The sequence below is a fragment of the Rhizobium lentis genome, from assembly GCF_014200175.1.
Classification (GTDB): Bacteria; Pseudomonadota; Alphaproteobacteria; order Rhizobiales; family Rhizobiaceae; genus Rhizobium; species Rhizobium mulingense.
The window spans coordinates 168,953-217,043 of the sequence record NZ_JACHBD010000012.1 but is presented as its reverse complement, the minus strand read 5'-3'; the positions used below and the strand labels follow the sequence as shown (position 1 = coordinate 217,043).

Genomic DNA, 48,091 nt, shown 5'->3' with positions numbered 1-48,091 from the left:
GTAGCTCGTCAGGCTCATAACCTGAAGGCCGCAGGTTCAAATCCTGCCCCCGCAACCATATACAAAAATAGCCCGCAAATCCGGCGGGCTTTTTGATTCCTAAACACATCTGAGCGAGCACTCAGTCCCAAAGGACCGGGTTCCGATCCCTCACCTCCAGCGCATTCCGTGCCAGGAATTCCGTGGCCTGGACCGTCTCCAGAGCGTTCGCCGCCTCCCTGAAATATGGCAGCGTTTGCCAGAGCGCGCGATCGCCGACAATGTAGAAGCGCCGCTTGGCGCGCGTCAGCGCCACGTTCAAGAGGTTTGGCTTGGAGGCGGCCCAGCCGGCCGCTCCGCGATGGTCGGCATCGGTGCCGAGCACCATGAAAACTATATCCTCTTCCTTGCCCTGGAAAGTATGGACGGTGCCTATCCGTTCCTGAAGCCACTTCTGCAGTTTCGGTGGAGATGCGCCCGTATATCCGTCCTGGTCAGTCCATCGCGCATGGGTCAAAGCCCGTCTCAGACTGTTCTTCACCTCCTTGAACGGCGAGATGATATAGAGGTTCGGCAATATACCGGACCGGCGGTAGGTCGCGGCGAGGAGATCGACGATGAAGTCTGTCTGCTCCGCAACGGCCTGCTTGCCCGAAACCTTGCTCTTGACGTCGATCCAGGCGCTGTCGCCATAGAAGGGCGGCGCGTCGCCGGCCGGCCGGCGCTCTGCCAGCCCGAAGATCATCTTGTTCTGGTAAGCGATCTGGTTGGCGAGGCTGAACATCGGATCGATGCAGCGTCGATGCACTCTGAGAGGACTGCCGATCCAGAGCGCGTCTGCTTCCTCGTCTTGAAGCGTTGTTCCGTAGCGATTGGCGGCATCGGCCAGCATCTGCACCGACACCCTGTTCGGCGAATACTGGCCTTGCGCCGTGTGCGGTGAGAGAGCCGAAGCGGCGCCAATCAGTGCGCTCGGAAGGGTAAAGACCGGTTCGATCTGCTGGGGATCGCCGATCACCATGACGCGGCGCCCCCGCAACAAAGCCCCGACGGCCGCCTGTGGCACGGCTTGGCCGGCTTCATCGATGAAGACCCAGCCGATCGAGCCGGTTTCGAGACCGCGGAACTGCCGGGCGAAGGAGGCGAATGTCGTCGAGACGATGGGTACGACCATGAAGAGGCTTTGCCAGATCGATGCAGTATGTTTGTCATCGACGGGATTGTTGTTGGACAGCAGCTTGCTGATGGCAACGATATTGCCGCCGAAACCTCCGCCCTTCCGGCCGACCTCAGCCAGCCACGCTTCATGCAGCGTCAACGCTGCTTCGAACAATGCCGAACGTAGAGCCGCCAGTTCGTCCTGATGCCAGAGGCCGTCAATCTGCACCTGATCGCTGTCGAGGTCGGCAAGGCGCTCCGGTGCGGCGGGATGATCGAGAATTTCTCCCAGCCGCTCCAGCTCTTCGGTCTTCGCAAACCAGTTTTTCCGTCGTGACCGCAGTGCCCGTTCGGCTTGGTCATGCACCCGTAAAGCGCGTTCCAGCGCAGGTTTATCCGTCTTCGCAAGCTGATCCTCACATTCTGCCAACGCCTTGCGCAGTTCGAGCTGCTTGCGCGCATTGCGACGACGTCTTGCCGGTGCTGCCGGGCGGGGTTGGTCGCGAGCACTCTCTTCCATCGCGCCGGAGCGCTGCGGTCGAGAAGCTGTTCCTCCTCCTTCAAAGAGGACAAACTGTCCTTGATCTGGCCCATCTCGGCCGCGATCTCATTGCACCGGTTCTGCGCACGGCGAAGGTCATCAGCGGCGGCGGCCAGCTTCTCAAGCGTTTCGCGGCAGAATGCATCCCGCGTAACCAGCGCGACTTCATCACGGAGATCGGCATAGCGCGCATATCGCCCGATCTTGTCGCGAACCATGTCGTCGGCGGCATGAAAGGCAGCCGATGCTTCGGCGAAGGTCGGTCCCTCATAGCTCTTCAGCCATTCCCAGATGGTCTGCGGCTTCTGGGCGCCCGACCAGCCGGGCTTCGGCCTGTCGGTGATTTCCATGAAGGCGAAACGTTCCTTGAACGCTCGGCGGTTTCTGGAATGCCGAGCACACAGGCGATCAATCCCCACGGGCGATCGCCGTCGGCGAGTTTGATCACGCCCCCATTGTCCTTCTGACAGGCGATTTTATGAGCGACCGTCTGCAGATAGTGGAAGGACGACGTCTTCGAAATCGAGCTTTGCTTGGGAAGATCGCGTGAGATATTCTCGACGGCGGCGTTGTTGGAGGATGCGACGATCATTTCGAATCCGGCGAGCGCCGGGATCAGCGCCGATATCGAGGCCGTGCTGCAGTCGGCAAAAGTGATGCGGCGCGGCGCACCGTCAAAGGCATCGCGCGCCATCTCGAGGCCGCCCAAGATCCGGGCCCGCCGAACGATATTGTCCGCGAACATGTCGCGCAGCAGGGTCGTCTTTCCGGTGCCGGGCGGACCGTTGACCGAGAACAGTCCGGTTTCCGAGCGGTCGCCAATGGCCGAATTGATCGCGAACTGTTGCATGAGGCTCATGGCGAGGTGAGGTTCGCTCAGCCAGCGTCCGCGGTTGAGATTGGCCGGATGCAGGGCCCGAACGATGGCGCGGTGCCCATCTCGCGAATAGAGGTCGACCCGCTTTTCATCGGCCAGCGGGGTGAGATATCGCCTGAGCGGCTCTGGGACATTGCCCTGCTTGACGCAAATCAAAGCCCGTTCGATGTCCTCGACGAAGAAGCTGTTCAGGATGCCAATGTCTTCTTCACCATCTGCACTCTCGTCTTCCTCATCGTCGGCATTGGGGGCATGGTCCTCCGGTTGGGGTTGTAGGGAGATAAGATCGGATCGCTCCGCCCTGTCACGGTAGCGTATTTCGACGGCGGCGATGGGCCTTTCCTGGCGCGAGACAAAGCTCGCCCAATCGCAGAGCAATTCATGCAGCGCCAGGATTTCGGCGGCATCGATCGGCTGATCGGAGCCGGCCTCGAAGGTTGAAGATGTCAGCTGTCGCTGCGCCCGAAAGTTTTGAAGCAATTCCGACAGCTGCCGTTTGCTGTCGGCAAACGCCGCATGGCTGAGTGAAGCAAGCCCGAATTTCTGCACGCGGCCGAGAGCCCATGGAAGCGTGGAAACCGCAAAGGTTTCGAACATCGGCTGTCCCAGCGGCGTGAGCTGCAGGCTGGCAAAGCAGGTATCGCCATCGAGATCGCTGCGTTCGGCATCCTCGTACTCGGCAATATCGGCTGCAACGCGGTCGAAGCGCCGGCGGATATCGGCAATTTCGGATTTGCTGAAAACGCTGAGGAACAACGTAAAGCCGGTAATCTGCTTCTCCTCGGGTATAACAGGACGGCTGAGTGCTGCGCCATCCTGCAACAGCGTTTTTGCATGCAGCCAGAAAACGGTCCGTCCTTCCGCTGAGACGAGCCGACTTGAGAGATCGTAAGGTATGAAAAACTCGATTTTGTGCCAGAAATCGAGAATGGCCAGAAGCCGTTCCCGTTCCGCTCTGTCTGCATCGGTCTGCATGACTTCTCACTGAGGGGTTGCTAAGTGGCTCTCGCCTCTTTTAGCAACGATTGCAGCTCAAAATCAAAGACCATGGTGATTGGGCGCCCGGCCGAACGCGTCAGGGTGCGCAAGGTGCGTAGACGCAGCAAGGAGGCTTGAAGGGCAGCCCTGGCCTTGGCGGCATAACTGAGGGCGGCCGGATCGTTCGAGGACCGCCTCCGCTGGCAAAGAATGATAAAAATATGACAATTTGTACTGGAATATTACATTCATCTGATTATCTATAGTGAAAGCAAATATAACCCTGGAGTATATGTTTTAACAAAAATACAACCGACGCGAAGTAACGTATCGTTTTTCGCCCCCGAAAACTAATCACTTTGGGCCATTTCCTTCCTTCTCAATCCGTATTAACATAATTAAGAAATGTCTAAAGAAAAGGGCGGTGACATCAAGGGGGCGGCATTTCATACTATCGTCTACCCGCCATCGCTTCACGTTTGAGTAAAGTGTAACGCTAGGGGAGGCGTATATGTTCATGACAGGCTCAGGAATGGAGAATACCGACCAGGCAAGAAAGTCTAGCGCTTCCGGAGATACTATCCTTGTAGTTGCCAAGGCGGATCTGTTTTCAGAATGCATGGTGGAGGCACTGGCGAAGAAATTCCCGAACTGTGATGTGCCAAGCTTAGCAAATACGAAGCCGATGCTGGAAAAGGATACTAGCGATATAAAGCTCGTTTTATTCTATCATATACCTCAGCCTGAGCTTCAGGACGCATTGAAGGCGGTACGGGAAAATCACCCGGAAACCTCGATCGGACTCGTTGTCGAGGCCATCGACATGCTGGAACCCTATGTCAGCCGTTTGGTGGAGGCAAGGATCATCGACGGCGTCCTGCCGCTCAATCTTCGGCTTGATGTCTTCATGGCCGCGGTGGATCTGCTGATGAAGGGCGGGGAGCATTTTCCCTCGGCACTTCTTAACCGTCTCGCCAACAAGAGCCCCCAGCTGGAGCCTTCACTCTATCAGACGAAATCGGTCGATGCCGCGCGCAATAACGCGCTCAAGCTGAGACGCGACAGCATCTCCGCTTTAACGACCCGCGAGGTTCAGATCCTGGATCTCATCTGCAAGGGGACGCAGAATAAGATCATCGCCGACAAGCTGCATCTTTCCGAAAACACGGTGAAGGTTCACGTCCGCAACATCTACAAGAAGATGAACGTCCGAAACCGCACCGAGGCAGCATCCCGCTTCTTCAACGACCATCCGGTCGGCGATGACGAGATGTCGAGCCGTTGGCGCAACTGATCTGCAGCGCGCCGCGTCTGTTCTGGCGCCCAAGGGACGCCGCAGCACGTTGAACTGACGGATAATTTTATCCTTGCATTGATGTCGATTCGAAGGATTTGTTTCAGATCGACGGACGCGCAAAGCAGCGCGACTTCTGTCCGAAGCCGCTCGGAGAGCAGATATACGGGGCGGACCCGTGATAGGCGACGACGCGGGCAGGTGCCGCGGCCGGCCGCACGGCGCGGTTTTCCGGGTAGGCGTATGCCTTCGAGACACGTGGCGTCTCGCCGACGACATTCTTTTTCGCGACGGCGGCTATGTCGTCGTTAACGACCGCACAGGCCGTCGGTCCGACCGCAAGAACCGTCGTTCCCCAGGCAAACATCGCAAAATGAAATAGACGCCAGCCTTTCGGCTGCGCTGCAGCGTGTTTTTTCGACATGGCCAATCCCCTCGCATATGGCGCTCCCGGATGCAAGACCGGTCGAGCAGTTACGCGCGGCCAGCCCTTCATTCTTTGTACCCGTTCTTGATTGACGGAAGCTTGAGTGATGTCGGGATACCCGTTCTACGTGAAAAAAAGATAGAAAATGATTAATTATTTGTTACTTTAGAGAACAATTTCGTACTTATTTTGGGTTGAGAACGTTTTTAAAGTTGACCTATCTAACAATCACCTTATCATTCGAATAGTAAACCATATATCCGAAGAATAACTATAAGGTTATTCAAGTTGAGATACTCAATGAGATGAATATCCGACCGGATATTGGAGGCACGCAGCGCCTGAATAAAACAAAAGACTAAAACATGGGAAGGAGTTTGTAATGCGTAGTTTCGTTCCCGGCGAAGGTTATTCTGAAGTAGAAGGCGTGCCGGTGCTCAAGAATCTGGGCGCTGCCCTTGTCAATGGCGGGGCCGGCTTTCTTGGCTCGCATCTCTGCGAAAGGCTTCTGCTACGCGGCCACAGCGTCATATGCCTTGATAATTTTTCGACTGGCCGTCGTGTAAATGTCGATCATCTCCTGTCGAACCCCCGTTTTCGCATCATCGAACACGATGTCCGGCAGCCCTTCGATATCGAAGCGTCGCTCATCTTCAATTTTGCCTCGCCCGCGTCTCCGCCCGATTATCAGCGGGATCCGGTCGGTACATTGCTCACTAATGTGCTCGGTGCCGTCAACACCCTGGACTGTGCGCGAAAGACCGGCGCGATCGTCGTTCAATCGTCGACGTCGGAGGTTTATGGCGATCCGAACCAGAGCCCGCAGCGCGAAACCTATTGCGGCAACGTCAACCCGATCGGGCCGCGCGCCTGTTACGACGAAGGCAAGCGCAGCGCCGAAACCCTGTTTTTCGACTACCACAGGACCTATGGTGTCGACATCAAGGTCGGCCGCATCTTCAATACCTATGGGCCGCGTATGCGCCTGGATGACGGCCGGGTCATTTCCAATTTGATCGTGCAGGCTCTGCGCAACGCCGATCTGACAATTTACGGCGACGGCCAGCAGACCCGCTCTTTCTGCTATGTCGACGATCTCGTCGAAGGTTTCCTGCGTTTCTCGGCAGCCGGCAGCGCCTGCCACGGCCCGATCAATCTGGGTAACCCCGGTGAATTCACCGTTCGGCGCCTGGCGGAAATCATCCGGGACCTCACGAATTCGCGTTCCCGCATCGTTCACCTGCCTGCTGTCGTCGACGATCCGCGCCAGCGGCGGCCGGATATTTCCCGGGCTATGACCGAGCTGGGATGGCAGCCTCACATCGAGCTCGAAGCCGGCCTGGCGCGCACCGTCGAATATTTCGACGGCCTGCTTGCCCGGACAGAGAAGGCGGAGGCCATATGAGATGCCCCGCTACATTCTCGTCACCGGCGGTGCCGGTTTCATAGGCAGTCATATCTGCAAAGCGCTGTCGCGCGCCGGCATGATCCCGGTTACCTACGACAACCTGTCGACCGGACATGCCGACAGCGTCCGCTGGGGCCCGCTCATCCGTGGTGAACTCGGCGATGCGGTGGCGCTGCGCCGGACAATGGTCGAATTTTCGCCCGATTGCGTTATCCATTGCGGCGCCAACGCCTATGTCGGCGAATCCGTCGAGATGCCGAGAAAATATTACCGCAACAACGTCGTCGGCAGCCTCACGCTGCTCGAAGCCTGCCTCGATCAGGATATCGACCGGATCGTCTTTTCGAGCAGCTGCGCCACCTATGGCGTTCCCGCCTCCTTGCCGATACGGGAGGAAACCCCGCAGCAGCCGGTCAATCCTTACGGCCGCACCAAGCTGATCTTCGAGATGGCGCTCGAGGATTTTGCCGCCGCCTATGGCATCCGCTTCGCCGCCTTGCGTTATTTCAACGCCGCTGGCGCCGATCCGGATGGCGAGCTTGCCGAGCGCCACGATCCCGAGACTCACCTCATCCCTCGCGCCCTTCTCGCTGCCGCCGGCAGGCTGGAGCGGCTCGATATCTTCGGCACCGACTATTCGACCGCGGATGGAACCTGCGTTCGCGACTATATCCATGTCAGCGATCTCGCGCAGGCGCATTTGGCGGCCGTCAAGCACCTGATGGCGGACGGCGGTTCGCTCAGCGTCAATCTCGGCTCCGGGCGGGGGACCTCGGTGCGCGAGATTCTTGCGGCCATCCATCGCACGACCGGCCGCGAGGTGCCGGTCCGGTATCGCTCCCGCCGCGCGGGCGATCCGCCGATCCTTTTTGCCAACACGGCAAGGGCGAAGGCGGAACTCGGCTTCTCGCCGGCACTATCGGATATCGATACGATCATCCGCACCGCCGGTCCCACCTTCGGGCTGGAGGTGATGGCATGAGCGACGCTTCGCACACCGGCTACGGCCTCGCGCCTGCGAAAGCCGCCACCAGCACCGAAGCATTGGATCCAGTTTTCACCGGCCGCAAACGCGTCGCCTATGGTTTCGGTATCCTCTGCTGGCTGGCCGCGCTCGGGTATTTCTGGATCTGGTGGTGCCAGTCCACCCATATCATTTCCTGGACTGCATTCGGGCTCATCACCGCCGTCCTCGCCTGGATCACGCTCGTCCCGGCCTATTTCATCCTGATCTTCCTCGATGCCAGGACGATCAGTTCGCGTGCACGGCTGCCGGAAGGGCGCGTGGCGATGGTGGTCACCAAGGCACCGTCCGAGCCTTTTGCCGTCGTCCGCGCCACGCTGCAGGCGATGCTCGATCAGATCGGCGTCGAGTTCGACGTCTGGCTGGCCGACGAGGATCCTTCCGAGGAAACCAGACGCTGGTGCGCCGAGCACGGCGTGCTGATCTCCACCCGAAAGGGTGTGGCGGCGTATCACCGCACGACCTGGCCGCGCCGGACCCGGTGCAAGGAAGGCAATCTTGCTTATTTCTACGACCATTTCGGCTATGCACGTTACGATTTTGTCGCCCAGTTCGACGCCGATCATGTGCCGACGCCGACTTATTTGCGGGAAGTTCTGCGCCCCTTTGCCGATCCCGGCATTGGCTACGTCTCCGCGCCCAGCATCTGCGATGCAAATGCGGCGGCAAGCTGGGCGGCGCGCGGAAGGCTTTACGCGGAGGCAAGTCTGCACGGATCGCTGCAGACCGGTTACAACAATGGCTGGGCGCCGCTTTGCATCGGCTCCCACTACGCGGTTCGCACATCGGCGCTTCGTCAGATCGGCGGCCTCGGCCCCGAACTTGCCGAAGATCACTCGACGACGCTGATGATGAATGCCGCCGGCTGGCGCGGTGTCCATGCCGTCGATGCGATCGCCCACGGCGATGGTCCAGCGAATTTCGTCGATCTCGCCGTCCAGGAATTTCAATGGTCGCGCAGCCTCGTCACTATCCTGCTGCAGCATTCCCGCCGCTACGTCACCCATCTGCCCTGGCATCTGAAATTCCAGTTCGTATTTTCGCAGCTGTGGTACCCGCTTTTCTCCGCCGTCATGGCCGTGATGTTCCTGCTGCCGGTCGCCGCTTTGCTGACGGGCCATGTCTTCGTCAACGTAACCTATCCGGATTTCCTGCTGCACTTCGCGCCGACATCGATCGCGCTGACGCTGTTTGCCTTCTTCTGGCGAGCAACGGCAACCTTCAGGCCGCACGACGCGAAACTGTTCGGCTGGGAGGGACTTGCCTTCATCTTCCTGCGTTGGCCGTGGTCCCTCGCCGGCAGCCTCGCAGCTGTTCGCGACCATCTCTGCGGCTCGTTCGTCGACTTTCGCATCACGCCGAAAGGCCGGCAGGAGCAGCTATCTTTGCCGTTGCGCATCGTCGCGCCCTACATCGGCCTCGCCGGCCTTTGCGCCGTAGCCATGGTGTTTGCCACCGACGACGCCCCCCAGGGCTTTTATGTTTTCGCCGCGATGAATCTCATGATCTATCTGCTGTTGACGGTGCTGATCGTCCTTCGCCATGCGATCGAGAACGGTCTGCCGTTGCTGCCGCAGTCACGCGGCCTGTGGCTGGCGACGGCGACGGGGCTTGCGATCTGCATCACCGGCGGCATGCAGGCCGGCGGCCATGGTTTGCGCAGCCTCGAGGCGCTTTCGCACGGTCAGTCGTTCATCAGCTTCAGCCAATCGCAATTTGCCGTGGCCGGTGCCGGCCTCGGTGGCAAAACCCGGATCATCAAGTTCCGCATTAGGTGGAATGGATTCGGGAGCACGGGACGGGACGAACAAGGTGTATGAGCCGGGCGAACTGGCGAGGGTCGAGGAGGAGAATGTAATGCGTATCGGATCGAGACTATATGGGGTGGCCCTAGCTCTCAGCCTGTGCCTGCCATTGGCGGTGCAGGGCGCCGAGACCGCAAAGAAGAATGAGCCGACGCCGCTCAGCGCCTATGAGCTCTACCGGATCTACGGCGACAGGACCTGGACTTGGGATACCGGCGGCGGGCGCTTCATCGAGGATGGCCGGCGGTTTGTCGCCTGGGTGAACGACAAGGGCAAACAATCCTTCGCCGAAGGCAAATGGGTTGTCGACGACCTCGGCCAACTCTGCATGCGCGCCACCTGGACGAATGCCGAGGGTGCAGCGCGCGCCAGCACCTGTTTCGGTCACCGCAAGATCGGCAACACGATCTATCAGCGGCGCCAACCGAACGGCAACTGGTACGTCTTTCGGCATGCATCGGTGCGGGAGGATGACGAATTCCGCAAGCTGGTTGCCGCGGATAACGTCAGCGCCAAGGCACGCGATCTGAAGCAGCTTCTGCTGGACCAGCAACTGGCCCGAAAAGGAGGGTGAGCCATGAAGAAGCTGATGAAAAACCATCTCTCGACCGCCTCGCTCGCACTGCTGCTATTGTGCGTCGCGGATCTGCCGGGCCGAAGCGAGGTGCAATATGCCGGCATTGCCCCGTACCAGGCATCCAGCATGCGAACGATCATCGACAAGCGCCCAGTGGTTCATGCCGACGGCATCAAGTTCGGCGCCTATGACCCGCATGGGGATTTCGGCGCTCAGACGAATGTCACGACCGAAGCCCTGTTCCTGCCCTGGGAAGATGTTGATCTGGAGACGCTGCGTGTTGCCGATGCCTATGCGCAGGCCAGAGGCCGTAACCTGCTGATCACGGTCGAGCCGTGGTCCTGGGACGTCGACTGGCGGCTGACCTCCGATCAGCTTCGCCGCAAGGTGCTGCGGGGCGATTACGACGTCAACATGCGGGCGATCGCGCAGATGATCTCTCAGCTGAGGAGCCCCGTAATCGTCCGCTGGGGCCAGGAGATGGAGGACAAGTCGGGCCGGTTTTCATGGTCCGGCTGGAATCCGGCGGATTACATCGCGGCCTACAAGCGGATGATGGATATTGTTCGCGACGAGGCGCCCGGCACCGAGCTGATGTGGTCGCCGAAGGGGGAGCCCGGCCTTGATGCCTATTATCCCGGCGATGATTACGTCGATCTCGTCGGCCTGTCGGTGTTCGGGCTGCAGCGCTACGACGAGCTTGCCTACAACAAGCACCGGACCTTTTCGGAAGCGTTGAAGCAAGGCTATGATCTCGTCTCCGGCTATGGAAAACCCATCTGGGTTGCAGAACTCGGCTACGAAGGCGGCGACGCCTATATGAGACCCTGGATCGAGACTGCGACACTGAAACAGAGCGCCTTCCCGAACCTTCAGGAAGTCGTCTATTTCAATGACCGCGACGTGCACGCCTGGCCCTTCAATCTTGGCCGGCCGGACTGGCGCGTTGTCGAAAGCCTGGCAGCCAACTGAAAAGCATCTGAGGCGCAAATCAATTCGGTCGCAACACGCTTCAATCAGGAAAACAGAAAGGCCCGCCGGGGTTTTTCGGGCCTCACCTCTGATATCCGGCAGCCGATCATCCCTTGAGCGTTGCCTTACCCTCTTCGACGAGCCGGGCCGCCGCATCGGCGGGTGAGGTCCGTTCGAAGGCGAGTTCGTCGCAGATCGGGCGCAGCACGCGCTGGTCGAATTGGGTTGCTCCCATCGGCACTGGCGGCGGATATTCGCCGACCTGATCCTTGAGCATGTTGACGTATTTGACCGTTTCCTGCTCCGTCGGGTTCAGCTGCGGCAGAATGGCGTCACGCACGATGGGCGACATCGGCACGCCGCGCTCGACGCCGAGAATCTTGCCGGCCTCGATATCGTTGACGAAGAAATCGATGAATTTTGCGGCCGCTTCGCCGTTCTTCGTCGTGGCGCCGACACTCCAGATCAGCGCCGGGCGGTAGTAGTGGCCTGACGGCCCGCCCTTCTTTTCCCGCGGCAGCATGGTGATGCCGAGCTTGTTCTTGATGATCAGCTGGTAGCCGATCATTTGGTTGGAATAAGCCATACCGATCACCGATTTGCCGAGACCGAGGCTATTGGTGTCGATGGTGTTCTGGTCGAGCGTCTGCACGTCGGCAGCAACCGTGCCCCCCGCCTTCCGCAGCTTCTCCCAGTAGTCGAACCATTCCGTCGCATCGTCGGCCGTGAAGCCGAGCCCGACGCCCTCCTTGGCGAAGAGGCTCTTGCCGCGCTGGCGCAGCCAGGCGTCGAACACATAGGCGTAGCGGGCGGCATAGGGGCCTCCGCCCTTGCCGGAGGACTTGGCGAGTTCCACGGCGAGCTTGGCATATTCATCCCAGGTGAGATCGGGTGTCGGCATCGGGATGCCGGCCTTTTCGAATTCGACCGTGTCGAAGAACATCGAGAAGGAGTTGAGGCCGAGGCCGACGCCATAGAGTTTCCCATCGATCGTGGTCAATTTCAGCATGTCGGGGCCGAAGGACTGAACCTTCAACGCCGATGGGACGAACTCGTCAAGCGGCATGCATGCGCCGCGCTTGGAATAGTCGGAGATCGTTCCCGGCTCGAGCTGGAAGATGTCGGCAATCGAGCGCCCGGCCATCTGGGTGGCGAGCTTCGTCCAGTAGCCGTCACCGGAAAGCGATTCACCGACGATCGTGACGCCGGGTGTCTTCGATTGATAGAGCTTGGCGACGTCGAGCGTGCGTTTGGCGCGGTCGTTGGACCCCCACCACATGGCGCGCAGCGACGTGTCTTCGGCAAAAGCCGGAATGGCGCGTCCCGCGCCAAAAGCGAGGCCGGCGGCTGCTCCGGCTGAACCCATCAGGAATGAACGGCGGTTGACCTGCATGATATCCTCCTTGCCCAATATGCCCGCTGCCATCCTCCAACGGCATTTGCAGACATTTCCTCACGAGGGTACGCAAAAAAAATAATTATTGCAAGAAGTAACGATTACCTTGCAAATTTGCGTAAGTTGCATAAGCTTTGCCTATGAACGAAGAGAAAATCAGACGGCCGCGTCAGGCCGATATAGCTACATTGGCCGGCGTCTCCGTCTCCACGGTGTCGCGGGTTCTTGCCAATGAACCCGGCATCAGTGAAAGCGTGCGCCGTCAGATTTTGAAGGTAGCGGCCGAGCATGGTTATCCGGTCAAATCCGCGACTGAAGCCGTTGCCGGCGGGCTGGCGCTGATCGCCAGCGACGGCGTCACCGGCGGCCTCAGCGTCTTTTATGAAGCGATTGTCGAGGGGCTGCGCGCCGGCGCCGCCGAAGCAGGCATGCCCTTCGAAATCCGGATGGTCCGCGAGGATCGCACGACGCCGGACGCCGTGCGCGACTATATGCAGGCAGCAGGCGCCGAAGGGCTCTTCCTCGTCGGCATCGATCCGAACGAAATGCTGCGCGGCTGGCTGCGGGACACCATGACGCCCACCGTTCTCGTCAACGGCACCGACCCCGGAATGCAATTCGACGGCGTTTCGCCGGCTAATTTCTTCGGCGCCTATCAGGCGACCAGCCGATTGATAAAGGCCGGCCATCGCCGCGTCCTGCATCTGAGCGGCTCGCACCGCCATACGATCCGGGAGCGCATCCGCGGTTTCGAAGCGGCGATCGCCGCCGCTCCTGGTGCCGAGGGCCGTTTCGTGGCCCTCGCACTGCAGGGCAGCGCCAGCGGCGAGGCCCATGAACGCACGGCGGCGATCCTTGCTGAAAATGCCGGTTTCACCGCCGCCTTCTGCATGAATGATTTCATCGCCGTCGGCGTACTGGAGGCCGTCACCGAAGCCGGTCTGCGGGTGCCGGAGGACTTCGCGATCGTCGGCTTCGATGATCTGCCCTGTGCGCTGATGACAAATCCGCAGCTTTCCACCATGCGCGTCGACCGTGTCGCCCTCGGGCGCGAAGCCGTTTCGCTGATGCTGCCCCGTTTCCGCAACAGGACGGCGCCGGCGCGCCACATCTGCCAGGCCGTCGTTCCCGTAGCGGGAGGGACCGTTGTGAACGTCCAAACCCGTGAGCGATCCGATGACCTATGATCCCGCCAGCGCCAATCCGCTCGCTGGCAATCCCCTCGAAACCCGCGCCGATATGGGCCGAGCCCTGCTTGCTCTCTTCGATCCGCTGGTTGCTTGTTTTTCGAAAGGCAATGCCCGCGTCAGGCTGAGCGGTGCCGCCGCCCATTTCGACCGGGCGGCGGCCGATCTCGAAGGTTTTGCCCGCCCGCTCTGGGGTTTGGCGCCGCTCGGCGCCGGCGGCGGAGACTTCGCCCACTGGCATCGTTTTGCCGAAGGCCTCGCAAACGGCACCGACCCCGCCCATCCCGAATATTGGGGAACGGTCAATGGCCGCGATCAGCGGATGGTCGAGCTTGCTGCCCTCGGTTTTGCCCTGGCGCTGGTGCCGGAAAAAATCTGGGAGCCGCTTGATGCGCGCGCCCGCAGCAATGTCATCGCCTATCTCAAGCATGCTAGACAGTTCGACTATGCCGACAACAACTGGAAATTTTTCCGGATTTTCGTCGACATTGCCCTCGATCGTCTCGGCGCCGATTTCGACCGCAGCCTGACGCGGCAATATCTGGAGGAGCTCGAAGGCTTCTATATCGTCGACGGCTGGTATCGCGACGGAAACGTCCGCCGCATCGACCACTACATTCCCTTCGCCCTGCATTTTTATGGGCTGATCTATTCGAAGCTCGTCGACGACGATTACGCCAAGCGCTACCGCGAACGGGCGATCCTCTTCGCCCGCGATTTCCGCCACTGGTTTGCCGCCGATGGGGCGACCATCCCCTTCGGCCGCAGCCTGACCTATCGCTTTGCCTGTGCCGGCTTCTGGTCGGCGCTTGCCTTTGCCGGCGTTGAAGCTCTGCCCTGGGGTGAGGTCAAGCACCTCTGCCTGCAGCATCTGCGCTGGTGGAGGGACAAGCCGATTGCCGATCGCGACGGCGTGTTGTCGATCGGCTTCGGCTATCCGAACCTGCTGATGTCGGAGAGCTACAATTCCGCCGGCTCGCCCTATTGGGCGTTGAAGGCCTTTCTGCCGCTGGCGGTCGCCGACGACCATCCGTTCTGGACCTCCGAGGAAAAGGCGCCGGAGCCGGCGCCCGAGATCGTTCCGCAGCGCCATCCCGGCATGGTGATGATGCGGGCGGGCGGCGATGTCGTGGCACTGTCATCAGGCCAGGAAAATCTGCAGATGCGTTTCGGCACGGAAAAATACGCCAAATTCGCCTATTCCACCCGTTACGGCTTCAGCGTCGAATCCGATGAGCGCGGCTTTGCGCTCGCCGCTTTCGATTCGATGCTGGCCTTCAGCGATGACGGCCTGCACTACCGCGTGCGCGAAACCAATGAGGAAGCCAAGCTCGCGGGCGATGTGCTTTATGCGAAATGGTCGCCTTTCCCGGATGTCAGCGTCGAAAGCTGGCTGGCGCCCGCGGCCCCCTGGCATATCCGCCTCCACCGGATCAGGGCGGCCCGGCCGCTGAGGGTCGCCGAAGGCGGCTTCGCCATCGCCCGCCGGGATTTCGAGCTGGACACGCTGTCGGCTTCGGATGGGGCTGCCTATGCCATCGGCGAAGCCGATTTCAGCGGTATTCTCGATTTGGGATCGTCGGTCGATCGCGCCGGCCTCGCGCAGAAGGCCCAGCCCAATACCAATGTGATCGTCGCCAAGACCATCGTGCCGCAGCTGCGCGGCCAGATTGCGTCCGGTGAGACCATCCTGGTAACGGCGGTGCTGGCGCTCGGCGATCCCGCCGCCGCCGCGTCCGCCTGGACGCAGCCGCCGAAGGCGCCTGATCTTGCGGCGCTGGAGGCGCTGGTGCGGGAAAGGGGTGTGATCGTCAGCGCCATCGAAGCGCCGGGTCAGATGCCATGAGCCGCCCGGCAATCGTCCTTGCCATGGAGCCGTCGCGTACGGAGCATGTCCTGCCCGACGGGATCCTGCGCCGGCTCGATACCATCGGCCGCCTGCTGGATCCCGAGCCGCTGCAGCGCCTCGAGATGCACGGGCAGGACGACTGCTTTCCGAAGCCGAAATCCTGGTGACCGGCTGGGGCGCACCCTATGTCGGGCCGGAGATTCCCGCTGCTTCGCCGCGGCTTCGCCTCATCGTCCATGCGGCGGGCACGGTGAAGGGCATCATCGACGAGGCCATCTTCGAAGCCGGCATAACAGTAAGCCATTCGGCAGAGGCCAACGCCGTGCCGGTCGCCGAATTCACTCTTGCTGCGATCCTCTTCGCAGGCAAGCGCGCCTTCCGGTTCCGCGATCTCTACGTTGCCGACCGCAACCGCGATCGCACCTATCCGATGCAGCGCGAAGCGATCGGCAACTATGGCCGCACCCTCGGCATTATCGGCGCCTCGCGCATCGGCCGGCGGGTGATCGAGCTGTTGAAACCCTTCGAATACAGGCTGCTGCTGTTCGATCCCATGATCGATGCCGCCGAGGCAGCCGCACTGGGAGCTGAAAAAGTCGAGCTCGACGCACTGATGCGGCGCGCCGATATCGTTTCCCTGCACGCGCCGTCGCTGCCCTCGACGCAGCATATGATCGATGCATCAAGACTATCGCTAATGAAGGACGGCGCGACGCTCATCAACACCGCGCGTGGCATCCTCATCGATGAGGTGGCCCTGCTGTCGGAGCTGAAGACCGGCCGCATCGACGCCGTCATCGATGTCACCGACCCGGAAATTCCGGAGGCGGGTTCGCTCTTCTATGATCTGCCGAACGTTTTCCTGACCCCGCACATTGCCGGCGCCATCGGTCTGGAACGGGCGCGTCTCGGCGAGATGGCGGCGGACGAGGTCGAGCGTTTTGCGACCGGTCGGCCGCTGCGCTACCAGATCCGCCGGCAGGATCTCGAAAACATCGCCTGACGCTTTAGCGTCAGCGCGGTGTCCTCAGCGAATTGGGTGAGCCGTCATCGGCAAGCTCGGGCATCAGATCGGCGATTTCGACCACCTTGCCGGTCCGCGAACTCGTCAGCGCGGCAATGCCGCAGAGCACCGACATGGCGCCCGCCCGGGTGCCGGCGCGCTGGCCGAGCCTGTCTTCCATCTCGGGCTTGAAGATCATGTTGCGCATGCGGTCGTCGCCCCCGTAATGGCCGCCGGTGAAATGCGGAACGACGATGCGCTCGACGGCTTCCTGGCCGTTCGGAAAATTGCGGATGAGAAGAATGGTGTCCTCTTTCGGCTGTTCCCAAGGCTGCGCCTCGTACTGGCGGATCTCAATACGGCCCTTGGTTCCGTTGAAGGCAAGGTGATGGCCTTCGATCGGCTGGAACGTGTTCAGCGAATAGGAGACATGAACGTTGTTGCGGTAGCGCAGGCTGACAACCATCGTATCGGGAATGTCGATATCCTCGCGGAAAACGCAGCCGTCGCGGAAATAGCCGTCGATCTTCGAGGGATCCTCGTAAAGCTGATCCAGGAAAGGATCGGCCTCGAGATCGAGATAGTAGTCGCATTCATGTGCGTGCGGACAGAGTTTGCAGCGGGATCCGCGGAACGGCCCCTTGCGGCCGTAGTTCTGCAGATCGGCAAAGGACGTGACGGCTTCTGGATCACTGTCGAGATACCAGTTCAGGAGATCGAAATGGTGGGTCGCCTTGTGAACGAACAGGCTGCCGGAATTTTCCGTATAGGCATGCCAGCGGCGGAAGTAGTCAGCGCCGTGTTTGGTGTTCAAATACCAGTGGAAGTCGACGGAGGTCACCCGGCCGATCTCACCGGCATTGAGCAGTTCCTTGATGCGGGCCGCCGTCGGCGCATAGCGATAGTTGAAGGACACGTCGACCCGGCGGCCGGTGCGCTTCTCGGCGTCGAGAATCCGGCGAATTTTCTCGATCGAGGTGGTCATCGGCTTTTCGGTGATGACGTCGATGCCGGACTCCAGCGCCCGCACGATGATGTCGTCATGCGTCTGGTCGGGCGTGCAGACGATGACCAGATCCGGCCTCTGCTCGGCGAGCATGGAATCGATGTTTTCGTAAAGCGGCGCGTTGCTGCCGATCATGTTGCGGGCCCGCTCGCCGCGCAGCGAGTTCTTCTCGACGATGGCGGTCAGATCGACATGTTCGCGCCAGCCGGCAAGCAGGTCCTTGCCCCACATGGTGGTGCCGCGGTTTCCGGTGCCGATCAGGGCAAAACGGCGTTTCTCCATCGAATGATCCTCCTGCATGCGTGATGAAACAAATATTGAAATCAGATCTGGCAGCAGCTCCGGAAGCGCTCGATACAGGTGGCGATCACCTCTTCGGCCGGGCGTTTCCACCAGGTCTCGGCCGAGAAAATCTCCACCTCCTGCGCCCCGAAGAAACCGGCCGCCTCGATCATCCGTCTTATGCCTTTGAGGTCGATGACGCCATCGCCCATCATGCCGCGGTCGAGCAGCATGTCCTTGGTCGGCACCAGCCAGTCGCAGATGTGATGGGCGAAGATGCGTTTCATGCGGCCGGCGCGGGCGATCTGATTGGCGAGATCGGGGTCCCACCAGACATGGTAGACATCGATGGCCACGCCGACATCCTCGCCGAGGGGTTCGCACATATCGAGCGCCTGGCCGAGTGTGTTCACGCAGGAGCGGTCGGCGGCATACATCGGATGCAGCGGCTCGATCGCGAGCTTCACACCGGATGCCTTGGCATGCGGCAGAACGGCAGCGATGCCGTCGAGCACCATCTGGCGGGCAGCGACAATATCCTTCGAGCTGCCGGGCAGGCCGCCGACGACGAGCACGAGGCAGTCGGCGGAAAAAGCCGCCGCCTCGTCGATCGCGCGCCTGTTGTCGTCGAGGTTCTTTTGCCAGTCGACCTCGTTCGCCGCCGGAAAGAAGCCGCCGCGGCAAAGGCCGGTCAGCTTGATGCCGTTCGACTTGACGATGCGCACGGCCTCGTCGAGACCGGTCTTGGCGACCTGGTCGCGCCAGGGCGCGATCGAGGTAATGCCGTGCTTCAGGCAAATATCGACGGCTTCCGCGAAGCCGCATTGCTCGCGGATCGTCGCCAGGTTGATCGAAAGTCCTTCGACCTGCATCTCATTCCTCCCCTGCCATGCCTGAGATCAGTGAACGCCGTGGACAGCCAGCACCTGGCGCATGCGCGCTGTTGCGAGTTCGGGATCGGCCAGCACCCGCGCCTTGTCGGCCAGGCGGAAGAGTTCGGCCAGATGTGTGAGCGAGCGCGTGCTCTGCTGGCCGCCGACCATGACAAAATGATCCTGCAGGCCGTTGAGATAGGCGAGGAAAACGACGCCGGTCTTGTAGAAGCGGGTCGGCGCCTTGAAGATGTGGCGCGACAGCGGCACGGTCGGCTCGAGCAGATCGAAGAATTCGTGATTGCTCTTGCGGCCAAGCGCGTCGAGCGCAGCCGACGCTGCCGGCGCGATCGCATCGAAAATGCCGAGCAGCGCGTCGGAATGGCCCTCTTCGTCGCCGGCAATCAGTTCGGCATAGTTGAAATCGTCTCCGGTATACATGCGCACGCCTTTCGGCAGCCGGCGGCGCATCGCCACTTCCTTCTCCTTCGACAGCAGCGAGATCTTGATGCCGTCGACCTTTCCGGCATTGGCCTCGATCACCTCGAGACAGGTTTCCATCGCTTTCAGATGGTCGTCATTGCCCCAGTAACCCTGAAGCGCCGGATCGAACATTTCGCCGAGCCAGTGGATGATGACCGGCTCCTTGACCTGGCGCAGGATGCGATCATAGACCCTGACGTAATCGTCCGGGCTCCTGGCGACGACGGCAAGTGCTCGGCTTGCCATCAGGATGATGCGGCCGCCAGCCGCCTCGACCGTTTCGAGCTGTTCCTCATAGGCCTTGAGGATCGTGTCGATCGTGACCTCGGGGCCGGGGATCAGGTGGTCGGTGCCGGCGCCGCAGGCAATCAATGCATCCTTGCGCCCGGCGGCTTCGCCAAGCGCCCGGCGGATGAGGTCACGCGCTTCCGGCCAGCCGAGCCCCATGCCGCGCTGCGCCGTATCCATGGCTTCAGCGACCCCGAGGCCGAGATCCCAGAGCCGATGACGGAAGGCGAGCGTCCGCTCCCAGTCAATCGCCGGCGTCAGCCAGGGGTCATTGTCGGCGAGCGGATCGGCGACGACATGGGCGGCGGCATAGGCGATGCGCGGAAAGGCTGTGGCATCACGCTTCTTCAGTTCGATCGGCGTGCCTGTCAGCGTATAGGCGACGATCTTGCCGTCGAGGGGGAGATTGATTGTCGTCACGCCTCAGAACTCCAGTGCGGGAACGTCGAGCCAGCGGCGCTCGGCCCAGGATTTCAGGCCAAGTTCGGCCAGTTGCACGCCCTTGGCGCCGGCTTCGAGCCCGTAGGGCCACGGCGCATCTTCGACGACATGGCGGATGAACATTTCCCATTGCGCCTTGAAGCCATTGTCGAAGGCCTGCGTGTCCGGAACCTCGTCCCAGGTCTTGTAGAAATCGATCGTCTGCGGCTGGTCGGGGTTCCAGACCGGCTTCGGCGTGTTGACGCGGTGCTGGCTCCAGCATTTCGTCAGCCCGGCGACGGCCGAACCATGGGTGCCGTCGACCTGGAAGGTGACGAGATCGTCGCGGCGCACGCGCACCGCCCAGGAGGAATTGACCTGCGCGATCACGCCGCCTTCAAGTTCGAAGGTCGCATAGGCGGCATCGTCGGTGTCGCAATCATAAGGCTTGCCCTGCTCGTCGATGCGGCGCGGAATATGCGTGGCGCCGAGGCAGGAGACGGCCTTGACCTCGCCGAACAGATTGTCGAGCACGTAGCGCCAGTGGCAGAGCATGTCGAGGATGATGCCGCCGCCATCGCCCTTGCGATAGTTCCAGGAGGGGCGCTGCGCCGGCACGCCCCAATCGCCCTCGAAGACCCAATAGCCGAATTCGCCGCGAACCGAGAGGATCTTGCCGAAAAAGCCGGAATCCCTGAGCAGCGCCAGTTTGCGCAGGCCCGGCAGGAAGAGCTTGTCCTGCACGACGCCATGCTTGAGCCCGGAGCGCCGCGCCTTGCGGGCGAGATCGATCGCCACCTGCAGATCGTCAGAAATCGGCTTTTCGCAATAGACGTGCTTGCCGGCGTCGAGCGCCCTCGACAGTAGCTCGGCGCGCATCAGCGTCGTGCCGGCGTCAAAGAAAATCGTGTCGTCGGAATTGGCGAGCGCGGCATCGAGATCGGTCGACCAGCGTTTGATGTTATGCTTCTTCGCCAGCTCTTCCATCTTGGCGCCGTTGCGGCCGACGATGATCGGGTCGATCTCAAGTTTTTCGCCCGATTTCAGCGTGATGCCGCCTTGGTCGCGGAAGGCCAGTATCGAGCGCACCAGATGCTGGTTGTAACCCATGCGGCCGGTGACGCCGTGCAAGATGATGCCCAAGCGTGCCATTTTTTCCTCCCTGCAATCTTTTTCGGCGGGAGCGGGCATGCCGGCCCGGCCCTCCCAAGCCGGTAACTAAACGGTTACTTGATGACAGAAGAGCGGCGAGCCTGTCAAGAGTCAAATCCTGCTTTCGCTATTCAGCGCTTGATCGAGGCGAGCGTGACGTGGACGATATGCTTTTCCCAGGCATTGAGATTGGCCGGCTCGATCAGGTCGCGGCCGAAGATCGTCGAAAGCGTGTACTGGTTGGAAAGGTAGAAATAGCCGAGCGAAGCGATCGTCAGGTAAACATGCAGCGGATCGGCCGTCTCGATGAAGACGCCCTGTTTCTTCCCTTGTTCGAGCACTTGGGATAGCTCGCCGATCAGGTGCGAATGCAGTTCCTTGAGCCGGACGGACTGGCGCAGCCACCGGGCGCGATGCAGGTTTTCCGTGCCGAGCAGGCTCAGGAATTCCGGGTGCTTGAGGAAATAGCGCCAGGTGAAGAGCGCCAATTCGCTGATGCCATCCTCCGGGCTGCGGTCGCCGATATGCAGCGCGCGCTCGGCGGTGCGGATGCCGACATAGGCCTCTTCCAGCACCTTGAGGTAGAGCTGCTCCTTGTCGCCGAAATAATGATAGAGCATGCGTTTGTTGGTGCCGGCTCGTTCGGCGATGGCGTCGACGCGGGCGCCGCCCATGCCGTTTTCGGCGAATTCCCGGGTCGCCGCTTCGAGGATCGCCGCGCGTGTCCGCTCCGGATCGCGTTGGGCCGTCCGTTCTGTCGACGGTCGCCGGGCCTGCTTCTTTCCCCTGTTTCCCCCGCTGTCGTTCATCGCTCCACCCCTGTCCTCACGTGTTGCGCTCATAAGCCTTCGATGTGAAATTGTAAAAAGCGAATTTGGAAGGGCGGCCCACCCGGAACAGAAGGGTCGGAGCATGACGTCGCCTGAAACCGTCGACGCTTTTCGCCATCATGCTCTGACCGACACCGCTTGACAGGCTTGCCGCTTTGCTCGTAGCTTGTAACCAATTAGTTATTTGCGCAAGCAAAACTGGTTTGGAAGCGTGTGGAGGCGCTTCCCTTTGGAGGAGGAAAAAATGACCCTGCGTGTAAACAGACGTAATTTCGTGGCCGGAGGCGCAGCACTTCTGTCGCTCTCAGCGCTCGGCACCAGCGCCTTGGCCCAGGAAACGCGCCTGCGTCTCCTGTGGTGGGGCTCGCAACCGCGCGCCGACCGCACCAACAAGGTGTCGCAGCTCTATCAGACCAAGAATCCCGGCACGTCGATCACCGGCGAGTTCCTCGGCTGGGGCGACTACTGGCCGCGCCTTGCGACCCAGGTCGCGGGCCGCAACGCGCCCGACGTCATCCAGATGGACTATCGTTATATCGTCCAATATGCACGGCGTGGCGCGCTGGCCCCGCTCGAATCCTATATGCCGGCCAAGCTCAACCTCGACGATTTCGACAAGGCCCAGATCGAAGGCGGCAGCGTCGACGGCCATCTCTATGGCGTCAGCCTCGGCGCCAATTCCGCCGCGACGGTGCTAAACACAACCGCCTTCAAGGAGGCCGGCGTCGATCTGCCGACGCAGGCGACCACCTGGGATGAATTCGCCCGCATGGGTACGGAGATCACGAAGGCCGGTAAGCGCAAGGGCATGTTCGGTATAGCCGACGGCAGCGGCGCTGAACCGCTGTTCGAGAACTGGCTGCGTCAACGCGGCAAGGCCCTCTATACCGCCGACGGCAAGATCGGTTTCGGTGTGGAGGATGCATCGGAATGGTACGACATGTGGGCCAAGTTCCGTGAGGCGGGCGCCTGCGTTCCCGCCGATATCCAGGCTCTCGACAAGAATGATATCGAGACCAACACCGTGTCGCTCGGCAAATCGGCCGCCGGTTTTGCCCACTCCAACCAGTTCGTCGCCTATCAGGCAATGAACAAGGATAAACTGGCGCTCACCAACTACATGCGCATCAAGCCGGATTCGAAGGGCGGTCACTATCGTAAGCCTTCGATGTTCTTCTCGGTATCGGCCCAGTCGAAAGCGATCGACCTAGCCGTGGACTACGTCAATTTCTTCGTCAAGAATCCTGAAGCAGTGCTGCTCTTGGATGTCGAACGCGGCATTCCTGAATCGGCCGCCATGCGCGAGGTCGTCGCGGCGAAGCTCGATGAGAACGGCAAGGTGGCATTGGCCTATGTCAGCGGTCTCGGTGATCTCGCCGGCAAATTGCCGCCGCCGCCCCCGGCCGGTGCTGGTGAAGGCGAGCTGATGCTGCGAAACATTGCCGAGCAGGTCGGTTTCGGACAGCTGTCTCCCGCCGACGGCGGCAAACAGCTTGTCACTGAAATTACGCAGATTCTCGCACGAGGCTGATCCCGTATGAGCAATGCGATGCGCACGCCCGCAGGGGCCATAAATGTGGAAAGATATCAGGGGGCCGTGGCCGAAGGACGCTTCCGGCGTCTTTGGAATGCCAATGCCCCCGGCTATCTCTTCCTTCTGCCATGGCTCATCGGCTTTTTCGGGCTGACGCTCGGGCCGGCCCTGATTTCGCTCTACCTCTCCTTCACCGACTTCGACATGCTCCAGTCGCCGCGATGGGTGGGAATTGCGAATTACGTGCGCATCGCCACGGCGGATCCGAAATTCTCGGCCGCCATGCATGTCACCCTGACCTATGTTGTCTTCTCGGTGCCGTTCAAACTGACCTTTGCTTTGCTGGTCGCCATGGCGCTGAACCGCGGCCTGCGCGGGCTGACCTTCTATCGCGCCATCTTTTACTTGCCCTCATTGCTGGGCGGCAGCGTGGCGATCGCCGTTCTCTGGCGCCAGCTCTTCGCCAGCGATGGCCTCGTCAATGCTGCACTTGCCCAGATCGGCATCGAGGGGCCGAGCTGGATCTCGCATCCGAATTATTCGATCTATACCCTGGTGGCGCTCTCGGTCTGGCAGTTCGGTTCGCCGATGATCATCTTCCTCGCCGGCCTGCGCCAGATCCCGCAGGATATGTATGAGGCGGCGAGCCTCGACGGCGCCTCTAAATTCCGGCAATTCTACAAGATCACGCTGCCGCTTCTGACGCCGGTAATCTTCTTCAACGCCGTCGTGCAGACGATAGAAGCCTTCAAGGCCTTCACGCCGGCCTTCATCATATCAGGCGGCACGGGCGGGCCGATCAATTCGACGCTGTTCTACACGCTCTACCTCTATCAGGAAGCCTTCGGCAATTTCCGCATGGGCTACGCCTCGGCGCTCGCCTGGATCCTGGTGGTGATCATCGCGATCTTCACCGCCTTCTCCTTCCTGACCTCACGTTATTGGGTGCATTACGATGACTGAGACCACCGCCTCCGTCACTGCGGCCAGGCCGACATCGGACATCACCAAACGCAGCCTGCCGGCGTCGCTCGTCATCCACGCCCTGCTGATCGCCGCTTCGCTTCTGATGCTCTATCCGCTGTTGTGGATGGTCTCGGCATCGGTCAGGCCCGAAAACGAGATATTCTCGTCGACGTCGCTCATACCATCGTCGATCGATTTCTCCTCCTATGCGCGCGGCTGGGTGGGCCTCGATGTCAGCTTCGGTCGGTTCTTCTGGAATTCGCTTGTCATCTCGCTGCTGGTGGTGACCGGCAATGTCATCGCCTGTTCGCTGACTGCCTTCGCCTTTGCCAGGCTGCGTTTTGCCGGCCGCAATTTCTGGTTTGCGATCATGCTCGGCACGCTGATGATCCCCTATCACGTGACGCTGATCCCGCAATATGTGCTCTTCCTCAACCTCGGTTGGGTGAACACCATCCTGCCGCTCGTCGTTCCGAAGTTCCTGGCAAGCGACGCCTTCTTCATCTTCCTGATGGTGCAGTTCTTCCGCGGCATCCCGCGCGAACTCGACGAAGCTGCGATGATGGATGGCTGCAGCGCCTGGCGCATCTACTGGAAGATCATGCTGCCGCTGTCGCTGCCGGTCTTGGCGACAGCAGCCATCTTCTCCTTCATCTGGACCTGGGACGATTTCTTCGGACCGCTGATCTACCTGAACGACATGAACACCTATACGATCCAGCTCGGCCTGCGCACCTTCGTCGATTCCACCAGCGCCTCGGATTGGGGCGGTCTCTTCGCCATGTCGACCCTGACGCTCGTGCCGGTCTTCTTCTTCTTCCTGTTCTTCCAGCGCCTGCTGATCGAGGGCATCGCCACGACGGGCATGAAACGCTGATGGCGGTAGTGGAAAAGAGTGACACGAGCATCAAGACCGTCGCGATCGTCGGCTGCGGCATCGGCCGCTCGCATATCGTCGAGGGCTATCTGCCGCATTCCGACAAGTTCAAGGTGGCAGCGATCTGTGATCTGAACGAAGAACGCTTGGCAGCGGTCGGCGACGAGTTCGGCATCGAGCGCCGCACGACCTCTTTCGAGGAGCTGCTCGCCGATGACACGATCGACGTCATCGATATCTGCACCCCGCCCGGCATCCATCTGGAACAGGTGGTCGCGGCACTCGCCGCCGGCAAGCATGTCGTTTGCGAAAAGCCGCTGACCGGCTCGCTTGCCGCCGTCGATACGATCATGGAAGCGGAAAAGAGTGCCAAAGGCGTGCTGATGCCGATCTTCCAGTATCGATACGGCGACGGTATCCAGAAGGCCAAACGGATCATCGACGCCGGCATTGCCGGCAAAGCCTATACGGCTTCGGTCGAAACCTTCTGGCTGCGCAAACCGGAATATTACGCCGTGCCCTGGCGCGGCAAATGGGCGACGGAACTCGGCGGCGTGCTCGTTACCCATGCGCTGCATCTGCACGACATGATGATGCATCTTATGGGCCCGGCGGCAAGGGTTTTCGGCCGCGTCGCGACCCGCGTCAACGATATTGAGGTTGAAGATTGCGCCTCCGCCAGCCTGCTGATGGAAAGCGGCGCCTTCGTCTCGCTCTCCTGCACGCTCGGCTCGCAGGAGCAGATCAGCCGGCTGAGGCTGCATTTCGAGAACGTCACCTTCGAAAGCACGCACGAACCCTACACGCCGGGCAAGGATCCCTGGAAAATCATCGCCGCCAATGATGACGTCAGGGAAAAGATCGACCGTGTGGTCGGCGACTGGCAGCCGGTCGCACCGCGGTTCACCACCCAGATGGGCCAGTTCCACGCCTTCCTGAGCGGCAATGGGCCGCTGCCGGTGACAACTCAGGATGCGCGCCGCGCCCTCGAACTTGTCACCGCCATCTACCAATCTTCCGACAGCGGTGCTGAAGTGCCGCTGCCGGTCGGTCCCGACAGTCCGAAATACGCCGACTGGCGCGCAAGAACGAAGTAACCGACAAATAAACGAGAGGGTTTTGAGAAGATGGCAACCAGTGTCGTTCTTCAGAAGGTCGAGAAGCGCTACGGCGCGATGGATGTGATCCACGGCATCGACCTCACGATCGATCCCGGCGAATTCGTCGTTTTTGTCGGTCCCTCCGGCTGCGGAAAATCCACCTTACTGCGCATGATCGCCGGTCTCGAAGAGATATCAGGCGGGGCGCTGCTGCTCGACAGCGAGCGCATGAACGAGGTGGCGCCGGCCAAGCGCGGCATCGCCATGGTCTTCCAGTCCTATGCCCTCTATCCGCATATGTCGGTCTACAAGAACCTAGCCTTCGGCCTGGAGACGGCGGGTTACAAGAAGGCCGATATCCAGCCGAAGGTCAAACGCGCCGCCGAGATCCTGCAGATCGAAAAGCTCCTGGAGCGTAAGCCGAAGGCGCTCTCCGGCGGCCAGCGCCAGCGCGTCGCCATCGGTCGCGCCATCGTCCGCGAGCCACGCATCTTCCTGTTCGACGAGCCGCTGTCGAATCTCGATGCCGAACTGCGCGTCCAGATGCGCGTCGAGATCTCCCGCCTGCACCGGCAGCTCGGCAACACCATGATCTACGTCACCCATGACCAGGTCGAAGCGATGACGATGGCCGACAAGATCGTCGTCTTGAACTCCGGCCGCATCGAGCAGGTCGGTGCGCCGCTCGATCTCTACAACAACCCGGCCAACCGCTTCGTCGGCGGCTTTATCGGCAGCCCGAAGATGAACTTTCTGCAGGCCCGCATTGAAGAGGTCGGTGAAGCCGAAACCAGCATCCATGTCTGCGGCAATTCCGTCCGCTTGCCGCGTCGGCTGAAAGGCGAGGTCGGTGAGACCGTCACCTTCGGCATCCGCCCCGAGCACCTATCCCTCACGCAGGGCGCCATCACGCTCTCGACCGTTAATGTCGATCTCGTCGAAAATCTCGGCGGCGCCACCATGCTGTACACCACGACGCCGGATGGCCAGTTGCTGACGGTCGCGCTCGACGGTCAGCAGAAGGTCGAGCCCGGCGCCAATGTGAAGGCTCTCTTCGATCCGGCCCGCTGCCACGTCTTCGACGCCGCCGGCAAAACGATCTGACCTAAAGCGCCCTTTGCGCGTCCGGAAGGACGCGCGCGACTGCTTGACAGCCTATCCTGCTCTGCCCCATCATTTTGCCAGCGCCGCAAGGGGGATAGCATGACGCCTGAAGATAGGATTCATGCGCTTGGCATCTGGCAGGGTCCGATTGAAATTTCGCCGATACCTGGCGGCATCACCAACAGGAACTATCTGGTCAGCGATGCCGTCGCGCGCTGCGTGGTGAGACTCGGCACCGATATTCCGATCCACCACATCCTCAGGCAGAACGAGCTTGCCGCAAGCCTTGCGGCGCACGCTGCCGGCCTGTCGCCGGCCGTCATCCACCATTCGCCCGGCGTGCTGGTGCTCGACTATATCGAGGCGCGGGCGCTGTCGCCCGAGGATGTCAGGACGCCGGAAATGCTGGCCCGGATCGTGCCGCTGGTGCGCGCCTGCCACCATGAAATCGCACGGCATTTCCGCGGCCCGGCGATGATCTTCTGGGTCTTCCATGTCATCCGCGACTACGCCGCCAGCCTAAAGGAGTCGGGCAGCCTCCACCTCCCACTGCTGCCGGCGTTGATCGCCAAGGCCGAGACGCTGGAAGAGGCGGCAGCGCCTTTCGAGATCACCTTCGGCCATAACGATCTGCTGGCCGCAAACTTTCTCGATGACGGCAAGCGGCTCTGGCTGATCGACTGGGACTATGCCGGCTTCAACACGCCGCTGTTTGACCTCGGCGGATTGGCCTCCAACAACGAGTTCTCGCAAGCCGCCGAGCAGATGATGCTCGAGACCTATTTCGACCGGTCGCTGACCGATGAGCTCAGCCGCCGCTACGGCGCGATGAAATGCGCCTCGCTGCTGCGCGAGACGCTGTGGAGCATGATTTCGGAAATCCATTCCACCATCCAGTTCGACTATGCCGCCTATACCGCCGAAAATCTCGGGCGTTTCGAGCGCGCCTATCAAGCCTTTGAACAGGAACGATAAATGACGAAACAATTACCGAAGACGGCAAAAGCCGTGGTCATCGGCGGCGGCATTATCGGCTGCTCGACGGCCTATCATCTCGGCAAGCTCGGCTGGACCGATACGGTTTTGCTCGAACGCAAGAAGCTGACCTCCGGCACCACGTTCCATGCCGCCGGCCTCGTCGGCCAGCTGCGCAGCAGCGCCAACATCACCCAACTGCTCGGCTACTCCGTCGATCTCTACAAGCGGCTGGAAGAGGAAACCGGCCTCGGCACCGGCTGGAAGATGAATGGCGGCCTGCGTCTTGCCTGTAACGAGGAGCGCTGGACCGAGGTTCGCCGCCAGGCGACCACGGCCCAGTCCTTCGGCCTCGAAATGCAGTTGCTGACGCCGCAGGAGGCCTTCGACCTCTGGCCGCTGATGACAACAGACGATCTCATCGGCGCCGCCTTTCTGCCGACTGACGGCCAGGCCAATCCCTCCGACATCACCCAGGCGCTGGCGAAGGGCGCCCGCATGGCGGGCGTTTCGATCTTCGAAGATGCCGAGGTTCTCGACCTCGAAATCGACAAGGGCAAGATCCGCGCCGTCGTCACGGCTGAAGGCCGCATCGAATGCGAGCGCGTCATCGTCTGCGCCGGCCAATGGACGCGCGCCTTCGCAGCCCGCTTCGGCGTCAACGTGCCGCTGGTCTCGGTCGAGCATCAATATATCATCACCGAATCCTTCGGTGTGCCCTCCAACCTGCCGACGCTGCGCGATCCCGATCGCCTGACCTATTACAAGGAGGAGGTCGGCGGCATCGTCATGGGCGGCTATGAGCCGAACCCCATTGCCTGGGCGGAGAAAGGCATCCCCGAAGGATTCCACTACACGCTGCTGGACAGCAATTTCGAGCATTTCGAGCAGATCATGGAACAGGCGCTCGGCCGCGTTCCGGCGCTGGAGAATGTTGGCGTCAAACAGCTGCTGAACGGCCCGGAAAGTTTTACGCCGGATGGCAATTTCATTCTCGGCGAAGCACCGGAGCTGAAGAATTTCTTCGTCGGCGCTGGTTTCAACGCCTTCGGCATCGCCTCGGCCGGCGGCGCCGGCATGGCGCTCGCCGAATGGGTGACGAAGGGCGAGCCGCCCTACGATCTCTGGCCGGTCGATATCCGCCGTTTCGGCCGCCCGCATTTCGATACCGACTGGGTGCGCACCCGCACGCTGGAAGCCTATGGCAAACACTACACCATGGCCTGGCCTTTCGAGGAGCATTCGAGCGGCCGCCCTTGCCGCAAATCGCCGCTCTATGACCGGCTGAAGGCGCAGGGCGCCTGTTTCGGCGAAAAGCTCGGCTGGGAGCGGCCGAACTGGTTTGCCGATCTCTTCGCCAATGAGGAGCCGAAGGACGTCTACAGTTATAACAGGCAGAACTGGTTCGACGCCGTCGGCCGCGAGCACAAGGCGGTGCGCGAGGCGGCCGTCATCTTCGATCAGACCTCCTTCGCCAAATTCGTGCTGAAGGGCAGGGATGCCGAGGCGGCACTCTCCTGGATCGCCGCCAATGATGTCGCAAGGCCCATGGGATCGCTCATCTATACCCAGATGCTGAACGACAAGGGCGGCATCGAATGCGACCTGACCGTCGCCCGGATCGCCGAGAACGAATATTACATCGTCACCGGCACCGGTTTCGCCACCCACGACTTCAACTGGATCGCACGCAATATTCCGGCGGAGATGCATGCCGAACTGGTCGACGTCACCTCGGCGTATTCCGTGCTGTCGCTGATGGGACCGAATGCACGCGCCGTGCTGGAAAAGGTCACCGGCAGCGACGTCTCGAATGCCGCCTTCCCCTTCGGCCACGTCAGAACCATCGGCATATCGGGCTGCCCCGTGCGGGCCTTGCGCATCACCTATGTCGGCGAACTCGGCTACGAACTGCATGTTCCCATTGAATATGCGACCACGGTCTATGACGTATTGATGGCTGCTGGCGGCGAGTTCGGCCTTGTCAATGCCGGCTACCGCGCCATCGAGAGCTGCCGCCTGGAAAAGGGCTATCGCGCCTGGGGCTCCGATATCGGCCCCGACCACACGCCGGTTGAAGCCGGCCTCGGCTGGGCGGTGAAGATCAGGAAGAACATTCCCTTCAGCGGCCGCGAGGCGATCGAGCGGCAGCTTGCCGACGGCGTCAAGAAGCGCCTCGCCTGCTTCGTTCCCGACGATCCCGATATCGTGCTGCTCGGCCGCGAAACCATCTATCGCAACGGCAAGCGCGTCGGCTGGCTGTCGAGCGGCGGCTTTGGCTACACGCTGGGAAAACCGATCGGCTACGGCTATGTCCGCAATCCCGACGGCGTCACGGAGGATTTCGTCCTGTCCGGCAGCTATGAGCTGGATGTCGCCAGGGAACGCATCCCCTGCCGGGTGTCGCTGGCGCCGCTCTACGATCCCGACATGGTGCGCATCAAAGCGTAGTGATTGCCCAACACGCCGTCTGCCCAAACTTGCATTGCGCGCGGCTTCCCTGCTAATGCATTGTCGACACATGCGTCTGAGCGCGTGTCGTTTGGCTGGTGATGCTTACGCTAAGACAGATTGAGGTCATACGCGCCATCATGGTGACCGGCAGCATCGCAGGCGCTGCGCGGTTGCTTAACGTTTCGGCGCCCGGCCTCAGCCGGCTCATGAAATATACAGAAGATTCCCTCGGTATCCGGCTCTTCGACAGGCGCGCCGGCCGCTACGTGCCCACGTCGCAGGCGCGCAATATTTTCGACCTGCTCGATACCGTGCATCGCAAGATCGACGATCTCCAATCGGCCGTAGCCGGGCTCGGGCGAGGGCAGAGCCAGGAGCTCTGCATCGCTTCCGTGCCGAGCATCGCCAACGTAATGGTTCCCCGCGCCATCGCCAAGCTGCGGCAACGCTTTCCGGCTCTCGGGCTCGACGTCAACATTCTCAAGATCGAGGAGGCGATCGATTACCTGCTCCTCGGACGCGGCGAACTGGTCGCCATCTCGTCCCGCTTCGATCACCCCCTTATCGAATTCGAGCCTCTGGCGAGTGGCAGGTTGTTGTGCATCGTCCCGGAGACGAGCCCGCTGGCGACCCGGGACAAGATCACGCCCCAGGAAATGTCTGGCTATCCGTTGATCGGGATCGACCCAAAAGACCCGTACGGCGCGATTATGGCGGCCATGTTCACCAACAGCGGCGTCGCCTATCAAATGAACATCAAGGCTCGTTTCGGCACGACGGTTTGCAGCCTGGTGGCGGCGGGCCTGGGCATCGCGATTATTGACGAGTTCACCGTGGCGCATGGCGTCGTTCGCGGATTGAAAGGCATCGAAATCGATGCCGACAGTATTTTCCATACCTACATCGCCTATCGCAAGGATTTGCCTCTATCCGCCTATGCCGAGCACTTTCGGCAGCTTCTCCGTCATGAAATGCAAGGCGCAAGTTCGCTGAAGCCCGCCGATAAGGCGTCGAAGCGGAAAAAATAGCATTTTTCATTCTGATCGCCGGCAGAGAGCCTGCAGCCCGATGCCAGGGCCGCGAGTGCGTTCGGCGCGATAACCATTAACATGATGTTACGGAAGACTATGAAAATGATACTCGATATTACGGCCTTTGATCGCTACGCTTCTGTGAAGATTGACTGAGGTCGAGCGCTATCGGCCGCACAAAGCAAGTGCGGGAAGATGTTCCAGCTCCCTTGCTATGAAACGAGACGGCACATGGCGGGAATTATTCCTTCTGGAAATACGAGGCTCTTCGTCGTGGTGGGCGACCCCATCGCGCAGGTGCGCTCGCCGGACGTCATCACGCGGCTTTTGGCCGATCGGAACGAAGATGCCGTTGTTGTGCCGATGCATGTGGCTTCTCCTGATCTGTCCGGCGTTTTTCACGCGCTGCGGGCGGTTTCCAATATCGGCGGAATCCTCGTCACCGTTCCGCACAAGCAAGAGGCATTCGGCCTTTGCGCGACGACATCGGATCGCGCGACCTTCGTCGAGGCGGTCAATGTCGTGCGCCGAACGGCCGACGGCTGGCACGGCGACAATACCGACGGAGTTGGATATCTGGACGGAATGGAGAAGGAAGGTTTCGCCGTCGCCGGCCGCAGATGCTTGCTGGTGGGGTGTGGAGGCGCGGGTTCGGCGATCGCCCTCGAAATCATGAGGCGCGGAGCGGAAATCCTTGCGATCCACGATATCGACATCGAGCGGCGCGACGCTATTATCGAAAGGCTCGACGGGCTTTATCCCGGACGGGTCGTCGCGGCAGATGCGAACCCGGCAGGCTATGATCTCGTCGCCAACGCCACCCCGCTCGGAATGCGGCCGAATGATCCCTTGCCGATCGACGTATCCAAACTGGAAGCCTGGCAATTCGTTGCCTGCGTCGTCACCAAGCCGGAAGTTCCGCCGCTGATCCAGGAAGCGCGCCGGCGCGGCTGCCGGACTATGACGGGTGCCGGGATGTTTGACGCGCAAGCCCTTGTCCTTGTGGACTTTCTGTCGATGCGACCGCCGGAACGGGAAGTGCGCTTGAAAAGTGGCTAGCTTTCGTCTCCTGCTGATGGGAGGGCCGGGGCGCTCAAGGAGACGGCGCCGCAAAAGCCGGTCTGATTTTTTATTGGGAGGATAGTATGTACCGCAAGAATCTGCTCGCAATCTCAACCGCTCTCTTCGCCGGATTCGCCCATGCCGAAGACACGGTCAAGCTCGGCATGGTGGCCGAACTTTCCGGCGCCGGCGCCCCCTCCGGAACCAATTGGCGCGACGGGATCAAGATCGCGGTGGAGGAAATCAACGCCGAAGGCGGGATTCTCGGCAAGAAAATCGAACTTGGCGAATATGACACGCAGACCGATCCGCAGGTCTCGCGCGCCCTTGTCCAGAAGGCGATCGATGAAGGCGCCTATGCGATCCTCGGCACGATTTATTCCGGCTCGACGATGGTCAATATGCTCGTCGCGCAGCAGAACAGCACGCCGCAATTCGTCGGTTCGGAATCTCCGAGCATCGTCCAGAAAGGAAACCCCTTCGTTTTCCGGACCTCCTCCGGTTCCCAGAAGGGCATCCCCGCGCTGACCAGCTACTTCACCGGGACCATTAAGGCCAAGAAGGTCGCCGTCGCCTGGGTGAACAATGAGTTCGGCAAGGGAGGCCATGACGTCTTCACCCAGGAAATGAAGAAGGCCGGCATCGAGATCATCGCCGACGTGCCGTCCGAGCAAGGTCAGGCCGACTATGCAGCCGATGTCGCCAAGCTGAAGCAGGCCGGCCCCGATGCCGTTTTCGTCTATATGAATCAGGAGGAGTCCGCTCGCTTCCTGATCGAGGCCAAGAAGCAATCCCTGCCCATGCCGCTCATTGGCGAAGTCACCCTGACCGAGGCCAAGGTGGTCGAACTGGCGGGGAGCGCGGCGGATGGCGCCATCGCCCATGTCGGTCTGACCGCGAGCGCGACGGACGTTCCAGGCATCGGCGCCTTCGACAAGAAGTTCGAAGAGATCTTCAAGCGCAAGCCGACGCATGACGCCATCAAGGGCTATATCGGCGCCTGGACGACGAAATACGTCACGGAGATGGTCGGCGAACTCGATGGAGAGGCCTTCGCCGAAAAAATGCATGGGTTGTGCCTGAAGGCCGCGGACTACCCGAAGATCCTTCTCGACACATGCTGGGATGAACACGGGGAAATGTCGCGCCCGAGCTTCATGGTCCAGGTGAAGAATGGCTCGCCGGTCGTGATCGGAACTGTTCCGTCCAACTGATCATCCCCTGCTCTGCCGCGGCCGCTTCGGCTGCCGCGGCCATCGAGAGAGTGGCACAATGTCTCAATTCCTACAGGTCCTACTGTCCGGTCTGGCGACTGGTTCCATCTACGCGCTCGTCGCCATCGGCTTCACCCTCGTCTGGCAGGCGGCGCAGACGGTGAACTTCGCCCAGGGCGAGTTCGTCATGCTGCCGGCATTTTTCGCGCTTGCCTGCATGAGCATTCTGGGCATGCCCTTCTGGGTTGCGCTGCTGGCCGGGCTCATTCTATCGGTCGTCATTCTTGGCGTTCTCTTCAAGAAGCTCATGGTCGAACCGATCCTTCCCCATGGCGGGATAACTCTGATCATCGCGACCATGGCGCTTGGAATTCTTCTGAAGGAGAGCGTCAAGGAATTCTATTCGGCTGAAGCCCAGCCTTTTCCCGCGATGTTTCCGAATGATCCGATCGACGTCTTCGGCGCTGTCCTTTCGATGCAGGACATCTTCAATCTCGTGCTCTGCCTCGGCATCGTGGTGCTGCTGACCTTGTTCCTGAACCGCACGCGCACCGGGCGCTCTATGCAGGCCACCGCGCAAAATCCCGCAGTCGCGGAAATCCTCGGCGTCAACGTCAAGCGGATGATCCTTTACACGTTCCTGATCAACGCAGCGCTTGCCGCTCTCGCATCCTATCTGATCACTCCCGTTTATCTCGCCAAGTTCTCCAACGGCGAAACGCTCGGCCTGATCGCTTTCATCGCGGCAATCGTCGGCGGCTTCAACCAGATCCGCGGCGCATTGGTGGGCGGCCTGCTGATCGGCGTTCTCGACAACCTGACCGCTGCCTACGTCACGGCCCAGTATCGCGCGGCACTCCCCCTGGTCCTCCTGATCGTCATCATCCTCGTCAGGCCGCAGGGCATCATGGGAACGTCCGAAGGGAGGACCGTCTGATGACGAAGAGTTCCAACATACGTATTCTCATCATTCTCGGGCTGCTCGTGCTCGCTGTCGTCGCCCCGATTGGTCAAAAGAACTACATCATCTACGTTCTGACCTCCTGGCTGATCTTTACGATCGCGGCCATGGGACTGAACCTGACGCTGGGCTATGCCGGCCAGATATCGCTCGCGCAGGCCTCGTTCATGGCGATCGGGGCCTATATTACGGCGCTACTGACACTCGCAGGCTGGCATTGGATTGTCGCGATGCCGCTTGCTCTGTTTGCATGCTTCGTCATCGGGCTGCTCCTCGGCTATCCGGCGCTGCGTGTCAAAGGCCACTTCCTCGCCTTTGTGACGCTGGCCTTCAACACGCTCGTCTTCCTTGTGCTGAGAAACGAGGATTGGCTGACTGGCGGAAGCATCGGCCTCGTCGGCATGCCGCGTCCTGACTTCGGCCTGTTCTCGACGATGAAGCAGTTGCCTTTCTACTATTTCACACTTGCCGTCACAGCATTTGCGGCGCTTGCGATGTGGGGGATCGTCCGGTCGCCGTGGGGCCGCGCCTTCAAGGCGTTGCGCGAAAACCCGGTCCGGGCTGAAAGCCTCGGTGTCGATACGCGGCGCATCACCCTTCTCGCCTTTGCCATCGGCTCGACATATGGCGGACTTGCCGGCACCCTCATCACGCCTCTCGTCCAATTCATCGAGCCCGGTTCCTTCGCGCTCGCCCATTCCCTTCGCATCCTGTTGATGGTGATCGTCGGTGGCGCGGGCTATTTCTTCGGTCCGTGGGTCGGAGCCGGCGTCGTCATTCTGCTGCCCGAGGTCCTGCGCTTCACCCAAGGATATTATCTCATCATCTATTCGGCGCTGGTCATCGTCATGCTGATCTTCGTGCCGTCGGGGCTGATCGGCGTCGGCGCCAGAATCCGTGACAAAATCTGGCCGAAGCAGCAGGTCCGCGCAGATTTGGCGGAAGGAGCCAGCCTGAAATGAACACGCCCATCCTCTCCGTTCGCAACATTGGCAAGAGCTTCGGCGGAATCCGCGCCGTCGATGGCGTTTCCTTCGAGGTCCACAAAGGTGAGATCCTCGGCCTGATCGGTCCCAACGGCTCAGGCAAGTCGACGCTCTTCAACTGCATCCTCGGCCAGCTGACGCCGGATGCCGGCGAGGTGACGGTCAACGGCAAAAACGTCTCCGGCATGCGCGCCTCCGATCTCAACAAGCTCGGCGTCGGGCGAACCTTTCAGCAGCTTTCGGTCTTTCCGAAAATGTCGGTACTCGACAACGTCATTCTTGCCGGGCAGGAGCATCACGGCACGATGCTGTCGCGTCTCTTCGGGCCCGGCGACGCCGGTTTGATGGCCGAAGCGGAGCGCATGATCGCTTTCTTTCGTCTCGGCCATCTGCGCGATACGCTGGCGGGTTCTCTCTCTTACGGCCAGCAAAAGCTGGTCGACGCGGCCATGGCCTTCATGGCCGGCCCGAGTCTCGTTCTGCTTGACGAGCCGGCGGGCGGCGTCAACCTGACGATGCTCGCCAACCTCAAGGACCGGCTTGTCGCCTACAATGCCGAGCACGGCACGACGTTCGTCGTTATCGAACACAACATGGAGTTCGTAATGAGCCTGTGCTCCCGCATCATTGTACTGGCGGAAGGCAACATCATTGCGGAAGGCACGCCGGACGAAATCCGGTCGAACCAGACCGTGATCGACGCCTATCTTGGAGGCTGAGAATGCTCGAGCTCAAAAACATCCATGGTGGCTACGGCAAGATCACCATCTTGAACGGCGTGTCCTTTTCGATCCCGAAAGCTTCGATCACCACGGTCATCGGGCCGAATGGCGCCGGCAAATCGACCGTCTTCAAGGCTATCTTCGGTCTCCTGAACATCCATTCCGGTCAAATCTTGCTCGATGGCAAGGATGTGACCCGACAAACGCCGCGGCAGATGATCGGGCATGGCGTCACCTATGTTCCGCAAGGCCGCAACGTCGTTCCGCAACTCTCCGTCTATCACAATCTGGAACTTGGCGGCATCACCGCAAGCGACCAGGCGAATGTGCGCAAGCGGATCGATATGGTGATGGACCAGTTCCCGATGCTGCGTAAATTCAGCGACCGCAAGGCGATCGAACTGTCGGGCGGACAACAGAAGCAGCTGGAGGTGGCGCGCGCCCTGTTACTCGACCCCAAGCTGATTCTGATCGACGAGCCTTCGATCGGCCTGTCGCCCAATCTCGTGCAGGAGGTTTTTCAGACCCTGATCAGACTGCGCGACCAAGGTGTCACCATCCTGATGGTGGAGCAGAACGCCAAGTCGGCTCTCGCCATGTCCGACTACGGCCTCGTTCTCGAGCTCGGCCAGACGCGTATGCACGACAAGGCTTCTGCTTTGCTTTCCGATCCGCGGGTCGGGCAGCTCTTCCTCGGCGGTCATATCGAGGTCGAACATGCGCATTGAGGCGCTCGACTGCGCCCCTGCCAGACTGGGAGAATCCCCGGTCTGGTGCGGACGCAGCCGGCGACTATGGTGGGTCGACGTCCTTGCTTCGGCATTATGGAGCTACGATCCGAAGGACGGAACGATCGCCGCGCATAAGGTGGCAGCGCGGCGCATCGGTTCGCTGGCATTGCGCAAGGCGGGCGGATGGCTGCTCGCCTGCGATGACGGATTGCACATTTACGATCCGGAAACGAAGAAGCAGCGCTTCCTCACCGATCCGGAACCTGGGGCGACCGGGCCACCGGAAGAATGACGGCCGTGCGGATTGGGCCGGCAATTTCTGGATTGGTACCCTGCGGGAGAGCGACTCTGCCCCGGTCGGTGCGATTTACCGAATCTCGCCGGATCTCGTGGCAGCCACGTTCGTCGATGGTCTTGCCATTCCGAATGCGCTGGCATTCGATCACGAACGCAGGCGGCTCTACTTCGCCGATACGCGTGCCTACACGATCTGGGCATGCGATTATGATGCCGAGAAAGGCGATGTTGGAGACCCGCGAATTTTCGCGACCACGACCGCCCCGGCCCGTCCGGACGGAAGCTGCATCGACGCCGAAGGCTTTGTCTGGAACGCCGAATACGCAGGCAGCCGTCTCGTGCGCTATGACCCGGAGGGCGGGATCGATCGGACGATAGATCTGCCTGTTAGCTATCCGACCTGCTGCTGCTTCGGCGGCGAAAATCTTGACCAGCTCTATGTGACCTCGGCAAGCGAGCCGCTTTCGCCGGCCGAAAGACAAGCTGAGCCATTTGCCGGCCGGGTGCTGGCGCTCGATCCCGGCCTTCGAGGCAGACCGGAATTTCTCACCGCCTTATAGGCAATGCCAGGAGCAGAGCGATGAAGACTTCGATTGCGACGGTATCGATCAGCGGAGAGCTCCCCGAGAAGCTGGATGCGATCGCCAAAGCCGGCTTCGATGGCGTGGAAATCTTCGAGAATGATTTTCTGGCTTTCGACGGCAGGCCGGCGGATGTCGGCAGGATGGTGCGCGACCGCGGGCTCGAAATCACGCTGTTTCAGCCATTCCGCGATTTCGAGGGCATGCCCGAACCATTGCGTGGTCGCGCTTTTGATCGTGCTGAACGTAAATTCGATGTGATGCAGGAACTGGGCACAGATCTCATCCTGGTTTGCTCGAATGCTTCGTCCGCCTCGCTCGGCGGCATTGATCGGGCGGCGGCGGATTTTCACGCGCTCGGTGAGCGGGCTGCCAAGCGCGGCCTGAAGATCGGCTATGAGGCGCTCGCGTGGGGGCGGCATATCAATGACCATCGGGACGCATGGGAAATCGTGCGCAGGGCCGATCATCCGAATGTCGGTCTGATCCTCGACAGTTTCCATGCCCTGTCACGAAAGATCGACATCAACTCGATCCGTTCGATCCCGAAAGACAAGATCTTTATCGTACAGCTTGCCGATGCGCCGCTGATCGACATGGACCTTCTCTACTGGAGCCGGCATTTCCGCAACATGCCGGGTGAAGGCGACCTTCCGGTAGCGGCTTTTGCCGCCGCTGTCGCCGAGACCGGCTATGATGGTTATTTCTCGCTCGAAATATTCAACGATCAGTTCCGCGGAGGGTCGTCCCGTCTGATTGCCGCCGATGGCCACCGCTCGCTGATTTATCTGGGCGATCAGGTGCGGCGTATGCCGAATACTCGGAGCTTTTCCGCCAAGACGATGCCCGATCGAGCGATCGTCAAAGGAATAGGCTTCGTGGAGTTCTCGGCCGACGAAGAGGAAGCGGCGGAACTCGTCGGCATCCTGCGGACCCTGGGCTTCCGGAAGGAGGCCGTTCATCGAACAAAAAATGTCACGCTCTACCGCCAGGGAGACATCCGTCTTATCGTCAATGCCGATAGCGCGGGCTTTGCCGGTGCGTCCTTCGCGGTGCATGGGACGACGGCCTATGCCATCGCCCTGTTGGTCGACGATGCTGGCAAAGCTTTCGAGAGAGCCATGGCGCTCGACGCCGAGCCTTTCAGCCAAGCCGTCGGCGTCGGCGAGGTTGAAATTCCGGCAATCCGGGGTGTGGGTGGCGGGCTGATTTACCTGATAGACGACAAGAGTGATCTCGGCCGTTTTTCGGAGATCGACTTTCTGCCGGTCGAAGACGATGCGCGGATCGCTCCCGCTCATCTCTCGCATGTCGACCATATAGCTCAGACGGTCGCCTACGACGAAATGCCCACTTGGCTGCTGTTCTACGCCTCGATCTTCGAGGCGCGGAAGACGCCCGTGTTCGACATCATCGATCCCGCCGGCGTGGTGCGCAGCCAGGTGTTGGAAAATGCGTCCGGCTCGCTGCGGATCACGCTGAACGGAGCAGAGAACCGGCGCACACTCGCGGGGCACTTCATTGCCGAAACATTCGGCTCGGGCGTGCAGCATCTGGCTTTCCACACCGATGATATTTTTGCCGCCGCGGCCAGCCTGCGGCAGAACGGCTTCAAGCCGCTGGCTATTTCCCCCAATTACTACGATGACGCGGAGGCGAGGTTCGGTCTGGAAGCGGCGTTGAGCGACCGGTTGAGGGCAGAAAACATTTTGTACGACCGGGACGAGTTCGGCGAATATTTCCAGCTCTACAGCCCGACCTTCGGCGAAGGCTTCTTCTTCGAGATCGTCGAACGCCGGGGATATAAGGGTTATGGCGCCGCCAACGCGATCTTCCGGATAGCCGCCTTGAAAAAGCATCTAAGGCCGGAAGGCATGCCCAAAAATTGAAGCAGCGGAGCAATCCGCTGCATCTCCTCCTCGGCATCCGCGACCGGCCATCCGATGTCGATCGGATATGTGCCTCTCAAAACAGCGGCAGCCGATCGTCCTGGATCAGGATCTCCAGCTTGTCCGAGACATCCTGCGTCCAAGCCCGGTGTCCGGTCAAAGCGGTCGGGAAAAGTCCGGGCAAGGTGAACAGCGCCGCCGAAATCGCCGGACCGGTGCGCGGGACATCGGCGATCAACGCCGCGATCTCCGCGGCACGGGGATCGCGCAATTCGTAGCGCTCGCCATTGCCGCGTTCGCCGATCGCATAGCGCATCCATGCCGCAACGGCGATCGCATAGGTCTCCGCCCTGTCGCCGTGCGCCAGCGCCTCGCATGCCGGTTCCAGCAGCCGCTGCGGCAGTTTCTGGGTGCCGTCCATGGCGATCTGATAGGTGCGGTGGGCGATCGCCTTGTTTGCAAAGCGCGCTATCAATTCCTTGGCATAGTCGTCGAGATCGATGCCGGGGACCGGATCGAGCGTTCTCGCCGCCGCGTGCATGTGGCGATAGGCAAGTGCGGCCAGCGCGTCATCGTCCATCACGTCGCGGATGAATTCATAGCCGCCGATATAACCGAGATAGGCGAGCAGCGAATGGGCGCCGTTCAACATCCGGAGCTTCATCTTCTCATAGGCCGAGACGTCTTCGACCATCAGCGCGCCGCGCACCTTTTCCCAGGCCGGCCGGCCATTGGCGAAATGGTCTTCGATGACCCATTGGGTAAAGGGTTCCGTCTCGATCGCCGCCATATCCGTGCGGCCGGTCAGCCGCTCGGCATCGGCATAGGTCGCCTCGGTGCTGGCCGGCGTGATGCGGTCGACCATCGTCGACGGGAAGGGCACGTTGGCTTCGATCCAGCGATGCAGATCGGCATCGATGCGGGAGGTGAATTCGAGCACCAGGCGTTTCAGCACCGCGCCGTTGCTCGGCAGGTTGTCGCAGCTGAGCGGCGTAAAGGCTGCGATCCCCTTTTGCCGGCGGCGTGCAAGACCTTCGACGAGATAGCCGATGACACCGCGCGGCGCATGCCGGTTGGCGAGGTCGGCGACGATATCGGGATGTTTGAGATCGAGGCCGCCGGTTGCCGGGTCGAAACCATAGGCCTTTTCCGTCACCGTCATGCTGACGATACGGATATCAGGATCTTCGAGCCGCGCCAGCAGGCCGGCCGGATCGCGCGGCGCCACATGCGCCTTCAGGATCGAGCCGATCACCTCAGCCGTCGTGCCCGAGGTATCGCGGATCAGCGTCGTATAGAGCCCGTTCTGGGCACTCAGATTGTCGGCGACATCGGGCGTGCGCAGGCTTGCCACCTCGATGCCCCAGTCGCCGCCTGCAGCGGCGAGCGCACCATCCGTAAACGGCGCGAAATGCGCGCGGAAGAAGGCGCCGGGTCCCAGATGCAGGATGCCGCTTTGCAGCCGGCTGCGGTCATAGGCGGGAAGCTTCGCCGTCGGGGCGAGGCCGGAAAGGGTCTGCAGTCGTTCGCTCACAGCTTATAGGCCTTCTTCGCATTGCCATAGGAAAGTTCGCTTGCCACGATCTCCGCGTCCGTCTTGGAAAGCCGGTGCTCGGCGACAAGCCCAGCGAGGAAGCGGCAGACTTCGCGGCGCCAGACATCGTGCCGCGCCGGGATCGAAAGCAGCGCGCGCGTATCGTCGTTGAAGCCGGCCATGTTGGCAAAACCTGCCGTTTCCACGACCTGGTCGAGATAGCGCCGGATGCCGAGCGGGCTGTCGTGGAACCACCAGGGCGGGCCGATCATCAGGCAGGGCCAATGGCCGGCCATCGGCGCCAGCTCGCGCGCATAGGTCGTCTCGTCGAGGGTGAAGAGCAGCACGCGCAGCCCTGGCGCATGGCCATATTTGGAAAGCAGTGCATTGAGGCCGCTGACCCAGTCGGTGGGCGTCGGGATATCGGCGCCCATGTTCGGGCCGCGGGTCGCAAACAGCCCACTGTCGGTGTTGCGCCGCGAGCCGGCGTGGATCTGCATCACCATGCCGTCTTCGGCCGAAAGCCCGGCCATCTCGGTCATCATCTGGCCCCGGAAGAGTTCGGCATCCTGAGGCGAAAGCGGACCCTTCAGCGCCTTGTCGAGCAGCGCCTGCTTTTCGGCAAGCGGCAGATCGGCGGTGAAGGCGGTCGGCACGCCGTGATCGGTCGCGGTGGCGCCGAACTGACGGAAATAAGCGCGGCGGCGCCGGTGCGCCTCGATCAGCCCGTCCCAGCGTGTCACGTCAGTGCCGGTGATCTCTCCGAACTTGACGAGATTGTCGCGGAAACCGACGGCGTCGGGATCGGTGACGCTGTCCGGCCGGTAGGTGGTCCGGACTTTGCCGATCCAGCCGTCCGCGGCCATCTTCTGGTGATGTGCCAGCGGGTCGAGCGCGCCCTCGGTCGTCGCGATCGTTTCGATGCCGAATCGCTGATGCAGCGCCCGCGGCCGGAATTCCGGCAGGGCGAGCTGGGCATTGATGTGGTCGTAGAGCGAATCGGCATTGTCAGGTGTCAGCGGCTCGGTGCAGCCAAGTACGGCCGACATGGCGTGATCGACCCAGAGGCTGGATGGCGTTCCGCGGAAGAGATGATAATGCTTGGCAAAGCTCCGCCAGATCGCGCGGCCTGCAGCCACCGGCTTGCCGTCGAGGCGCGGCACGCCGAGTTGGTCCAAGGGAACGCCGACGCTGTGCAGCATGCGGAAGAGATAATGATCGGGGATGACGAGCAGCGAGGCCGCGTCTTCGAAGGGCTTGTCGTCGGCGAACCAGGACGGTTCGGTATGCCCGTGCGGGCTGACGATCGGAAGATTGCGCACCGTCTCATAGAGGTCTCGCGCAATGGTCCGTGTTGCCGGGTCGGCCGGAAAGAGCCGGTCCGGATGAAGAAAGCCGTTTCCTGCATCCATCAGTATTCCTCCCTGATGGATAAGGGCCTACCCCACAACATCAGGCGCGGCAAGGTCTTTTAGTAACCAAACGGTTCAGTTTTGCGCGCGGCGGCGCCACCCATCGAAAACATTGACGACGTGGCCTATTTCCGCTTTGGGAAACCATCTGTACTGCCGCTTTCGGCATAGGAGGATCGATGTCCGACGAGACGAACCGCATCACCCGGCTGGAGGAAATGCTGGCCCATCAGGCAAAGACGATCGAGGAGCTTTCCGATCAGCTTGCCGACCAATGGAAGATCGTCGAGCAGATGCGCACCAAGCTCGATCGGCTGACCGAACGTTTCCTGTCGCTCGAGGAGCAGTCGCTGGAAGCGCCTAGTATCACCCGCCCGCCGCATTATTGACGGCACGCGGCGAGAGGCCGCCTGCCCGGTTATCCTGGCTGGCGGATCAGACGCCGCCGATGCAGAGATATTTCATCTCGAGATAATCGTCGGCGCCATGGCGTGAACCCTCGCGGCCGAGGCCGGATTGCTTGATGCCGCCGAAAGGCGCGGTCTCGGAAGACATGATGCCGGTATTGATGCCGATCATGCCGTATTCCAGCGCTTCCGCCACTCGCCAGACCTTCTTCAGGTCGCCGGCATAGAAGTAGGCGGCAAGGCCGAATTCCGTATCATTGGCTTGAGCGATGACATCCTCGGCCGTCTCGAAGCGGAAGAGCGGCGCCACCGGTCCGAAGGTTTCTTCGCGTGCCACCTTCATGCCGCGCGCCACCCCGGTCAGCACCGTTGGGGCGAAGAAGGTGCCGGCCCCATCGATGCGCTTGCCGCCGGTCAGCACCTTGGCGCCCTTGGAAAGCGCGTCGCCGACATGATCTTCCACCTTGGCAAGACCATGCTCGTCGATCAGCGGCCCGATCTCGACACCCGCCTGGAAGCCGTCGCCGACCGACATCTCGGCGACCTTGGCGGCAAGCTTTGTCGCAAAGGCGTCATAGACGCCCGACTGGATGTAGAGGCGGTTGGCGCAAACGCAGGTCTGGCCGGCATTGCGGTATTTGGAGGCGATCGCGCCTTCAACGGCGGCGTCGAGATCGGCATCGTCGAACACGATGAAGGGCGCATTGCCGCCGAGTTCCAAGCTCACCTTCTTGATCTGGTCGGCGCACTGCCGCATCAGGATGCGGCCGACCTCGGTCGAACCGGTGAAGCTGATCTTGCGCACCTTGTCATTGCCGCAGAGCTCGCGGCCGATCGCCGGGCCGTCGATGCCGACGATGAGATTGAAGACGCCGGCGGGGATGCCGGCCTGTTCGGCGAGCACGGCAAGGGCGATCGCCGTCAGCGGCGTCTGTTCGGCGGGCTTCGACACGACGGTGCAGCCGACGGCCAGCGCCGGCGCGATCTTGCGGGCGATCATCGCCGCCGGGAAATTCCACGGCGTGATCGTGCCGACGACGCCGACCGGCTGCTTGATGACGATCATGCGCTTGTCTTGCGACGGCGCCGGGATCGTCTCGCCATAGATCCGCTTGGCCTCTTCGGCGTACCATTCGACATAGGACGCGGCATACAGGATCTCGCCGCGCGCTTCCGGGAAAGGCTTGCCCATTTCGGCGGTCAGGATCGCGGCGAGTGCGTCGGCATTGGCGACCATCAGGTCGAACCATTTGCGCAAGGTGGCGCTGCGCTCCTTGGCCGGGCGGGCAGCCCAGGCCGGCTGGGCGGCATAGGCCGCATCGATTGCCGCCCGCGTCTCGCCGACTCCCATATCGGGCAGCGAGGCAAGCAGCTCGCCCGTTGCCGGATTGAGCACGTCGAAGGTCTTGGCGGCGTCGCCCGATGTCCAGACGCCGTTGATATAGCCGGCGTCGCGCAGGAACGGCGAAGAGAAGGGAACGTGCTTCGTCAGGGCGGTGGTGAAAGCCATGTCATATCTCCTTTGGGAGAGGCTGCCGGTCGCCGGCAGCTATTGAAATCCGGTTCGGTTACTTGGCCGCGCTGGCTTCCAGCATCGAGGCCTCGAGAATGTCGAGCGCCTCGCCGAGAACCTCGTCCTGAATGGTGATCGGCGCGAGGAAGCGGATGACGTTGCCGTGGACGCCGCAGGTGAGCAGGATCAGACCCTTGTCGAGTGCGATCAGCCGCACCCGGTTGGCGAATTCGGCGCTCGGCAATCCGGTCGTCCGGTCGTTGAATTCGACGGCGTTCATGAAGCCAAGGCCGCGGATATCGGCAATTTCGGGCACGCTGTCGCGCAGCGCTTCCAGCCGCTGCTTCAGCCGGCCGCCGAGCAGGTTCGCACGGTCGCAGAGCTCCTCTTCGGCGATGACGTCGAGGACGGCATGGGCGGCGGCGATGCCGAGCGGATTGCCGCCATATGTGCCGCCGAGCCCGCCCGGTCCCGGTGCATCCATGATTTCGGCGCGGCCGGTGACGGCGGCGAGTGGAAAGCCGCCGGCAAGGCTCTTTGCCATTGTCGTCAGGTCAGGCGCCACCTCGTGATGATCCATCGCGAACATCCTGCCGGTGCGGGCAAAACCGGTCTGCACTTCGTCGGCGATCAGCAGCATGCCGTGCTGGTCGCAGAGTTCGCGCAGCGCCTTCATGAAGGCCGCGGGTGCGGAATAAAAGCCGCCTTCGCCCTGCACCGGCTCGATGATGATGGCGGCGACCCGCTGCGGATCGACATCGGCGGCAAAGAGCTTCTTCAGAGCCGCCAGCGACTGGTCGGCCGTGACGCCATGCAGTTCGACCGGGAAGGGGACATGGAAGACGTCGCCCGGCATGGCGCCGAAGCCGACCTTGTAAGGCACCACCTTGCCGGTCAGCGCCATGCCCATGAAGGTGCGGCCGTGAAAGCCGCCACCAAAGGCGATGACGGCCGAACGGCCGGTTGCTGCACGGGCGATCTTTACGGCATTTTCCACCGCCTCGGCGCCGGTCGTGACGAAGATCGTCTTCTTCTCGAAGGCACCCGGGACCAGCGCGTTCAGCCGCTCGGCAAGGTGCACATAGCTCTCGTAGGGCACCACCTGATGGCAGGTATGGGTGAAACGGTCGAGCTGGTCTTTGACCGCCGCAATGACTTTGGGATGGCGGTGGCCGGTGTTGAGAACGGCGATGCCGGCAGCGAAATCGATGTAACGGCGGCCCTCCTTGTCCCAGATTTCGGCATTCTCGGCGCGGTCCGCATAGATCTGGGTCGTCATGCCGACGCCGCGCGAAATTGCGGCGTTCTTCCTGTCCGTAAGGCTTGTCGCGGTCATCGATCTACTCCTGTAGCGAAAGGGCGAGAAAATTACTTGCATAAGTCCTGCAAGGCCTCACGAAATTCCTACATTTTTTCTGTAAGAAAACAAGCGGCATTTTTTGCTTCAAACATCACGTGTTTTGATGAATGCTCGCGCGACGAGAATCGGGGAAAGTGGCGGATGAACGATAACGGGCCTGTACGCTACAAGGTGGCGGAGGCCGCGCGGCTGGCGGGTGTTTCCGCCTCGACGCTGCGTCTCTGGGAAAGCCAGGGTCTGGTGGTTCCCGGCCGCTCCGAAACCGGTCATCGGCAATATAGCGCCGACGACGTGGCGCGCCTGAAGCGCATCTCCTGGTATCGAGTCGAGCGCGGGCTCAATCCTGCGGCCATCCGCGAGGCGCTGGAAGGTGAAGATCCCTCCTCCGAGGGGGAGGCAAGCCAGGATTCCGGCCTCGGCCGCAGGCTGCGCAGCCTGCGCCATGCCGCCGGCAAGACGCTGGAACAGGTGGCTGGCGATAACGGCATCACCGCTTCGACCCTCTCGACACTCGAGCGCACCTCGCAGGGCGTCGGCTTCAAGACGCTGCACGATCTCGCCGATTATTACGGCACCACCGTCTCCCGCCTCTCCGGCGAGGAAAGCGGGGAAGTGCCGGTCCTGGTGCGTGCCGGCGAATGGCGCAGCTGGCCGGAAACGACGCCCGGGGTCACCGTGCAACTGCTGGCCGAAGGCCGCAGGATGATGGATTGCCATCGTTTCGTACTGGCGCCCGGCGCGGCCAGCGAGGGCGCCTATCGCCACGAGGGCGAGGAATTCATGCATGTCCTGTCCGGCCGGCTCGAGTTGGTGCTCGACGGCGATCAGTTCTTCGAACTCGGTCCGGGCGATTCGCTGTATTTCGAAAGCCGCCGCTACCATTCCTGGCGCAACCGCCACGACGGCGAAACCGTGCTTCTCTGGATCAACACGCCGCCGACATTCTGATGCGAAGAAGCGGTTTCGCACTTTGCGCCTTTGCGCTATAGCGCTAGCTACGCAATTCCTTAGGTCGAAAATCGATATAAGGATAAAATCATGCAGCAATTCAAAGCGCTGCAGCGTCCTTTGCGCGTCTGAAAAGAGGCGCGGCTGTTTCGAACGAAAGATAGTCTCATGGCCGCCACCATACGTTATCACGAAGGCGATATTTCCACGGCCGATGCGGCCCGCTACACCGGCGCGGTAGCGATCGACACCGAAACGCTCGGCCTGGTGCCGCGCCGCGATCGGCTCTGCGTCGTCCAGCTTTCGCCGGGTGATGGCACCGCCGACGTCATCCGTATCGCCGCCGGCCAGAAAGAGGCGCCCAACCTGGTCGCCCTGCTCGAAGATCCGACCCATCAGAAGATCTTTCACTATGGCCGCTTCGATATTGCCGTGCTCTTCCACACCTTCGGCGTCACGACGACCCCGGTCTTCTGCACGAAGATCGCCTCGCGCCTGATCCGCACCTACACCGATCGCCATGGCTTGAAGGACAATCTCAAGGAGATGCTCGACATCGACATCTCCAAGACGCAGCAATCGTCCGACTGGGCGGCCGAAACGCTGTCTCCGGCCCAGCTCGAAT

39 protein-coding genes and 2 pseudogenes (1 of these 41 only partly in view) are annotated in these 48,091 nt (G+C 61.2%); 29 read left to right on the top strand and 12 right to left on the bottom strand.

Annotated elements, in window-relative coordinates; all coding sequences use genetic code 11:
* Window positions 1-121: 121 nt before the first annotated feature.
* Window positions 122-3,530: pseudogene (locus tag GGI60_RS25910) on the bottom strand (DEAD/DEAH box helicase).
* Window positions 3,531-4,044: 514 nt separating this feature from the next.
* On the opposite strand from GGI60_RS25910, the gene GGI60_RS25905 reads away from it, so the two are divergent.
* Window positions 4,045-4,827, top strand: a complete 783-nt coding sequence (locus GGI60_RS25905; protein ID WP_183919079.1) for a response regulator transcription factor — start codon at window positions 4,045-4,047, stop codon at window positions 4,825-4,827.
* Between the two features lie 103 nt (window positions 4,828-4,930).
* Here GGI60_RS25905 and GGI60_RS25900 read toward each other — a convergent pair whose 3' ends face one another.
* Entirely contained in the window at window positions 4,931-5,251 is a 321-nt protein-coding gene (locus tag GGI60_RS25900; RefSeq protein WP_183919080.1) for a hypothetical protein, read from the bottom strand.
* 385 nt (window positions 5,252-5,636) lie between these two features.
* Here GGI60_RS25900 and GGI60_RS25895 point away from each other — a divergent pair, with 385 nt between their 5' ends.
* Genes GGI60_RS25895 through GGI60_RS25875 form a run of 5 tightly spaced genes read left to right on the top strand, consistent with a single transcriptional unit; the run spans window position 5,637 to window position 11,040 of the window.
* Window positions 5,637-6,659: a UDP-glucuronic acid decarboxylase family protein gene (locus GGI60_RS25895; protein WP_183919081.1), complete on the top strand. Its 1,023-nt coding sequence runs from the start codon at window positions 5,637-5,639 to the stop codon at window positions 6,657-6,659.
* A 1-nt stretch (window position 6,660) separates the two neighbouring features.
* Window positions 6,661-7,644 carry a UDP-glucose 4-epimerase GalE gene (galE, locus tag GGI60_RS25890; protein ID WP_183919082.1) on the top strand — a complete coding sequence of 328 codons (984 nt, stop codon included), beginning with the start codon at window positions 6,661-6,663 and terminating at the stop codon, window positions 7,642-7,644.
* On the top strand, window positions 7,641-9,506 hold the full coding sequence (locus tag GGI60_RS25885) for a glycosyltransferase family 2 protein (RefSeq protein WP_183919084.1): 1,866 nt from the start codon (window positions 7,641-7,643) through the stop codon (window positions 9,504-9,506). The genes galE and GGI60_RS25885 overlap by 4 nt, the downstream gene beginning before the upstream one ends.
* Before the next feature lie 37 nt (window positions 9,507-9,543).
* A complete protein-coding gene (locus tag GGI60_RS25880; RefSeq protein WP_183919085.1) occupies window positions 9,544-10,065 on the top strand; it encodes a DUF995 domain-containing protein in 522 nt (173 codons plus the stop codon).
* A 3-nt stretch (window positions 10,066-10,068) separates the two neighbouring features.
* Window positions 10,069-11,040 carry a glycoside hydrolase family 26 protein gene (locus tag GGI60_RS25875; RefSeq protein WP_183919086.1) on the top strand — a complete coding sequence of 324 codons (972 nt, stop codon included), beginning with the start codon at window positions 10,069-10,071 and terminating at the stop codon, window positions 11,038-11,040.
* 106 nt (window positions 11,041-11,146) lie between these two features.
* Here GGI60_RS25875 and GGI60_RS25870 read toward each other — a convergent pair whose 3' ends face one another.
* Entirely contained in the window at window positions 11,147-12,433 is a 1,287-nt protein-coding gene (locus GGI60_RS25870; protein ID WP_183919088.1) for an ABC transporter substrate-binding protein, read from the bottom strand.
* A gap of 143 nt (window positions 12,434-12,576) precedes the next feature.
* Here GGI60_RS25870 and GGI60_RS25865 point away from each other — a divergent pair, with 143 nt between their 5' ends.
* From GGI60_RS25865 to GGI60_RS25855, 3 genes and pseudogenes are all read left to right on the top strand, one after another.
* Window positions 12,577-13,623: a LacI family DNA-binding transcriptional regulator gene (locus tag GGI60_RS25865; RefSeq protein ID WP_183919089.1), complete on the top strand. Its 1,047-nt coding sequence runs from the start codon at window positions 12,577-12,579 to the stop codon at window positions 13,621-13,623.
* Complete coding sequence (locus tag GGI60_RS25860) at window positions 13,613-15,469, top strand: DUF2264 domain-containing protein (protein ID WP_183919090.1); 1,857 nt, start codon at window positions 13,613-13,615, stop codon at window positions 15,467-15,469. Before GGI60_RS25865 ends, GGI60_RS25860 begins: the two co-directional genes overlap by 11 nt.
* Window positions 15,466-16,475 (top strand): annotated as a pseudogene (locus GGI60_RS25855) (hydroxyacid dehydrogenase). The gene GGI60_RS25860 and the pseudogene GGI60_RS25855 overlap by 4 nt, the downstream one beginning before the upstream one ends.
* Window positions 16,476-16,485: 10 nt before the next feature.
* Here the strand turns inward: GGI60_RS25855 and GGI60_RS25850 are convergent.
* The 5 genes from GGI60_RS25850 to GGI60_RS25830 form a co-directional block, all read right to left on the bottom strand.
* Entirely contained in the window at window positions 16,486-17,763 is a 1,278-nt protein-coding gene (locus GGI60_RS25850) for a Gfo/Idh/MocA family protein (protein ID WP_183919091.1), read from the bottom strand.
* A gap of 41 nt (window positions 17,764-17,804) precedes the next feature.
* Window positions 17,805-18,635, bottom strand: a complete 831-nt coding sequence (locus GGI60_RS25845; RefSeq protein WP_183919093.1) for a sugar phosphate isomerase/epimerase — start codon at window positions 18,633-18,635, stop codon at window positions 17,805-17,807.
* A 27-nt stretch (window positions 18,636-18,662) separates the two neighbouring features.
* Window positions 18,663-19,826: a dihydrodipicolinate synthase family protein gene (locus GGI60_RS25840; RefSeq protein WP_183919094.1), complete on the bottom strand. Its 1,164-nt coding sequence runs from the start codon at window positions 19,824-19,826 to the stop codon at window positions 18,663-18,665.
* A gap of 3 nt (window positions 19,827-19,829) precedes the next feature.
* Window positions 19,830-20,978, bottom strand: a complete 1,149-nt coding sequence (locus GGI60_RS25835; protein ID WP_183919095.1) for a Gfo/Idh/MocA family protein — start codon at window positions 20,976-20,978, stop codon at window positions 19,830-19,832.
* A gap of 131 nt (window positions 20,979-21,109) precedes the next feature.
* On the bottom strand, window positions 21,110-21,787 hold the full coding sequence (locus tag GGI60_RS25830; protein WP_183919096.1) for a TetR/AcrR family transcriptional regulator: 678 nt from the start codon (window positions 21,785-21,787) through the stop codon (window positions 21,110-21,112).
* Window positions 21,788-22,052: 265 nt separating this feature from the next.
* Here GGI60_RS25830 and GGI60_RS25825 point away from each other — a divergent pair, with 265 nt between their 5' ends.
* From GGI60_RS25825 to GGI60_RS25745, 17 genes are all read left to right on the top strand, one after another.
* Entirely contained in the window at window positions 22,053-23,339 is a 1,287-nt protein-coding gene (locus GGI60_RS25825) for an ABC transporter substrate-binding protein (protein WP_183919097.1), read from the top strand.
* 6 nt (window positions 23,340-23,345) lie between these two features.
* The gene (locus GGI60_RS25820) at window positions 23,346-24,305 is read left to right on the top strand and encodes a carbohydrate ABC transporter permease (protein WP_183919098.1); all 960 of its coding nucleotides are present in this window, start codon (window positions 23,346-23,348) and stop codon (window positions 24,303-24,305) included.
* On the top strand, window positions 24,298-25,185 hold the full coding sequence (locus tag GGI60_RS25815; protein ID WP_183919100.1) for a carbohydrate ABC transporter permease: 888 nt from the start codon (window positions 24,298-24,300) through the stop codon (window positions 25,183-25,185). Before GGI60_RS25820 ends, GGI60_RS25815 begins: the two co-directional genes overlap by 8 nt.
* Window positions 25,185-26,282: a Gfo/Idh/MocA family protein gene (locus tag GGI60_RS25810; RefSeq protein ID WP_183919101.1), complete on the top strand. Its 1,098-nt coding sequence runs from the start codon at window positions 25,185-25,187 to the stop codon at window positions 26,280-26,282. Before GGI60_RS25815 ends, GGI60_RS25810 begins: the two co-directional genes overlap by 1 nt.
* Before the next feature lie 30 nt (window positions 26,283-26,312).
* Window positions 26,313-27,389 carry an ABC transporter ATP-binding protein gene (locus tag GGI60_RS25805; protein WP_183919102.1) on the top strand — a complete coding sequence of 359 codons (1,077 nt, stop codon included), beginning with the start codon at window positions 26,313-26,315 and terminating at the stop codon, window positions 27,387-27,389.
* Between the two features lie 99 nt (window positions 27,390-27,488).
* Window positions 27,489-28,364, top strand: a complete 876-nt coding sequence (locus GGI60_RS25800; protein ID WP_183919103.1) for a phosphotransferase — start codon at window positions 27,489-27,491, stop codon at window positions 28,362-28,364.
* The gene (locus tag GGI60_RS25795) at window positions 28,365-30,815 is read left to right on the top strand and encodes an FAD-dependent oxidoreductase (RefSeq protein ID WP_183919104.1); all 2,451 of its coding nucleotides are present in this window, start codon (window positions 28,365-28,367) and stop codon (window positions 30,813-30,815) included.
* Between the two features lie 101 nt (window positions 30,816-30,916).
* Window positions 30,917-31,846 (top strand): LysR family transcriptional regulator, encoded by a 930-nt coding sequence (locus tag GGI60_RS25790; RefSeq protein ID WP_183919105.1) that lies wholly within the window; start codon window positions 30,917-30,919, stop codon window positions 31,844-31,846.
* 234 nt (window positions 31,847-32,080) lie between these two features.
* Complete coding sequence (locus GGI60_RS25785) at window positions 32,081-32,908, top strand: shikimate dehydrogenase (protein ID WP_183919106.1); 828 nt, start codon at window positions 32,081-32,083, stop codon at window positions 32,906-32,908.
* Window positions 32,909-32,994: 86 nt separating this feature from the next.
* Entirely contained in the window at window positions 32,995-34,125 is a 1,131-nt protein-coding gene (locus GGI60_RS25780; RefSeq protein WP_183919107.1) for an ABC transporter substrate-binding protein, read from the top strand.
* A 58-nt stretch (window positions 34,126-34,183) separates the two neighbouring features.
* Window positions 34,184-35,062 carry a branched-chain amino acid ABC transporter permease gene (locus tag GGI60_RS25775; protein WP_183919108.1) on the top strand — a complete coding sequence of 293 codons (879 nt, stop codon included), beginning with the start codon at window positions 34,184-34,186 and terminating at the stop codon, window positions 35,060-35,062.
* Window positions 35,062-36,048, top strand: a complete 987-nt coding sequence (locus tag GGI60_RS25770; protein ID WP_183919109.1) for a branched-chain amino acid ABC transporter permease — start codon at window positions 35,062-35,064, stop codon at window positions 36,046-36,048. Before GGI60_RS25775 ends, GGI60_RS25770 begins: the two co-directional genes overlap by 1 nt.
* Window positions 36,045-36,791: an ABC transporter ATP-binding protein gene (locus tag GGI60_RS25765; RefSeq protein WP_183919110.1), complete on the top strand. Its 747-nt coding sequence runs from the start codon at window positions 36,045-36,047 to the stop codon at window positions 36,789-36,791. The genes GGI60_RS25770 and GGI60_RS25765 overlap by 4 nt, the downstream gene beginning before the upstream one ends.
* A gap of 2 nt (window positions 36,792-36,793) precedes the next feature.
* Window positions 36,794-37,522 (top strand): ABC transporter ATP-binding protein, encoded by a 729-nt coding sequence (locus GGI60_RS25760; RefSeq protein ID WP_183919111.1) that lies wholly within the window; start codon window positions 36,794-36,796, stop codon window positions 37,520-37,522.
* On the top strand, window positions 37,512-37,817 hold the full coding sequence (locus tag GGI60_RS32530; protein WP_183919112.1) for an SMP-30/gluconolactonase/LRE family protein: 306 nt from the start codon (window positions 37,512-37,514) through the stop codon (window positions 37,815-37,817). Before GGI60_RS25760 ends, GGI60_RS32530 begins: the two co-directional genes overlap by 11 nt.
* On the top strand, window positions 37,726-38,382 hold the full coding sequence (locus GGI60_RS25750) for an SMP-30/gluconolactonase/LRE family protein (RefSeq protein ID WP_183919113.1): 657 nt from the start codon (window positions 37,726-37,728) through the stop codon (window positions 38,380-38,382). Before GGI60_RS32530 ends, GGI60_RS25750 begins: the two co-directional genes overlap by 92 nt.
* A gap of 20 nt (window positions 38,383-38,402) precedes the next feature.
* Window positions 38,403-40,292: a bifunctional sugar phosphate isomerase/epimerase/4-hydroxyphenylpyruvate dioxygenase family protein gene (locus tag GGI60_RS25745; RefSeq protein WP_183919114.1), complete on the top strand. Its 1,890-nt coding sequence runs from the start codon at window positions 38,403-38,405 to the stop codon at window positions 40,290-40,292.
* A gap of 76 nt (window positions 40,293-40,368) precedes the next feature.
* Here GGI60_RS25745 and GGI60_RS25740 read toward each other — a convergent pair whose 3' ends face one another.
* Window positions 40,369-41,826 (bottom strand): mannitol dehydrogenase family protein, encoded by a 1,458-nt coding sequence (locus GGI60_RS25740; protein WP_183919115.1) that lies wholly within the window; start codon window positions 41,824-41,826, stop codon window positions 40,369-40,371.
* A complete protein-coding gene (gene uxaC / locus GGI60_RS25735; RefSeq protein ID WP_183919116.1) occupies window positions 41,823-43,238 on the bottom strand; it encodes a glucuronate isomerase in 1,416 nt (471 codons plus the stop codon). Before uxaC ends, GGI60_RS25740 begins: the two co-directional genes overlap by 4 nt.
* A gap of 179 nt (window positions 43,239-43,417) precedes the next feature.
* Here uxaC and GGI60_RS25730 point away from each other — a divergent pair, with 179 nt between their 5' ends.
* Complete coding sequence (locus tag GGI60_RS25730; RefSeq protein ID WP_183919117.1) at window positions 43,418-43,627, top strand: SlyX family protein; 210 nt, start codon at window positions 43,418-43,420, stop codon at window positions 43,625-43,627.
* 46 nt (window positions 43,628-43,673) lie between these two features.
* On the opposite strand, the gene GGI60_RS25725 is transcribed toward GGI60_RS25730, so the two are convergent.
* A complete protein-coding gene (locus GGI60_RS25725) occupies window positions 43,674-45,155 on the bottom strand; it encodes an NAD-dependent succinate-semialdehyde dehydrogenase (protein WP_183919118.1) in 1,482 nt (493 codons plus the stop codon).
* Between the two features lie 58 nt (window positions 45,156-45,213).
* A complete protein-coding gene (locus tag GGI60_RS25720; protein WP_183919119.1) occupies window positions 45,214-46,494 on the bottom strand; it encodes a 4-aminobutyrate--2-oxoglutarate transaminase in 1,281 nt (426 codons plus the stop codon).
* A gap of 165 nt (window positions 46,495-46,659) precedes the next feature.
* On the opposite strand from GGI60_RS25720, the gene GGI60_RS25715 reads away from it, so the two are divergent.
* Together GGI60_RS25715 and GGI60_RS25710 are read left to right on the top strand one after the other, a co-directional pair.
* Window positions 46,660-47,466, top strand: a complete 807-nt coding sequence (locus GGI60_RS25715; RefSeq protein ID WP_183919120.1) for a MerR family transcriptional regulator — start codon at window positions 46,660-46,662, stop codon at window positions 47,464-47,466.
* 168 nt (window positions 47,467-47,634) lie between these two features.
* Window positions 47,635-48,091 carry the 5' portion of a ribonuclease D gene (locus tag GGI60_RS25710; protein ID WP_010027227.1) on the top strand. The gene runs 170 nt beyond the window's last position, so 457 of the gene's 627 nt are visible here — the first part of the coding sequence; its start codon is at window positions 47,635-47,637; its stop codon lies off the right edge, out of view.

Coding starts and splice junctions, on each gene's coding strand:
- GGI60_RS25780 (WP_183919107.1), top strand. CDS start 32,995: ATGTACCGCAAGAATCTGCTCGCAATCTCAACCGCTCTCTTCGCCGGA.
- GGI60_RS25815 (WP_183919100.1), top strand. CDS start 24,298: ATGACTGAGACCACCGCCTCCGTCACTGCGGCCAGGCCGACATCGGAC.
- GGI60_RS25870 (WP_183919088.1), bottom strand. CDS start 12,433: ATGCAGGTCAACCGCCGTTCATTCCTGATGGGTTCAGCCGGAGCAGCC.
- GGI60_RS25895 (WP_183919081.1), top strand. CDS start 5,637: ATGCGTAGTTTCGTTCCCGGCGAAGGTTATTCTGAAGTAGAAGGCGTG.
- GGI60_RS25720 (WP_183919119.1), bottom strand. CDS start 46,494: ATGACCGCGACAAGCCTTACGGACAGGAAGAACGCCGCAATTTCGCGC.
- GGI60_RS25805 (WP_183919102.1), top strand. CDS start 26,313: ATGGCAACCAGTGTCGTTCTTCAGAAGGTCGAGAAGCGCTACGGCGCG.
- GGI60_RS25900 (WP_183919080.1), bottom strand. CDS start 5,251: ATGTCGAAAAAACACGCTGCAGCGCAGCCGAAAGGCTGGCGTCTATTT.
- GGI60_RS25835 (WP_183919095.1), bottom strand. CDS start 20,978: ATGGCACGCTTGGGCATCATCTTGCACGGCGTCACCGGCCGCATGGGT.
- GGI60_RS25825 (WP_183919097.1), top strand. CDS start 22,053: ATGACCCTGCGTGTAAACAGACGTAATTTCGTGGCCGGAGGCGCAGCA.
- GGI60_RS25830 (WP_183919096.1), bottom strand. CDS start 21,787: ATGAACGACAGCGGGGGAAACAGGGGAAAGAAGCAGGCCCGGCGACCG.
- GGI60_RS25845 (WP_183919093.1), bottom strand. CDS start 18,635: ATGCAGGTCGAAGGACTTTCGATCAACCTGGCGACGATCCGCGAGCAA.
- GGI60_RS25885 (WP_183919084.1), top strand. CDS start 7,641: ATGAGCGACGCTTCGCACACCGGCTACGGCCTCGCGCCTGCGAAAGCC.
- GGI60_RS25860 (WP_183919090.1), top strand. CDS start 13,613: ATGACCTATGATCCCGCCAGCGCCAATCCGCTCGCTGGCAATCCCCTC.
- GGI60_RS25795 (WP_183919104.1), top strand. CDS start 28,365: ATGACGAAACAATTACCGAAGACGGCAAAAGCCGTGGTCATCGGCGGC.
- GGI60_RS25820 (WP_183919098.1), top strand. CDS start 23,346: ATGAGCAATGCGATGCGCACGCCCGCAGGGGCCATAAATGTGGAAAGA.
- uxaC (WP_183919116.1), bottom strand. CDS start 43,238: ATGGATGCAGGAAACGGCTTTCTTCATCCGGACCGGCTCTTTCCGGCC.
- GGI60_RS25790 (WP_183919105.1), top strand. CDS start 30,917: ATGCTTACGCTAAGACAGATTGAGGTCATACGCGCCATCATGGTGACC.
- GGI60_RS25875 (WP_183919086.1), top strand. CDS start 10,069: ATGAAGAAGCTGATGAAAAACCATCTCTCGACCGCCTCGCTCGCACTG.
- galE (WP_183919082.1), top strand. CDS start 6,661: ATGCCCCGCTACATTCTCGTCACCGGCGGTGCCGGTTTCATAGGCAGT.
- GGI60_RS25865 (WP_183919089.1), top strand. CDS start 12,577: ATGAACGAAGAGAAAATCAGACGGCCGCGTCAGGCCGATATAGCTACA.
- GGI60_RS32530 (WP_183919112.1), top strand. CDS start 37,512: ATGCGCATTGAGGCGCTCGACTGCGCCCCTGCCAGACTGGGAGAATCC.
- GGI60_RS25880 (WP_183919085.1), top strand. CDS start 9,544: ATGCGTATCGGATCGAGACTATATGGGGTGGCCCTAGCTCTCAGCCTG.
- GGI60_RS25905 (WP_183919079.1), top strand. CDS start 4,045: ATGTTCATGACAGGCTCAGGAATGGAGAATACCGACCAGGCAAGAAAG.
- GGI60_RS25770 (WP_183919109.1), top strand. CDS start 35,062: ATGACGAAGAGTTCCAACATACGTATTCTCATCATTCTCGGGCTGCTC.
- GGI60_RS25760 (WP_183919111.1), top strand. CDS start 36,794: ATGCTCGAGCTCAAAAACATCCATGGTGGCTACGGCAAGATCACCATC.
- GGI60_RS25715 (WP_183919120.1), top strand. CDS start 46,660: ATGAACGATAACGGGCCTGTACGCTACAAGGTGGCGGAGGCCGCGCGG.
- GGI60_RS25725 (WP_183919118.1), bottom strand. CDS start 45,155: ATGGCTTTCACCACCGCCCTGACGAAGCACGTTCCCTTCTCTTCGCCG.
- GGI60_RS25730 (WP_183919117.1), top strand. CDS start 43,418: ATGTCCGACGAGACGAACCGCATCACCCGGCTGGAGGAAATGCTGGCC.
- GGI60_RS25800 (WP_183919103.1), top strand. CDS start 27,489: ATGACGCCTGAAGATAGGATTCATGCGCTTGGCATCTGGCAGGGTCCG.
- GGI60_RS25850 (WP_183919091.1), bottom strand. CDS start 17,763: ATGGAGAAACGCCGTTTTGCCCTGATCGGCACCGGAAACCGCGGCACC.
- GGI60_RS25745 (WP_183919114.1), top strand. CDS start 38,403: ATGAAGACTTCGATTGCGACGGTATCGATCAGCGGAGAGCTCCCCGAG.
- GGI60_RS25785 (WP_183919106.1), top strand. CDS start 32,081: ATGGCGGGAATTATTCCTTCTGGAAATACGAGGCTCTTCGTCGTGGTG.
- GGI60_RS25750 (WP_183919113.1), top strand. CDS start 37,726: ATGACGGATTGCACATTTACGATCCGGAAACGAAGAAGCAGCGCTTCC.
- GGI60_RS25765 (WP_183919110.1), top strand. CDS start 36,045: ATGAACACGCCCATCCTCTCCGTTCGCAACATTGGCAAGAGCTTCGGC.
- GGI60_RS25775 (WP_183919108.1), top strand. CDS start 34,184: ATGTCTCAATTCCTACAGGTCCTACTGTCCGGTCTGGCGACTGGTTCC.
- GGI60_RS25810 (WP_183919101.1), top strand. CDS start 25,185: ATGGCGGTAGTGGAAAAGAGTGACACGAGCATCAAGACCGTCGCGATC.